The organism is Pedococcus sp. 5OH_020 (assembly GCF_027812955.1).
Classification (GTDB): domain Bacteria; phylum Actinomycetota; class Actinomycetes; order Actinomycetales; family Dermatophilaceae; genus Pedococcus.
The window spans coordinates 338604-394805 of record NZ_JAPYZV010000002.1; the positions used below are offsets into that span (position 1 = coordinate 338604).

Here is a 56202-nt window from a genome sequence, read left to right on the forward strand (position 1 = left end):
TCCGCCCCTGCCTGCAGGATCTGCTCCATCCGCCCGAGGGGGTCCAAGTGCTCCACGCCCCAGGCCCGGGCAGGCAGCACCTGGTCGCCCACATGGTTGTCGTTGACGAGCTCCCAGTCGGTCACCACGACGCCGTCGTACCCGAGCCGCTCCCGAAGCAGCCCGGTGATGATCTGGCGGTTGTAGCCGAAGCCCACCTCCTCGATCTGCTCGCCGTCGACGGTCAGCCCCACGGGCATCCCGTAGTACGGCATGATCGCCGCGGTCCCGGCCTCGATGAGAGGAGGGAATGGCTTGAGGTGGTCGGCGAAGCGTCCACCGGGGTAGACCTGCTCGCGGCCGTAGGGGAAGTGCGCGTCCTCGCCGTCCTTCTGAGGGCCTCCGCCGGGGAAGTGCTTGCTCGTGCAGGCCACCGACGAGGGACCGAGGGACTCCCCCTGGAAGCCCCGCAGGTAGGCCAGCCCCAGCTCGGTGACGAGGTCCGGGTCCTGTCCGAAGGTCCCGGCCTGGCGAGCCCACCGCGGTTCGGTCGCGAGGTCCAGAGTGGGGTGCAGGGCCGCCCGGATGCCGACCGAGCAGTACTCCTGGCGCGCGATGTCCGCGAACTCCCGGACCAGCGCGGGGTCCCGCAGGGCCGCCAGCCCGAGCGGTTCGGGCCACTGGGAGAACGACCTGGCGGTGAACGAGACGCCGGCGTTCTCCATGAACGCGTGCCGCGGGTCGGTGGATACGGTCACCGGGATGCCGTGTGGCGTCTGCTCGGCGAGCGCCTGCAGGGCGTTGTGCCAGCGGGCGGCCATCCTGGGGTCGTCGAGGGCGTGGACGTTGAAATGGCTCAGGTGCTTGCCGACCACGACCTCGGTAGTGGCCGACTTGCTGATGGCACCGGGCGACTCGACGAGGGTGCCGTCGGACCCGGCCTCGATCACGGTCTGGAACATCAGGCCGACCTTCTCCTCCAGCGACATCCGCCCGAGGAGGTCCTCGACGCGTTCCTCTACCGGCAGGCGCGGGTCCTCGTACGGGTCCATCCGCCCGTTGCCGTTCAGGTCGCGGTAGGCGACCCCCTCGGGCGAGGTCTTGCGCTCCATGGCTCTGCTTCTCCCTCCACTCACGGGTGCGGGGACGCACCGAAGCGCGCCCCCGCCGGACCACGACGACCCCTGGGTCAGGCGATCCCCGCGCTGAACTCTTCCACGCCGATGACGGGCCGGAGGGCCCGCTCGACCTCCCTGGTGCTGAAGGCGCGCCGGATGACGTTGTTGGCCAGGACGTTGCCGGCTGCGCCCATGATCATGGCCTGGTCGAGCGACAGGTGCCGCCGCGCCATGGTGCCGGAGCGGACCGCCACCGCGTCGAAGAAGCCGCCCCGACCGTAGGCGTGCAGGTTGTTCTGGATCCTCGACAGGTTCGCGTACGCCGCGCGCGGCTCGTGCATCATGGCCAGGAACGAGGCGTGCGGCGTGACGACCCCGTCGCCGTACCGGGGGTCGGGGTTCGTACCCGCCCGGCAGCTGCCGAAGCCGACGTCGTAGTTCGTCTTCTCCCGGTCGGAGAAGTAGCCGTCCGGGTTCAGCCCCAGGGCGTCGACCCCGTACTCGCGGTAGTTCTCGAAGGGGTCCGCGGACGGTGAGAAGCCCCAGTAGCCGTAGCCGGCGTCGACCAGGCCGTGCTCGCGCTGGGCCCGCACGTGCAGCGGGTGGTTGATCCCCCACGAGCGCGGAGCCCAGCTCGCCTCCGGGACGAAGACGTCGGGCATGAGCTCCTCGAACATGCTGCCGCCCCACCCAGGGACGATGTGCATGCCCCGGTAGGTGTACGCCCCTTCGAAGACGTCGACCCCGAAGTAGGTCCGGTGCTCACCGACGGGCTGCATCTCGTGCCAGGACCAGTCGCACGTAGCCGGGAAGGTGCGCCACATGGCGTAGTACTGCGCGCCGGGGATCTGTCCGGTGATGATGCCCAGGTAGCTGGTGATCCGGGTCTCGGACACCGTGGTGTCGTAGTGGTGGTTGGTGTACCACACGTCCGGCCCGACCCCGATGTGGTTGCCGAGGAAGAGGTCGTCGCGCAGCGGAGGCTTCGTGACGAAGAACCCGCCGTGGATGAGCCCCGGCTTCAGCCCGACGTTGGTGTCGTAGAACATGTCCCAGCGCATCCTGCTGAACAGCCGCTCGGCCAGCGGCGCGGCCTTCTTGTCCGCTCCCATGACCACGCGCAGCGCGGCGCCGAGCCATCCGTTGTCCACGCTGGACAGGAACGGGTCGACGCGTGCGCCGGTGCCGGGCCAGGCGGTTAGCTTGGCTCCCGTCTCCTCGCTGTACCAGTTGTAGTACATCCCGCTCGGCTCGTGGTGCTCCATCCGCAGCAGGGTGTTCAGTGTCTGCACGAGACGCCGGGTGCACTCGGCCCTGGAGATGACCCTCAGGTCGCGTGCCACGATCGCAGACCACAGGTAGCCACCGATGTTCGTCGGTGACGTGTAGCCAGAGCGGCCGGAGGGCGCGAGCGAGGCCGGGATGTTGTCCGCAGGCAGCCCGGTGTCGGGGTCTGTCATGGCGACGAGGCTGCGCCAGGTGTCGGCGACCCAGCCCCGGATGCGGTGCCGTTCCTGACCGGTGAAGACAGTGGGCGGGACATGGCTCGCCGCGGCCCCACCGCTGGACGTGGTCGCTCCGGAGGGCAGTGCGGCGGGTACGCCGGCGGAGGCGCGGGCGGCGGTGAGCCCGAGGGCGGCCGTTGCGCCGGCCCCGACGAGGAGCTGGCGACGCGAGGGGACGCTCAGGGTCGCGGTGGTCGTACTGGACGTCGTGGGAAAGGCCATGGGTGAGGCTCCAATCAGGGAGGTCGGTTCACTTGATGCCGGTGGTGGCGATGCCTTCGATGACGCGGCGTTGGAAGACGAGGAAGATCGCGAGGATCGGGATGACCACGACGGTGGCGCCGGCGAGCAGCAGCCCGTACTGGGTCGAGTTCTGGCCCTTGGCGTACAGCGCCAGGGCGACGGGCAGGGTGAACTTGTTCTCCTGCTGGGCGACGACAAGGGGCCACAGGAAGTTGTTCCAGCTGGCCAGGAAGGTGAGGATGCCCAACGTCGCCAGGGCCGGACCGCACAGCGGCAGGAAGATCCGGGCGAAGATGCGCAGCTCCCCTGCGCCGTCGACGCGGCCCGCGTCCAGCAGGTCACGCGGGAGGCCGGAGATGAACTGGCGCATCAGGAACACCCCGAAAGGGCTGACCAGGAACGGCAGGATGAGTCCCGGGAGCGTGTTGGTCAGGCCGAGGTTCGTCACGAGGACGAACAGGGGGACGAACGTCACCACACCAGGGACCAGCAAAGTCGCCATCACGACGAGGAACAGCGCCCTCCTGCCCGGGAACTCCAGCATCGCCAGCGCGTAGCCGACCATGGAGCAGAACAGCAGGTTCCCTGCCGTCACGGCGACGGCCACCACGGTCGAGTTGAAGAAGTACTGCCGGAAGTTCAGCCGTGAGAAGAGCTGGGTGTAGTTGTCGAGGGTCGCCTTGTGCGGCAACCAGGTGGGCGGGCTCTGCAGGAGCTCCCCCTGCGTCTTGAAGCTTCCGAGCACCATCCAGACGAACGGTGCGATGACGGCCACCAGGACGAGCGTCAGAAGGGCGTAGAGCCACCAGTTCGAGAGTCTGCGGGTACCTGTCATGGCGACCTCACGTGTTCTCGCGCAGGAGTCGGAACTGAAGCGCGGTGACGATGGCGATGACCACGAAGATGATGTAGCTCATCGACGCGGCGTAGCCGTAGTTGCCGAAGCCGAACTGCTGGTAGGTGTACATGGACATGGAGATGGTGCTGCTCAGTGGGCCGCCGTTCGTCATCACGAACGGCTCCTCGAAGAACTGCAGGTAGCCGATCGCGGTCGTCACGCAGACGAACAGCATCGTGGGCCGCAGCAGCGGCAGGGTGATGTGCCGGAACCGCTGCCACCCGTTCGCGCCGTCGATGGCCGCCGCCTCATGCAGTGCCCACGGGACGCCCTGCAGCCCGGCCAGGAAGATGATCATGCCCGTCCCGAAGTTGCGCCAGGCGGCCATGAGGATGAGCCCCGGCATGGACCAGTGCGGGTCGCCCAGCCAGTTGGGGCCGTTGATCCCGACCCAGCCGAGGACGGTGTTGATGAGCCCGAACTCGTGCTGCAGCAGGAACCGCCACACCACGGCCACCGCCACGATGGAGGTGATCACCGGCGTGTAGAACCCCAGCCGGAAGGCCGACCTGAACCGGGTGATCCCCCGGTCGAGCGCCACGGCCACGGCCAGAGCGAGCAGGATGGTCAACGGCATACCGACGACCACGAAGTACGCCGTGTTGAGCGCGGCGCGACGGAACGTCGGGTCCGAGAAGGCCCGTGTGTAGTTCTTCAGACCGATGATGTCCACGGCGAAAGGCGTCCGGAGGTCGCGAGCCCTGGTGTCGGTGAAGCTCATGAAGAGCGACTGGAGCACCGGCCACGCCGTGAACACGAGGAAGAGCAGGCAGAACGGGAGTGCGAGCGTCCACGCGGCAAGCGCCTGACGGCGGCTGGCCCGCGTGCCACCCCCGCGAGGGGACGCGGCGCGGCGACCGGTCTCCTCGCGGGTGGTGGCGTCGGTTGTGGTGCTCATGGCTACTGGCCAGTGCCGATCGACTCGGCCTGCTGCTGCACGGCCTTGAGCGCAGCGGCGGGGTCGGCGCCCTGCTTGGTGACCTTCTCCATCTGGGTGTCGAAGCTGGTCACGACCTGCTCCCAGGTGGCGAAGCTGGGCGGCGCCTGGGCGGTCTCCAGCTGCTTGCCGAACTTGGCCAGCTTCTGGTCAGCGCTCAGTGCCGGGTCGTCCCACGCAGACTTCACCGACGGCAGGTCCGTGGACGACTGGTACCACTTCACCTGCACCTTGGGGTCGGAGAGCCACTGGACGAACTTCCAGGCGGTGTCACGGTTCTTCGCCTTCTTGAACACGACCAGGTCCGAACCTCCGACGAAGGACGAGGACTTGGTCTTGGCCGGGATCTGCATGACGTCGTACTTGTTCTTGAAGCCGGCGCCCCCGACCTTCTCCACCGCGGACATCTCCCAGGGGCCGGAGATGAACATCGGCACCTTGCCGCTGGCGAAGTCCGGCTCAGTCGTCGGCGTGGCCGGGGCGGCCTTGTCCGAGATGCCGTCCGTGAAGTAGCTCTGGTAGTACTTCACCGCCTCGAGCATCTGCGGGCTGTCGAAGTTGTACGCCTTGCCGCCGCCCTTCGTCAGGTCGGCGCCGTCGGACCAGGCGAACGGCATGACCGACTGCCACGACCCGGTACCACCCGCCTGCAGCCCGATACCCCACTTGGCTCCAGCCTTGGTCTGCATCGCCTTGGCCATCGCCTTCAGCCCCTCCCAGTCCGTCGGGGCAGTGGTGATCCCGGCCTTCTTCGCGAGGTCGGTGCGGTAGTACACGAGACGGGTCTCGACGTACCAGGGGACGCCGTACGAGGTGCCGTTGACCTCGGTGGTCTTCTGCGCTCCCTCGAAGAACTGCGACTTGTCGATCAGCGGGGGCGTCGGGTCCAACGCCCCCTGGCCGGCGAACTCACCCATCCACGTGGTCCCCACCATGGCGGCGTCCGGCGTGGTGTTCGCCGTGATGGCTGTCGTGAACTTGTCGTGGGCGGAGTCCCACGGGATCGCCGTGACGTTCACCTTGACCCCGGGGTTGGCGGCCTCGAAGTCCTTGGCCAGAGCCGGCAGCTTCTCGCCCTCGGCGCCCATGGCCCACACGGTGATGGCACCGCTGGCCTTGCCGCTGCCGACGGATTTGGCGGTCTCGCTGCTGCTTGATCCTGAGCCGCCACTGTCGCGGCCACACGCAGCCATTGACAAGGTAGCGACCGTCAGGGTCGCGACCGCGATCGCGGGGGTGCGTCTCATCGGGGTTCTCTCTTTCCTTGGGGGCGGGTTCGGCGGGTAGAGGGGCGGGTGGCTCGTGGGGTGCCGGCTGGTCCGCCGTCCTTCGAGTCCCGCGGGGGTCCGGAAGGGGGCCGGGCTGGGCTGGCAGGGGGCCGCGTCGCCAGCGTGCGCACCGGGGCTGCGCAGCCACAGGAGGAGCGGAGGACGACGTGGGTGGGGATGATCCGGGTTGGTGCTCCGGCCACCACGCCGGTGACCCGCTCGTGGAGGAGGTCGGCAGCGGCGGTTCCCAGCTCTCGCACCGGCTGGCGAACGGTGGTCAGTCCGGGCTCGATGTAGCGCGCCGACATGACGTCGTCCCAGCCGACCACAGCCAGGTCGGTCGGCACGTCGACGCCCCGCTCGCGCAGTCGCACCATGATGGCGAGCGCCAGCTCGTCGTTGGCGCAGACGAGGGCGTCGGCCTTCAGCTCGCCCGCGAGCAGGCGGTCCGCGACGGCGGCTCCCTCGCTCTCGCGCAGCTGGACGCGCACCGCCTCGGCGGCGCGACGCCTGCCGTGGGCGGCGACGAAGCCGGCGTAGCGGTCCCGCGGGTCCGGGCCGGCGGCCGGGTCGCCGACGAAGAGGAGGCGCCGACGGCCGTGCGCGATCACGTGTTCGGTGAGCTCGCGCGCGCTCTGGGTGTTCTCCGCGCGGACCGCGCCGATGTCCTGATGTGCGTCACCGGCGATGAGGACGACCGGCTTGGAGCCGTGCAGCGCCGTGACGGTGCTCTCCGGGATCGCGGCCGATCCCAGCATGGCCAGCCCGTCCACCCGGGTCGCCAGCCTGCGGACCGAGCGGGAGAGGTCGCTCTTGCCTTCGGCGAGGATCAGCACGACGCTCTGGCCGAGCTCGGCGGCCCTCGACTCGAAGCCCATGAGGAGCTCGGAGTAGTACGGGCCGGAGAGCTCCGGAAGGACGAGCCCATGGGCCTCGTGATGGCGGACGGCCAGGCTGCGCGCGGCTGACAGCGGTACGTAGCGCAGGTCGTCCACGGCCTGCAGGACCCGGGCGCGGGTCTTGTCGGAGACGGCGGTGGACCCCTGCAGCACTCGGGAGACCGAGGCGATGGACACGCCGGCGCGCTCCGCGACGGAGTAGATCGTCGCGCCGCTCGGGCCGTCCGGGACCAGGGTCATCGACCGCCGCTGCCTTCCTCGTCGAAAGCTCGCCTCCACGCTTGAAAGCGCTTACATATCTCGATACTGCCGTCTTGGGTGGATTCGTGCAACAGGTAGCGCTCGCCGCCGTGCGACGGTGGCGCGAACGGCGAGGGTGTTCTTGACTGGGTCCGTGGCGCAGACGGTGAGCCGCCGGACGGCTGACGGAGAGGCGACGGCGACGTGAGGGACAGTCCACCGTTGCCGCTCCGAGAGGAGACGCTGGGCCGGCTTGACCACCGGGTGGCCCGCCCGGCATACGACCGCTCCACGGTGACCGCCGGCATCGTCCACTTCGGCGTGGGCGGGTTCCACCGAGCTCACGAGGCGATGTACCTCGACACCTTGATGAACGGTGGCCAGGCACTGGACTGGGGAGTGTGTGGTGTCGGTGTGCTGCCGCAGGACCGGCGGATCATCGACACGCTCACGGCGCAGGACGGCCTGTACACGCTGGTGCTGAAACACCCCGACGGTCATCGCGAGGCCCGGGTCATCGGGTCCATCGTCGAGATGATGTTCGGCCCCGACGACCCCGCAGCCGTCGTGGCGCGCCTCGCCGACGACCGGACGCGCATCGTGTCGCTGACCATCACGGAGGGCGGGTACCTGGTCAACCAGGTGACCGGCGAGCTCGACGACTCAGATCCGGCGACGCAGGCGGACCTCGCGCCGGCGGCGACGCCGCGCACAGTGTTCGGCTTCCTCGCCGCTGCCCTGGACCTCAGGCGCCGCGAGGGACGGCCGCCCTTCACCGTGCTCAGCTGTGACAACCTGCCGGACAACGGCGACGTGGCCAGGCGGATGCTCTGCGCCTTCGCCCGGCGCAGGGACGCGGCGCTCGCCGACTGGATCCAGGCCGAGGTCGCCTTCCCCAACTGCATGGTGGACCGCATCACCCCGGCCACCGCTGACGAGGACGTCGAAGCACTACGCGACGACTTCGGGGTCGCGGACGGCTGGCCGGTGGTGTGCGAACCGTTCACCCAGTGGGTGCTCGAGGACAGGTTCACCCAGGGGCGGCCCCCGCTGCACGACGCTGGGGTGCAGCTGGTGGACGACGTCGTGCCCTACGAGCTGATGAAGCTGCGGCTGCTGAACGCCAGCCACCAGGCGCTGTGCTACCTCGGCTACCTCAGCGGGTACCGCTATGCGCACGAGGTGTGCCAGGACCCGCTGTTCGTGCGGTTCCTCCTGGCGTACATGGAGCGCGAGGGCAGCCCCACGCTCCCGGCACTGCCTGGCGTCGACCTGGACGCCTACCGCCACCAGCTCGTCGAGCGGTTCGCCAACCCGGAGGTGCGCGACACCCTCGCGCGCCTGTGTGCCGAGTCCTCGGACCGCATCCCGAAGTGGCTGCTGCCCGTGGTGCGGGAGAACCTGCGCGCTGGCGGCGAGATCGAGCGTTCCGCCCTGGTGGTGGCGAGCTGGGCACGGTACGCCGAGGGCGTCGACGAGAGCGGTGAGCCGATCCTCGTGGTGGACCGGCACCGCGACCGCCTCATGGCGGCGGCAGCCCGGCAGGGAGAGGACCCCCTCGCCTTCGTTCGCGACCCCGACCTGTTCGGAGACCTCGCCCAGGACTCCCGCTTCGCCGCGGCCTACTCCGAGGCGCTGAGGCAGCTGCACGAGCTGGGGGCCCGGGCGACGCTGCAGGCCCGAGCGTCGCGGGACGCCGGGGGCCGCTGAGCCGGTTCCGCCGAGCCGGTTCCGCTGAGCCGGTTCCGCTGAGCCGGTTCCGCTGAGCCAGGGCGGTGGGCGCTCGTACGCTGTCCCTACCGTCCCACCCAGTGCTGTCCCGTCCCGTCCTGTCCTGCCCCGTCCTGTGCTGTCCTGCCTCGTCCTGTGCTGTCCTGCCTCGTCCTGTCCCGCCCTGCCCAGTCGCGGCCTCTCTAGCGAGGCCTGCCCCATCTCCTGGAGGCCCTCGTGCGCACCGCTCTCCTCAACCGGCCCGGCGACCTCACGCTCGTCGAGCGGCCCGTCCCGCAGCCGGCCCCCGACGAGGTGCTGGTCAGAGTGCTGGCGGTCGGCGTCTGCGGTTCCGACACCCATTACTACGACCACGGCAGGATCGGCAGGTTCGTGGTGAGGCAGCCGCTCGTCCTCGGCCATGAGGCGTCCGGCGTCATCGAGGCGGTCGGCGCCGACGTCGACGAGCGACGCGTGGGGCAGCGCGTCTCCATCGAGCCGGGTGTGCCCTGCCGGGCCTGCGAGCAGTGCCTCTCCGGTCGCTACAACTCTGCCCCGACATGGTGTTCCATGCCACGCCGCCGGTCGACGGCTCGCTGGCCGAGCTCGTCACCATCCACCATGCCTTCGCACACCCCGTCCCGGACACGGTCAGCGACGAGGCCGCGGCCCTGCTCGAGCCGCTGTCGGTCGGCATCTGGGCCTGCCGCAAGGGCGAGGTCCGTCCAGCGTCCAGGGTGCTGGTCACCGGCGCAGGTCCGATCGGGCTGGTCTGCGTACAGGTCGCCAAGGCCTGCGGCGCGACCGAGATCACCGTGGCCGACGTGAACCCGGACCGGCTGGCTGTCGCGGTGGAGGTGGGCGCTACCAGGATCATCGACACAGCTGGGGCCACTGTCGGCGACACGTTGAGGGACGCGGACCCCCCTCAGGTGCTGCTCGAATGCTCGGGCCATGCGGGCGTGACGGCCCAGGGAGTCCGCGCGCTCGGCCCCGGTGGCAGGGCCGTGCTGGTGGGGATGGGCGGCGACGAGCTGACACTGCCCCTGTCCGTCATCCAGGAGCGCGAGCTGGTTGTCACGGGGACGTTCCGATACGCCGGCACGTGGCCGACGGCCGTCGCTCTCGCGGCCTCGGGCAGGGTCGACCTCGAGCGGCTCGTCACCGGGCGCTACGGACTCGCCGACGCGGCGTCTGCCCTGACAGCGGTCCGTGACACGCCAGGCGCCATCAAGTCGATCATCAACCCGCAGGCATGACCCCATTGCAGGAGCGCGGCGTGGCGACGATGCGGGCAGTGCGGTTGCCCGGAGACAGCACGGTGGAGACCGTCACGGTGGACGTGCCGCAACCCGGGGACGGCCAGCTGCTGCTCAGGATGCGCGCGTCGTCGATCTGCGGCAGCGACATCAGAGCCATCTACCGCGAACATCTCGGGCACGGGGCCGAGGCGTACCAGGGGGTCGTCGCGGGGCACGAACCGTGCGGGGAGGTGGCCGCGACCGGACCCGGTACGCGGCGGCTGCGGGTCGGCGACCGCGTCGTGGTGCACCACATCGCCGGGTGCGGCCAGTGCGAGCAGTGCCATCGCGGCTACCCGGTGGGCTGCCAGTCGCCCTTCCGCGCCGCTCACGGGTGGCAGCGCGACGGTGGCCATGCGGAGTTCATGCTGGCGCAGGAGGAGTCCTGCCTCGCGTTGCCGGAACCGCTGACCTTCGTCGACGGCGCGCTCGTCTCGTGCGGCTTCGGCACGGCGTACGAGGCCCTGCTGCGGGCCGGTGTCAGCGGTCGCGACCGGCTGCTCGTCACTGGCTTGGGACCAGTGGGGCTTGCCGTGGCGATGCTGGGCCGCGCCCTGGGCGCGACCACCGTGCTGGGCACCGACGTCTCGGCCGAGAGGGTCGGGCTCGCGCTGAGGCTGGGGCTCGTGGACCTGGCGGTACCCCCGGACTCCCTCGACGCCGCGGTGGCCGACGCCACGGACGGCTTCGGCTGCGAGGTGGCGGTGGACTGCTCGGGAAGCACCACGGCGCGGGAGTCGGCGCTGCGCAACACCAGGGCCTGGGGACGCTGCGTGTTCGTCGGCGAGGGCGGCTCGGTGACCTTCGCCGTGTCGGACCTGCTCATCCACCGGCAGATCGCCCTCCACGGGTCCTGGGTCAGCTCCGTGCGGCACATGGAGGAGCTGCTCGAGCTCCTCGTCCGGTGGGACCTGCACCCGGAGAGGGTGGTGACGCACCGCTTTCCGCTCGAGGAGGCCGAGGCGGCGTACCGGCTGGCGGCGGAGGGACACTCGGGCAAGGTGACCCTGGTGATGGAGGACTGATGGGCGACGAGCGAACCCGGGCGGCCGGAGTCGACGCCAGGACGCAGTCGACGGTCCGCGGACACCGTTGAGCCCAGCGCGTCGATCTGCGACAGCGCGGCCCGCCCCGAGCTCACGCACCCCAACGGCGTCCGGGTCGGCTACCTGTCCACGGGCGTGCGTGGACGGCTGCGCGCGTCCCGGTGACTACCTCCACGTGCCGGCGCCCACCTCCACGGCAGCCACGAGCTGCAACCGCACCGCCAGCCGCACGGTCGGGTCCTCGAGGTCAAGCCCCGCCACGTCCGCCACGCGGCTCATCCGGTAGCGCATCGTGTTGGGGTGGACGTGGATGGCGGCCGCGGCACGGGCCGGTGCCCCCGGGTGGTCGAGCCACGCGGCCAACGTGCGGACAAGCTCGGCGTGGTGCTCTAGGTCGTAGGCCCGCAGCAGGGCGACAGGGCCCTGTGCGTCGCTCTCAGCCAGGCCGGCCACCGCCCGGTTCACGGTGACCTCTGCCCAGAGCTCCTCGTGCGTGGCCACGGAGCGCAGCGGTGGAGCCGCACTGTCGACCTCCCGGGCCTGTGCTCGCGAGCGCCCGAGGTCACCGGCCTGGTATGCCGGCCGCCCGGCCCGCGCCGTCAGCTCCAGCCCCTCCTCCCGAGCGCGGGCGACCACGGCGCCGAGCCAGCCCCACGAGCCCGCCGAGGCGTCGTCGGCGTCCCGCACCACGGCGTATGGCCGCCCGTCGAGGTCGGCCAGCAGCGGCTGGTTCCAGGCGTTGCGGCGACAGACCGACTCCCACAGGTCGAGCTGATGCGCCGCGTCGCCCAAGCCGCCCGAGCCGCCCAGCGCGACGGCCCTCCAGGGACCTGGCGGGAGCCAGGAGTCGGCACCGGCCGCGCTCCCCGACAGCACCCCGCGCAGACGGTCGGCGGCGACCCGGCGGGACAGGTCTGCCTGGGCGCGCAGCCGCAACAGGTGAAGGGCGACCACGGATGCCGTCTGGACGAGCTCCGCGACGACGTCCACGGGCGGACGTCCCTCGACCAGGGCCCAGATCGAGCCCAGCCACTCGCCCCCCGCTCGGACCGGGATGACCAGGCGCGGTTTCGTGCCGCCCGACGCCGGGACGAAGACCGGCTCCGCCGAGCGCGCCAGCCGACGGAAGACGCCCTGGGCGCGAAGGGTGGCCAGGACCTGGTCCGGCACCCGGCGGCCCACGATCGTGGAGACGCGCGCCGGGTCGGTGAGGTCCTGGCGGGCGGAGTAGGCCAGCACCCGGGACTGGGCGTCCTCGATCGTCACCGGAGCGTCGACGAGGGCCGCCGCGGCGTCCGCGAGCGCGAAGAGGTCGTCCTGGACAGGTGCGTCCTCGCGACGGCCGGGGCCCACTGCGGCACGGTCGAGTACGCCCCGCAGCAGCCAGACGACGTGTGCCCAGGACGCCTGCTCGGCGAGCTCGAGCAGAGCCACGCCGTCCTGAAGGGCCTGGTCGCGCACGGCGCGACGACGCGCCAGCCCCCGCCGGAGCACTACCCCCCCGGCACCGGCGGCGGCGGCGGCGGAGACCAGCGAGACAGCTGCCTGCGTGCTGTCCATTCCGACTCCCAGCACCAGGTCGTCCGGCTGGCCCACGATGCCGTGGCTCGGTTCCGCGATGGTCACGTCGTCGACCGCGCCGTGGGCGGGCGCCACGCCGATGTTGAGGAGCCCGCCGAGGGTGGCGGCCAGGTCGACGACGGAGAGCATGGCGGAAGGATGCCTCGCCTTGTCCGCATCCCACAAGCCCAACCGAGCGCTTTGTGCCCGGAGCCTAATGCGCCCCTCCTGCGGTCCCAGGACCATGGATGTATGTCTCCCGTCACCGCCGCCGGTCTTCCCGTCCCCCAACGCGTCGCCGTCGTCGGCGCCGGAATGGTCGGACTGTCGACCGCGTGGTTCCTCCAGGAGCACGGCGTGGACGTGACTGTGCTGGACAGGGAAGGCGTCGCTGCCGGCTCGTCCTGGGGCAACGCCGGCTGGCTGACACCAGGGATCGCTACTCCGCTGCCCGAGCCGGCGGTTCTCAAGTACGGCCTGCGCGCGGTGCTCTCCCCCTCCTCTCCGGTGTACGTGCCGCCCAGCGCCGACCCGGCCTTCCTCAAGTTCGTCGCCGGCTTCACGCGGCACTCCACCATGAAGGCCTGGAAGAAGGCGATGGGCTCCCTCGTGCCCGTCAACGACCTCTCGCTGGAGAGCTTCGACGTGCTGCACGCCGGTGGGGTGCAGGCGCAGACCCGGGAGGCCAAGTCGTTCCTCGCCTCCTACCGCACCGCGGCCGAGCGCGTGACGTTGCTGCGGGAGATCGAGCACATCCACACTGCCGGGCAGGCCATCGAGTTCGAGGCCCTGACCGGGGACCAGGCCCGCGCCATCGAGCCGAGCCTGTCCGATGAGATCGGCGCGGCGATCCTGCTCAAGGGGCAGCGGTTCGTCGACCCGGGCTCCTACGTGCACGCCCTGGCGGACTCGGTCCGTTCCAGGGGCGGCAAGATCCTCGACGCGGCGACGGTCTCCGACGTCCGCGACACGGGAGCGGGCGTGGTGGTCACCACGGCCGAGGGCTCCGTCGAGGAGTTCGACGCCGCCGTGCTTGCGACCGGTGCCTGGCTCGGTACGTTGGCGAGACGGTTCGGCGTCCAGAACGTCGTCCAGGCCGGGCGCGGGTACTCCTTCTCGGTGGCCATCGACCACGTTCCCAACGGCCCCGTCTACTTCCCCGCCCAGCGAGTGGCCTGCACCCCCATCGGCGAGCGCCTCCGCGTCGCCGGGATGATGGAGTTCCGCAAGCCCGAGGCGGCCCTGGACCACCGGCGCGTGAGGGCGATCGCGGAGGCGGCCCGGCCCCTCCTTCGCGGGGCGGACCTCGACGACCGCCAGGACGAGTGGGTCGGCTCGCGCCCCTGCACCGTCGACGGCCTACCCCTCATCGGCGCCACGACCAGCCCCCGGGTCTTCGCGGCCGGCGGGCATGGCATGTGGGGCATCACCCTCGGACCTGTCACGGGTCGCCTGCTGGCCCGCACCATGGTCACCGGCAAGAGGGTCGAGCAGCTTGCTCCCTTCGACCCACTGCGCTGAGGGGGCGCTTCCATGCACACCGCTGTCATACCCCTCCGGGGTATGGTGTGCCCATGAGCACAACAGTCCCAGCGCCCGGATACCACGGCCGCAAGAACGCGCACCTCAAGCGGCTGCGCCGTGTCGAGGGACAGGTCCGCGGCCTTCAGCGGATGGTCGAGGAGGACCAGTACTGCATCGACATCCTCACCCAGGTGTCCGCGGCGACGAAGGCCCTGCAGTCCTTCTCGCTCGAGCTGCTCGAGGAGCACCTGGCCCACTGCGTGGTGGACGCGGCGCGGGCGGGCGGCCCCGAGGCGCAGGAGAAGGTGCGGGAGGCCTCTGACGCGATCGCCCGACTGGTCCGGTCCTGAGCCCCCTCAGACCGGCTGCGGACTGCGGCGGACCGACCAGGCGAGCATCGACAGACCGCCGACGGGGATCTCCATCCCGAACGTGAAGGCCCGGTAGAGCAGGACCCCAGCGGCTGCCACCGTCGAGTCGACCTGCAGGGCAGCCAGAGCGCCGGTCATGCCGACCTCGACGACCCCGGTTGCGCCAGGGGTGAGGACCACCAGCGACAGGACCCGCTCGACCGCGAACGCGGCCAGCACCACCGCTGGGCTCGGGGTGACGCCCAGCATCCGTAGCGAGAGCCAGAGCAGGGCGGCCTGCAGCGAGGCGTACGCCACCTTGCCGAAGACCATCCGTGCCCACCCGTCAGCGACCAGCGCCCTGCTCTCGCGCCGGAAGGCCGCCGCCCGGGCGGCATACCCCTCGGCCGGCGGGTGCAGCCTACGGCCGTGTGAGCACAGCACGTCCCCCCAGGCACCGACCGTGCGGACGGCCCGGTCGTCCCGGGCGAGAAGCCACACCACCAGCGCGACGAAGGTGAGCAGCCCCAGACCGACGTACGCCGCGCCGTTCAGGGTGCCCCCGGCCTCGACACCCGCCGCCGCGAGCCAGAGCAGCGCGACAGCCGGAAGCACGAGCTTGAGAGCCGTGTCGAAGAGGTTCGTCAGCAGCGCCCATCGGGCGAACGCCGGGGAGCTGAAGCCCCAGGACCGCGCCATCTTCCAGTTCGCCACCGTGCCGGCTGCGCCCCCCAGGGGTAAGAGGTTGGAGACGAAGCTGCCCGTCAGGTTCAGGAGCAACGCTCGACGGTGCGACAGGCCGGGCAGTGCAGCGGTCAAGGCCGGCGTATGCGCCCAGAGCCCACTCAGCCAGACCACCGTGAGCAGGACGAGCTGCGCCAGCGACAGCCCGCCGAGCGCCCTGGCGATGGCCGACCACTCGGCGCCGGCCACCTTCGGCAGGGCCACAGCCACGAAGCCGGTGGCCAGCGCTCCGGACACGGCCAGTCTCGCGGCACGACGCCGTGCGCCTGGGTGCCGTACGCGGCCAGGCGCCTTGGAAGGCAGCCGCGCAGCCTCGGTCGGGCGTGGTGCGTCGGTGGGGGGTGGTGCGAGCGCGAGGTCGAGGGCCATGGCCCAACGGTGACGGCCGCAACCCCTTCGTCACATCAGGGCAGATACCCATTTCGACCTGGGAGGTGCGCGTCCCCGTCAGGGTCCACCCCGAGGGGTCAGTGCAGAAGCTCCTGCCAGTTCGCTGGCACCGACCCACCCGGTCCCGGAGCCGGCTGGTCGGCAGGGTGCGCCTGGGGCTCGCGCAGCGCCGGGCCCGAGAAGGCCGCTCCCTCGCGGAAGTCCCAGAACCACTCCTCACCCGGTTCGTACGAGCGGATCACCGGGTGGCCCGTCTCCCGGAAGTGGGCACTGGCGTGCTGGCTGGGGGAGCTGTCGCAGCATCCGATGTGGCCACACGTGGCACAGCGGCGCAGGTGCATCCACCATCCGTGGGCGGCCAGGCATTCGACGCATCCCGGTCCGCTGGGTGCGACCGTCGGGTCGATGGCCTCGTACGCGTCGCTCATCGTCGTCCCTCGCTCATCGTCGTCCCTCGCTCACCGTGGTCTCTCGCTCATCGTCGTCCCTGTCTCAAGGTCGTCAGTCGGTCGAGCTCGTCCTTCGCCGCCTGCCGGGCGGCGACCGCTGCCTTGCGCCGGCCGACAGCCTCGGACACGTCTTCGAGTGCCCGGCCGTCCGCCGCCCGGGCCTTCTCGAGCTGGCGCTCGACCAGCGCCAGGCGCTCTCGCGTCTCCTGTGCGTGCTGACGAGCCTCCTCCACGGTGGCCTCCGCCTTCTCGAGCTCGGCGGTCGCTGCGTTCAGGACGGCACGGGCGGCCGCCACTCGTTCAGCCTGCTCGGCGGCATGGTAGGCCTCACTGTCGGTGTCGGGCGGCGAGTCTGCATCGGGCTCCGTGACGGACGCTGCGCCCGGTTCCCCCTTCCCCGGCGTGGCCTGGCCCCGGTCGCCGGTGCCCCCTCGCACCACCGTCAGGATGGCCCCGGACGTCGTCCGGAAGACCGCCTCGGAGAGGTCGACCTCGCCGAACCCGCTGTAGGACAGGGCTCTGGTGAGCTGGCCGGAGGCCACGGCGGTCGCCGCGTCCCCGTCGGCCAGGGCTGCGATCACGGTGGCGCGCACCTCGTCACGACCGGCGGCGGACAGCGTGCGGCCGTCCGCTTCCAGCTCACGGGCAGCGGCCTCGACGAACGCGCTCACCAACCGGTCCCGGTCGGGTCGCAGAGCCGTGAGAGTGCGCGTGTCGAGCATGGCTTGCGCCCCGCGCATGCGCCTGCCGAGGTCGAGCAGGTCCTCCACGACCTGCGGCGCGCGGCGGACCACCAGGTTGACCGCCCAGGCCGCGACGCTCGGCTTGCGCAGCTTGCCGATCGCGCCGGCGGCCTCGGTGTCCTTGGCCGCTCGGGCGTCGGCCACGGCCTGCTTCCGGATGGCCATGAAGTCCTCCGGCGACGCGGCGTACAGGCTCCGCATGGCTGTGGCGAGCCGTTCGGTCTGCTGCGGCGGCACGGTGGTGACGTTACGGCATTGCTCCGGCGTCACCCGGACGATGAGTTTCCGGCCGTCAGGGAGTCGAATAGAAGACAGGCGGCGACCGGCCGTCCGACCACACCGCTAGGAGATGCCATGCCTCGCACCTACCCATGTCTCTGGTTCGACACCGCGGCGGAGGACGCGGCGAAGTTCTACACCGCAACCTTCCCCAACTCCTCGATCGGCACCGTCGCCCGGTACCCCGAAGGCAGCGGGGAACGGGAGGGGCAGGTCCTCACCGTGGCCTTCGAGCTCGATGGCGCCCGCTACCTGGCGCTGAACGGTGGGCCGGAGTTCAGCTTCGACGAGGCGATCTCGCTGATGGTCGACTGCGCCGACCAGGCGGAGATCGACTACTACTGGGAGGCGCTGGCGGCCGACGGCGGCTCCGAGGGCCCGTGCGGCTGGCTCAAGGACAGGTACGGGGTGTCCTGGCAGGTCGTGCCGAAGAACTGGGACGAGATCGCCAGTGGGGACCCGCAGCGGGCGGCGAAGGTCTTCGCCGCCATGATGACCATGAAGAAGCTCGACATCGCGGCGCTCGAGGCGGCAGCTGAGGCGTGAGCTCAGTCCGCCCCGTCGGACGCTGCCCCTGCCGGACCGCCGTCCAGCGCTCGCCTGATGCCTGCGACGGTCTGGTCCCCCAGCCTCTCGAAAACGCGCTGCATCAGTGGCTCTGCAAGCCTCGCAGGGCCGTTGAACATGATGTGCGCGTGGTACGTCACCTCGCTGCCGGACGGATGCGCCACCACGGCGATGTCGTCCGTGGACGTCGCTGTGGTGTTGGAGCCCCGAAGGATGAGGCGGTCCGGCTCGAGACGCACGAGCTCGTAGTCGAGCTCGGTCTCACGGCCCAGCACCTTGGAGACGTTCTTCCAGCGCGAGCCGACCGTGACCTCCCCCGAGTCGACCCTCGTGCAGCGCACCGTCCCGGGGTCCCACTGCTCGGCGTTGCCGAAGTCGCTGAGATAGGCCAGTACCTGCGCCGGGGAACGGGTGACCGTGAAGGTGCGCGAGACGTCGACCATGCGCCGACGCTAACCGGCAAAAAGACGAGGCGCACTCCCCGCGCCGTCAACTAACCTCGATGGTGCGCTGCGCAGCGTCGCGGGGAGCGCACCATCCCGGCCCGAGAGGAATCCCTGTGTCCGCCAATGCCACCACTTCCGTGGACTATCCCGAGAGCATCGACGCCGCGGTACTGAAGGTCGCCGGCGTGGTCGTGCTCGGCGCGATCATGTCGATCCTGGACATCACCGTCGTGAACGTCGCCCTCCCCGTGTTCCAGAACGTCTTCGCCGACGACCCCGCCAAGCCGCTGGCCTACTCGGCCGTGGCATGGACCGTCACCGCGTACACGCTCGCGCTGGCCACGGTGATCCCGCTCACCGGCTGGGCCGCCGACCGGTTCGGCACGAAGCGCCTCTACATCATGGCGATCATCCTGTTCACCGCCGGCTCGGCGTTGTGCGCCGCCGCTGCCAGCCTCCCCATGCTGATCGGCTTCCGAGTGCTGCAGGGGCTGGGCGGCGGGATGCTGATGCCGCTTGGCATGACCATCATGACGCGGGCGGCGGGCCCGCACCGGATGGGCCGCCTCATGGCCATCCTCGGGGTCCCGATGCTGCTGGGCCCGATCTTCGGCCCCATCCTCGGCGGCTGGCTCATCGAGATCGCGAGCTGGCACTGGATCTTCCTCATCAACGTGCCGCTGGGGGTCATCGCGTCGGTCTACGCCTTCGCCGCCCTGCCCAAGGACCACACCGAGCCGACGGAGTCGTTCGACTTCCTCGGCGTGGCCCTGATGTCGCCGGGCCTGGCACTGTTCCTTTTCGGCGTCTCGTCCATCCCCGAGAAGGGGACGATGAACGCCCCGAAGGTCTACGTCAGCATGGCGATCGGGCTCGTGCTCATGCTCTCGTTCGTGTGGCACTCGTTCCGGCCGGCGCACCCGTTGCTCGACCTCAGGCTCTTCCGGAACCGCAACCTCACCGTCTCCATCGTCACGATGTTCATCTTCGCGGCGGCGTTCTTCGGGGGCCTCCTGCTGGTGCCGACCTACTACCAGCAGGTGCGCGGCGAGTCCACGCTGTCGGCCGGTTGGCTGGTGGCGCCGCAGGGCGCCGGCGCCATGCTGACCATGCCGCTGGCCGGCTTCCTCGTCGACAGGCTCCCCGTCGGGCGCATCGTCCCGTTCGGTCTCGTGGGGATCGTCCTGGGGATGTTCGGTATGACGCAGATCGACGCCGACACCTCGAAGTGGACCATGACCGGGCTGCTCTTCCTCATGGGGCTGGGGATGGGCGGGACGATGATGCCGATCTTCACCACAGCCCTGAGGACCCTGACGCATCACGAGGTGGCCCGTGGGTCGACGTTGCTCAACATCACCCAGCAGATCGCGAGCTCCGTGGGCGTCGCCGTCATGTCGGTCATCCTCACGAACAACCTGAAGGAGTCGCCGGTCGCCCTGGCCGCCATCGCGTCAAGGCGTGACCCGTCCCTGGTGGGTCAGCTCGGCGGACCTGCCGGCGTGGCCAAGGGCCTGGCGGACGCCGCGCACGCGTTCGCCAGCACCTTCTGGGTCGCGGCACTGCTGGTCACCCTGACGCTCATCCCCGCGGCGTTCCTTCCGCGACGGCGCGAGGTGTCGCACCTGCTCGACGACGTCGACGAGGGCGCACCTCCTCTCCTCATGCACTGAGGAGAGGAGGTCGTAGCTCGACTGGCGGGAGGGGGCGGAACTGGCGGGGGAGAGGGCGGAGTAGAGCGGAGACCGGAGGCGACGGGCTACGAGCCGGTCGCCTGCCCGCCGGCGATGTTGACCATCCACGGCACGCCGAACCGGTCGACGCACATCCCGAACTCGTCGCCCCACATCTGCTTCTCGAGCGGCATGGTGACCTGGCCGTCCGCCGACAGCTTCTCGAAGTAGCCGCGCAGCTGGTCCGCGTCGTCACCGCTCAGGCTGACGGTGATGGTGTCACCCGGGTTGTGCGACATGCCGGTCGGCGTGTCCGCCACCATGAGGGTGTAGCCGGCCTCCGTCTCGAGCTGTCCGTGCATGATCTTCTCCGCGTCAGGACCGTCGCCCGCGCCGAACTCGCCGAACGTGCTGACGTTGGACGTGCCGCCGAAGACGTCCCGGTAGAACTCCAGCGCCTGGCGCGCGTTGTCGGAGAAGCTGATGTACGGGTTGAGGCGCGAGGTCATCGTGATGCTCCTTGGTGTGGTCTTCCGGACGCTTCGCACCCTAGCCGGGCAGCCGCTGGTGTGGACCGCCTTTCGACGTGGGACGAATGGCGGAGGCGGACTCACATGCTGCGCAGCTTCTCCAGCCGGGCCTTCAGCGCCGGTACCCGATGCGCGTTACCGTGCAGCCCCAGGTAGCGCGCCCCGAACACCGCGAGCAGCGCGTCGTCCAGCCGGCGCACGGCTCCCGCGGGATAGCGGTAGCCCATCCGGGCGTTGATCCCCGGCACGTCGATCGAGGACAGCAGCCCACCGAGCTCGTCCAGCGACGTGATGCCCAGCTCGAGCAGGAGCCCCGAGATCCAGGCGTAGTGGTCGGTGCGGGACCACCCCGCGTCCTGGAACTGTCCGGCGAGGAACGTCGCCAGGTCCGAGGCGCTGATCCTCGGGTCGTCCTCGTCGTGCCTGAGCCGCTGGCCGCCCATCGTGGCCTGGAGCCGGTCGCGGATCGCGGAGAACTCACGGTCGGCCAGCTCGAGGAGCCCGGCGGCGAGCGTGAACCGGCGGTCGAGGTCGGGCACGTGCTCCTGCGGGATCGTCCCCTTGTAGCGGACGTCGTGCTCGAACTCCGCCCACGCGTGCTGCAGGATCGTGCGCACCTGCACGGAGGCGCTCCGGGTCCGCAGGGTGTCGTAGGCCGGTGGAGCGCCGCGCGTGGGGTCGATTGCCACCAGGAGGTGGCGGCTGGAGTATCCGAACCGTCCCTGGCGGGCGGTCTCCTGACCGAGGTCGCGGTCGTCGAGGACGCTCAGCTGGTCGGAGAGCATGTCCGCCACGGCGGTCACGTCGGCGTGCAGGTACGTGACCACGCGGACGCCGATCTGGTCGGTGATCTGCTCCAGGGGATCGGGGTACAGCGGCGCACCGTCGACGGTGCGGGCCGCCTTGCCGGCGAACGACGCGACGCTCTTGGCACGGCCGGTGACGCTGACGTAGTTGATGCCCGCGTCGTCGAGCAGTGAGGTGACCATGGCGACGTAGAGGTCCGCGAGCTGACGAAGCTCGGGCTGCAGCGCGGCATACCGCTGTACTGCCTGCCGGGTCAGGTCCTCGTGGCTCACGGGACCACTGTGCCGTATGCGGGCCGGCACGCTCCGCGGCGTCCCGGCTACGGACCGGTGCGGCCGTCGACCCGCTCCCGGATGAGGTCCGCGTGCCCGCAGTGCCGGGCATACTCCTCGAGGAGGTGCACGAGCAGCTCCCGCAACGAGATCCGGTCACGGGTGGGGTGCCGGCTCACGAGCTCGAGGGAGTCGGCGCGTTCGACGAAGTCACGGGCGAAGGCCACCTCTCGCCTCCAGGACTCCCAGGCCTCCGCCACGACGTCCGGATCACCGACGGCCCCGTTGAAGTCGGCGTCGGGGTCCTCGGCGGTGGCGTACAGGCGCGGCAGGTCCTCGCCGGCCATGGTGATCCGGAACCAGATGTGCTCCACCTTGGCCAGGTGTCGGAGCAGCCCGAGAAGGGAGAGGGTCGAGGGCTCGACCGAGCGACGTGCCAGCTGGTCGGCGTCCAGGTCGGCGCACTTCTGTTCGAAGGTGGTGCGGTAGTGCTCGAGGTACTCCAGCAGCGTCGCTCGCTCGCTCACCGTGGTCATGCCCTTCTTCCGTAGGTCATCCTCTTGGTCAGTCCAGTACCAGCCACTGCCTGCCGTCGATGACCTCGCGCGCGGCGTCCGCGTGCCCGGCGTGGCACGCCGTCTCGACCATCACATGCAGGATCACCTCGCGCAGGCTCTCCAGCCCCCAGCCCTCGCCGAAGACCTCGACGGGCCACCAGGCCGGCCGCTCGTCCAAGGAGGTCGCGTCGACGAGGGCGTTGGCGCGCGCGACCTGCTCACGGTAGTCCGCCAGCACGGCGTCGACGGTGAGGTCGTCGGACACGTGCCAGCCGTCTGGCTGACCGGAGGTCGCGTCCACGATGACCTCCTGGTCGGCCGCCATGACGCCCGCGAACCAGAACCGCTCGACGTCCCGGGCGAGATGGCGCACGAGGCCGAGGAGGCTCCATCCCGACGGCAGGACCGGTCGGCGCAGGTCGGTCTCCCCGAGGTCCGCGATCGCGCCGAGGACGTGGTTGCGCTGAGAGTCGAGGTAGTCGCGAAGCACGGCCTTCTCAGGCGGCTGTGTGCCCTCGCTCAACGGTCTACCCCCTTCCCGTCATCCGGCCGGGTCACCGTGTACCAGGTCAGCGGTGCGTCGCCCCCGGGAGTGACCGTACGGGCGGCGGTCGGTCTGGCGGAAGGGGTGCGGCTGAAGCGCGGTGCGGGAGCCGGTTGCACCACGCTGCCTTCAGTCAGCCACGTCCCGCGCGCCGTGAGATGAGCGTCGTAAGCGGCTTCGCGAGGGGAGAGGACCGCCGTGACGCAGGCGTCGGTCCCCGCGAAGACTTCCACCCAGTGGTTACGGGGCCTACTGGCGAAACGGGCAGCCAGCAGGCCGCGGAGACCCTCGCGGCAGGAGGGGTCCCTGCGGTCGGGGACGTCCGCGTGCACCAGGCCGAGCCCGTCGAGGAGAAGGGCGAAGAACTGCGGCTCCAGCGCCCCCACCGCCACGTAGCCGCCGTCGGCGCACTCGTAGACCCCGTACTCCGGGGCGCCGCCGTCGAGCAGGTTGGTTCCCCGCTCCTCGTTCCAGAGACCGCTCGCCTGCATGCCGCTCAGCATGGCCAGGAGCGACACGGTGCCGTCGACGATGGCGGCGTCGACGACCTGCCCCATCCCCGACGAGCGGGCGTCGAGAACCGCCGCCAGAACTCCGACGGCCAGCATCAGGCCGCCTGCGCCGAAGTCCCCCAGCAGGTTGAGCGGCGGCACCGGAGGAGCACCGGCGGGCCCTATGGCGCCGAGGGCACCGGACAACGCAAGGTAGTTGATGTCGTGGCCCGCCGTCGACGCTAGCGGGCCCTCCTGTCCCCAGCCCGTCATGCGGGCGTAGACGAGTCCGGGGTTGCGTGCGTGGCACTGCACAGGACCGAACCCCAGCCGTTCGGCGACGCCGGGCCTGAAGCCCTCGACCAGCACGTCGGCGTCGGCCGCAAGATCGAGCAGCACGGCGACGCCGGCGGGCCGCTTGAGGTCGAGGACGAGCCGGTGGCGGTTCCGGAACAGCACGGCGTGCGCGGCCTCAGTGACGGCGTCCGTGTCCGGGCGCTGGACCAGGACAACGTCGGCTCCAAGGTCCGCGAGCAGCATGCAGCCGTATGGCGCCGGCCCGATGCCGGCGACCTCGAGGACTCGCAGGCCGGTCAGCGGGCCTGAGGACACAGCCGTCGGCGCGGTGCTCACCTAGCGGAGCCTAGCCGCGCGGCCCCGCCGGGAGTGTGGCCGCGGTAGTCCTACTGGCCCTGCCAGTCCTTGGGGCGCTCCCCACCGTCGAGCAGCCAGCGGATCGCCAGGGCGGACCGAGGGCCTGCCTCGCCGTCCCCGTACGGGTTGTGGCCCGGCGCGACACCGTCGCCGTCCAGGACCTGTCCCACGAGCTCCACCATCGAGGCCGTCTGCAGACCGGCGAGCCGGGCCCACCCGGTGTCTATGCCCTCCGGTCGCTCGGTCGTCGTGCGCGCCACGACGGCCTGCACGCCGATCGTGGGTGCCTCCTCCTGGATGCCGCCCGAGTCGGTCAGCACCGCGTCCGCCCCGCTGAGGACGGCGAGCATGTCGTCATAGGGCAGGGGGTCGAGCAGGGTGCACCTCTCGGTGTCTCCCAGGGCTGCCCGCACGTCGGCCGCGACGGCGGGGTTCGGGTGGGTGACGACGTACGCCTGCAGGTTGGCACGCTGACCGAGCAGTTCCTTCACGGCCTGTGTGACTGCCTGGACGCCCTCGCCCCATGCCTCGCGGCGATGAACCGTCACCACGAGCCGCTGCTCGTCGGCGGCCTTCGGCCACTGGGCACGGCCGGTGGCGCGGGCGGCCGGAAGCAAGGTCTGGAGAGCGTCGACCACCGTGTTTCCCGAGACGAGCACGTGGTCGCCGACATGGCCCTCGGCTGCGAGGGCGGCGGCGGCTCGGGCGGTGGGTGCCAGATGGAGGTCCGCCAGGTCGGCCAGGAGCGTCCGGTTCGTCTCCTCCGGGAAAGGGTTCTCACGGTCGCCGGTGCGCAGTCCGGCCTCGACGTGGACGAGGGGGATCCGGCGGAGATGGGCAGCGAGGCCCACTGCGAGAGCGGTGGAGGTGTCGCCCTGCACCACGACGGCGGCGGGCGCGTCGAGCCGCAGGTGGTCGTCGGCCGCCTTGATGGTCAGCGACATGAGCTCGGCAAGCCCTCCGTCGCGCCTCTTGATGCCGAGGTTGACGGCAGCGCTGAGGTCGAAGGGCCGTAGGGCCTCGTCGACCCGCCCCGGCTGCTGTCCGGTGTCGACGACGGTAGGGACGAGGCCGACCTCGATGAGGGCGCGGACGAGGGGAGCGATCTTCACCGCCTCCGGGCGGGTGCCCGCGACCAGATGGACGCGGGCACCTCCGGAGAGCAGGTTGTGCTGGTCTGGCATCAGGCGGCCGCGCGGCTTGCCCGGTGACGTCGGATGCCGTACGAGGTGCCGGTCATGACGGCGGCCGTGCCGAGGGCCACCGCAGCGCCACCGAGGGGCAGCATCGGCACGTCCTGGGTCAGGGCGTTCCCGCCACAGGTGACCTTCCCGAGGTCCAGAGACAGGATCGAGCTGTTCGGGCCGAGGCCGATGTGCAGGGCCGTCGCCGACGTGGTGGGACCCGTCGTGTCGACCTGGTTCACCGCCACGCTCAGGACCGAGCTGAACGGCGCCGGGATGCTGGCCGGCTGGTTGACGTCGATCGGGATGACCACCGCCGGGCCGGGGATGCCGAGGACCGTCGCCTGGGCGATGATCTTGACGTTCGCCAGGGTGGAGCCGGCCGAGAACCCGGTGGTGGAGTCCGCGGTCGCCGCCGTGCAGTAGCTGTACAGCGAGCTGGCCTCGATGCGGAACGTGTAGCCCGTGCCGAGGACGCTGAAGCTGGGAAGGTTCACGATGGCGGGGCCGGCGGTCGTCGCCGTGCAGGTCCCGTCGCTTCCGAGGGTGAGCGCGCCACCGGTGCCCACGATGCCGGCACAGGCTGCAGAGGTGCCGTCGCTCGAGGCGATGGCGGTCTGCGAGTACACGCCGGTGTTGGCCAGTGTCTCGCCCGGCAGCAGCGGGATGGCGCCACTGAGGGTACTGACGACCTGCGGGACGCTGCCGTCGTCCACTGCCTTGGAGATCGGGATGAGCGGCGTGGAGAGAGCCGCGACGTTGATGGCCGAGGCCGTCGACTGGCTGACCGTGGCGGCCTGTGCCGCGGCCGCGGAGCCGAGCACGACGGCGAGCGCCACCGCCGTGACGCGGACGGACTTCCCCACCGCCGTACGTAGAGAGAGGGTTTTCATAGTGCCTTCCTGGATGGTTCGCCCATGGCCACCGGAGCCATGCGCGGGTGTGAGCCAACGGGTCCCCCGCCAGCGGTGCCGAGCACGCGGGCGGTCTTCACCCAGTTGTCCTGTGCTCGGAGAATTCGGTAGAAGCCGCGCCAGACGGCCGCGAGCATCGCGTACGTGTAGAGCCAGTAGCCGAGCCCGAGAAGCAGGGCGCGACGCCGCGTCATGGTGGGCTCGCAGCGCAGGCGGTAGATGGTCGCCCACACCGCCAGCGGCGCGATGCCGAAGACGAGGACAAGCGGGATCAGCCCCCAGGCGCCGTCGAGGAACCACGCCCCGAGTCCCCCCGGAGCGGTGAAGGCGAACGTGCCAAGCACCGCGGCGGCGGTGAGGTAGACGATCGTGCCGAGCACCTGCGTCCACGGGACGAGCAGGAAGTAGCTGATCTCCAAGGCCGACGGGGTGCTGATATGAGGACTCACCAGCACCTGTCGGAGGTACTTGGCGCACTGCATCCCGCCCTGCGCCCACCGAGTTCGCTGACGCAGCAGCGCGCTGAGCCCGGGCAGGCCCTCCTGGGCCACCCAGGTGTCGTCGCAGTACCGGTTACGGCGGCCGGAGAGCAGCACATGCAGGCCCAGCTCGAAGTCCTCGAGCAGGGAGCCATGCCACGGTGTCCCCGCGCGCTCGGCGATGGTGTTGAGCGCGCCGAGGCGCGAGAACTGGCCGTTTCCCCCCATGCCGGCGCTACCGATGCGGTGGCGCAGGTGCTGCATCGCGGCGATGACGGTCCGGAACTCGAGGTCCTGGAGGGTCACCAGCAGCCGTCCGAGGCGCGTTGCCGCGGCCGGGTCGTCGGCTCCCGTCTCCGCCAGGCCACGGTTCAGCATGCGGACCTGGATCTGCACTGCTCCCACCTCAGGGTCGGCGAAGCCGCCGTCGCCCGCCAGGATGCCGAGGGCGTCGGGGGCCAGCCGGCCGTCGGCGTCCAGCACTCCGACGACCACCGTCTCCGGGTTCAGACCGGGTGAGGTGTCGGCCAGCCAGGCGCTCAGGTGGCGCCAGGCCGAGTTCAGCGCCTCGCCCTTCCCCTGCTGGGCGTCCGGCGGCCGCCGGCTCACGACGTGGATGCGGGTGTCCTGACTGGCCAGGGACGCCAGAACCTCACCCGTGCGGTCGGTGGAGGCGTCGTCGATGCACCACACGTGCGCTTCGGGGAAGTCGGCCCGGAGTCGGCTCAGCGAGCGCCCGATCACGGCGTCCTCGTTCAGGCAGGGGATGAAGAAGTGCCAGGACAGGTCCCCGGACGGCGCGGCGCTGGAGGGCTGACGCCGGACGTAGGGGACCAGGATCGCGGTGACGTAGCTGAGGAAGACGACGCAGAGGACCAGTGCGGCGAGGTCGACCTGTGCGGAGAGGCCGGTCATGCCGGCGCCGCCGACGGTCGGCTCGCGAGCAGCCGGATGAAGAGCGTTGCGCCGATGACGAAACCGACCGTCGTGATCGCCGAGCCGAGGAACACGTGCGTCGCCTCGTAGCCACGCTCAAAGCCCCAGTGCTTCATGGCGCCGATGATCACCGCGAACCTCACCTGGTTCGAGATGACGAAGACGGCCATGAGCTCTATCGCACTGACCACCACCCGGCGCACCGGCAGGTCCCGGAAGTAGGCGAACGGGGACGCGGCGATGAGGAACACGCCCAGGAGCGGACCGATGCTGCACCCTGGAGTCAGGCTGATGCCGAAACGATGCCCTTGGATGAGGAAGAGCAGCGCCGTCTGGACGTGCTCGGTGTTGACACCCGCCCATCCCAGCAGGGTGTGCTGCACATAGGCCTCGAAGACCCGGACGTCTCGGGCGAAGACGAGCAGAGCCACACCGGATGCGGCGAGCATCAGACTGAGTACCTGCCGCCGCATCCGACGCAGCCGGCGAAGATGCCGGCGGTGCGCCATCGGTGGCGCCACTGGTGGCTCAGCCCTTCATGACCGTGGCACTGCGCACCAGAGCAGCTCCCACGATCAACAGGGCGAGAGCCGCGAAAACGAAGGCGGGTGCCTCGAACCCGGTGTAGGCAAGAGTGCCCGACGCCGCGCCAGCAGAGAGTCCCGCGCCTGAACCGTACATGTCTGGAAAGCTCCCTTAGTCGTAACCAACGTCCGGGGGTAAGAGGCCCGCGCGTGGAACCGGTGACGCCGGCCAAACTGTGATCTACGTCACCAGTACGTACGGATGGCCGACGGCCGGTGCCGACCAGGCGTCCAGCCACGCGCCCGTTCGGTCGGCTCACAGCGTTCCTCGCGCACGCGGCGCGCGTTGACGTCATACCCCTGGGGGGTATGGTGGGGCCATGGCAACGCATGACACCGACTCGTCGCAACTCGGCGCAGGCTCGCTCGTGAAGGATCCGGTCTGCGGGATGGACGTCGACACGGCGTCGGCCGTGAAGCACACCCTGCCCGCCGGGCAGACCTACTTCTTCTGCTCCGTCCACTGCCGGGAAGGGTTCGCAGCCGACCCTCACGGCTACCTCGGCCCCCATCCCGGAGACAGCGGGGCGGATGACGACAAGCAGGACGAGCACGACCACGGCCATCACGGCCACCACCGGCACGTCCACGGACACCACGCCGGGGCAGCGATCCCTGGGGCAGGCGACGTGGCGGAGTGGACATGCCCGATGCACCCCGAGGTCCGCAAGCCCGGGCCCGGCTCCTGCCCGATCTGCGGGATGGCCCTCGAGCCGGTGATGGTCACGGCGGGTGCCGGACCGAGCCCGGAGCTGGCCGACATGACGCGCCGGTTCTGGGTCGGGGTCGCCCTGTCAGTTCCCGTGCTCGTCCTCAGCATGGGTCGCTCACTGGTCCCGGGATTCGCCGACGCCATCTCGGCGTCCGCGTCGGCGTGGGTCCAGCTCGTCCTGGCGACACCGGTGGTCCTCTGGGCAGGGTGGCCGTTCTTCGTGCGGGCGTGGACGTCGGTGCGGACAGCGACGCTCAACATGTTCACGCTCATCGCGATGGGGACCGGCGTCGCGTGGGTCTTCAGCGTCATCGCCACCGTCGCGCCCGGCATCTTCCCGGACGCGTTCCGGATGGACGGCGCAGTCGAGGTCTACTTCGAGGCTGCGTCCGTCATCACCACGCTGGTGCTGCTGGGTCAGGTGCTCGAGCTACGCGCACGCGAGCAGACGTCCGGGGCCATCCGTGCCCTGCTGGGCCTGGCGCCCGACACCGCGCGGAGGATCGACCCGGACGGCACAGAGGACGACGTGACGCTCGACCAGGTGACCGTCGGCGACCGGTTCAGGGTTCGGCCCGGCGAGAAGGTCCCCGTCGACGGGACCGTGGAGGATGGGCGCTCCACGCTCGACGAGTCGTTGGTGACCGGCGAGTCGATGCCGGTCACCAAGGCTGTGGGCGACACCGTCATCGGAGGCACCATCAACCAGACGGGCTCGTTGGTCGTGCGCGCCGACAAGGTCGGTCGCGACACCATGCTCGCGCGGATCGTGCAGATGGTCGCGGAGGCGCAACGGTCGCGAGCGCCGATCCAGCGGGTCGCCGACCAGGTTGCTGCCTGGTTCGTCCCCGCGGTGATCCTCGCCGCCCTCCTGGCGTTCGTCGTCTGGGCGGCGCTCGGTCCTGACCCGCGCCTGGCTCACGCGCTGGTCGTGGCAGTGTCCGTCCTCATCATCGCCTGCCCTTGTGCACTCGGACTCGCGACACCGATGTCGATCATGGTGGGAGTCGGGCGAGGCGCCGGGGTGGGCGTGCTGGTCAAGAACGCGGAGGCGCTGGAGGTCCTGGAGAAGGTCGACATGCTGGTCGTGGACAAGACCGGAACGCTGACCGAGGGGCGGCCCTCGGTCACCGAGGTCGTCGCGGCGCCTGGCGTGGGCGACGAGGAGCTGCTGAGGCTGGTCGCCGCAGTCGAGCGCGCCTCGGAGCACCCGCTGGCCCGGGCCGTCGTGGAGGCGGCAGCTGACAGGTCCCTGTCGATCCCGGACGTGAGCGACTTCGACGCACCCGTGGGCAAGGGCGCCAAGGGAACGGTCGAAGGACGGCGCGTCTGCGTCGGTAGTGCGGCCTTCCTGGCCGAGCAGGGACTGGACCCCGAAGCACTGAGCGAGCCGGCCGACCGCCTTCGCGGTGGGGGTACCACCGTGGTCTTCGTCGCTGTCGACGAGCACGTCTGCGGCCTCATCGCGATTGCGGACCCCGTGAAGAAGACCACCTCGGCCGCCCTCCAAGCCCTGCGTGCGGACGGGATCGAGGTGGTCATGCTGACGGGGGACAACCGCGTCACTGCCGAGGCCGTGGCAGGCGGCCTCGGGATCGAGCGGGTGGAGGCCGAGGTGCTCCCACAGCACAAGAGTGAGATCGTCACCCGGCTGCGCGCTGAAGGGCGTGTGGTCGCCATGGCGGGCGACGGCGTCAACGATGCTCCGGCCCTGGTCGCGGCCGACGTGGGCCTCGCCATGGGGTCGGGGACTGACGTGGCGATCGAGAGCGCAGGGATCACCCTCCTCAAGGGCGACCTCACCGGCATCGTCGTCGCACGCAGGCTCTCGGCGGCGACGATGTCGAACATCCGGCAGAACCTCGTGTTCGCGTTCCTCTACAACGTCGCCGGCATCCCGGTCGCCGCAGGGGTGCTGTACCCCGCCTCAGGGCTTCTGCTCTCGCCCATGATCGCCGCCGGTGCCATGGCCCTGTCATCAGTGAGCGTCATCGGCAACGCGCTTCGCCTGCGAGAGAGACGCCTCTGACCGAACGGGCGGCACCTGGGACGAGGGCGCCTACCGGCCTCGGCTGGTCGCCCCCGCCCAGGCGTTCCTGCGCAGAGGGCCCGGAAGGGGCCCCGTCGGCTGCGAGCGGGACTCGCGCACGGGCGGTTGTCAGGAGTCCGCTGGTGTGCCGCTGACAGTCGCGAACAGGGTGGTCATGGCGGCCATCGCGTCCGGCTTGGCCCTGTAATACACCCAGACGCCGCGCTTCTCGCGGTCGAGCAGGCCGGACTCGTGCAGCACCTTGAGGTGGTGGCTGATCGTCGGCTGGGACAGGTCGAACGCTGGGGTGAGGTCGCACACACAGGCCTCCCCTCCCTCGTGGGACAGGACCATCGACATGAGCCGGAGCCTGACCGGGTCGGCGATCGCCTTGAGGAGGCTGGAGACCTGCTCGGCCTGCTCGGCTGGCATCGGCTCCCGGGCCAAGGGCGTGCAGCACGCCAACGCGCCCTCGGGCTGGATCAACGGCAGCTCCATCAGAGATTCGGACACGCATAGATATTGACAGTGATCTAAGCCTGATGGCAAGGTGGGCAGCATATAGACCGATGTCTAACTCATGGAGGAAGTCCCATGTCCCGTGTGCAACTGGCTCTGCGCGTGTCCGACCTCGACGCCTCGATCGAGTTCTACTCCCGCCTGTTCGACACCACCCCGGCCAAGCGACGTCCCGGCTACGCGAACTTCGCCATCGCGGAACCGCCGCTGAAGCTGGTCCTGCTGGAAGGCCGGCACGGCGAGGACACCCGAATGGACCATCTGGGAGTCGAGGTCGAGTCCACCGACCTGGTCGCGTCGGCCACGAACCGGCTCGCCGACGCCGGACTCGCCACCCGGATCGAGGACAACACCACGTGTTGCTACGCCGTCCAGAACAAGGTCTGGGTCAACGGCCCCGGAGCTGAGCCGTGGGAGGTCTACACCGTCACCGCCGATGCCCGCCCGGACCTAGAAGGTGAGACCAGCCTGGAACTGTCCGCCGTAATAGGCGACGGCACCTGCTGCGCGACCGGGGCCGCGGCCCAAAGCGACTCGAGGGGGGGCCTTGGCTTGCGCTGACGGTCAGGAGTACGCGGTCAGAAGTTCTGGGCCATGTTGGCGAACCTGCTGTAGTGACCTTGGAAGGCGAGGACGAGGTCCTTGGTAGGCCCGTTGCGGTGCTTCGCCACGATGACGTCCGCCTCTCCCTCACGGCTGGGGTCCGAACGGTCGCGGTGCAGCAGGATCACCATGTCGGCGTCCTGCTCGATGGAGCCTGACTCGCGAAGGTCCGACATCTGAGGTCGCTTGTCGGTGCGCTGCTCGGGGCCTCGGTTGAGCTGGGAGATGGCGATCACCGGCACCTCGAGCTCCTTGGCCAGGAGCTTCAGCGCCCGCGAGAACTCGGAGACCTCCTGCTGGCGAGACTCCACCTTCTTACCCGAGGACATCAGCTGGAGGTAGTCGATGACGACGAGCTTGAGGTTGTGCTGCTGCTTGAGCCGGCGGCACTTGGCGCGGATCTCCATCAGCGACATGTTCGGGGAGTCATCGATGAAGAGGGGAGAGTCCGAGATCTGGCCCATGATCCGAGCCAGCTTCTTCCAGCCCTGGTCGCCGATGGTCCCCTTGCGCAGGTCCTGCAGCTGGATCTGTGCTTCTGCGGACAGCACGCGCATGGTGATCTCCGAGCGACTCATCTCAAGGCTGAAGATGGCCGTGGCCATCTTGTGCTTGATGGCTGCCGCCCGCGCCACGTCCAGCCCCATGGTCGACTTTCCGACCGCGGGCCGAGCGGCCAGCACGATCATCTGGCCGGGATGAAGACCGTGGGTCAGCTCATCGAGCTCGATGAACCCCGTGGGCACTCCTATCATCTCGCCAGAGTCGCGGCCCGAGGCGACCTCGATCTCGTTCAGTGTCTCCTCGAGCACGTCGCCGAGCGCGATGTAGTCCTCGCCCCCGCGCTTGTCGGCCACCGCGTACACCTCGGCCTGCGCAGCGTTCACGATGTCCTCGACATCGCCGTTGCCCTGCTGGTACCCGAGCTGGACGATCCGCGTACCGGCCTCGACGAGCCGCCGGAGCACGGCGCGCTCGCTGACGATCTCTGCGTAGTAGCCGGCGTTCGCTGCTGTGGGAACCGCCTGGATGAGCGTGTGCAGGTAGGCCTGACCACCGATGCGCTGAAGGTCTCCGCGCTTCGACAGCTCGTCCGAGACCGTGATCGCATCCGCAGGCTCGCCCCGGCCGTAGAGGTCGAGGATCGCGTCGTAGATGAGCTCATGAGCCGGCCGGTAGAAGTCGGTGCCGCGCAGCCCCTCGACGCAGTCGGCGATCGCGTCCTTGGAGAGCAGCATGCCGCCAAGGACGGACTGCTCGGCGTGGACGTCCTGCGGCGGGACGCGGTCGTCCGAGCCGGACGGACCGTGTCCGCCCCCAGAGCTGAAGGCGCTGGTGCTCAGCTCTGCAAGGGACACGCGCGAGTTCCTGTCGATGGTGGGCCGGTGGACACGGACGAGAATCACACCCGTGTGGTTCGACTACACCACCGGGGTCTGACAGTGAGGTGCGGACTCATCCGTGACCCGTGACCGGCACACGTTATGGCTCCTCGTGGGGTGCCTCAAACCGCTCCTGTGGACACCGTGGGGACAAGGTGTGCGCAACGCCCGAGAAGCTTGTGCACACCCGGTGGGAAACTCTGTGGATTTCTCGCGCAAGGCCCGGATCCACAGCCTCTGGCGTGCCTGTACGCCGTACACCGCCTGTGGACGAGAGAAAGTCTCGGGCGTGTCTGGTCACTGGCAGCCTTCCCCGTGACTGCCCACAGCCAGGGCCGCCGGTCGTACGCTGAGCGCATGTGCCGGAACATCCGTCAGCTCCACAACTTCGAGCCTCCCGCCACGACCGACGAGGTTCGCGCCGCGGCGTTGCAGTACGTGCGCAAGGTGAGTGGGAGTACCAGGCCGAGCCAGGCCAACCAGGCGGCGTTCGACGCCGCGGTGGCCGAGGTCGCGCACGCCACCCAGCACCTCCTCGACCACCTCAGCACCAGCGCCCCACCCAGGGACCGTGAGACGGAGGCGGTCAAGGCGCGGGCCCGCGCTCAGGCCCGGTACGGCGCTGCCTGAGCAGCCGCTGCTCCTTCCGCTCTCCAGCCGCCTTGAGCGGGGCCCGAAGCCGGCGCGTCTCCACGCCCGAGCCGCGCAGCCCGTCGCCATCGACCAGTGGCTGTGGACAACCACACTGGCCGGAGCGTGTGGTGCAGCAGGCTGAGGCACGTGACGGCAGACCTCGACGCAGCGCGGCCGGACGGCGAACCACCCGATGCTCCGGTTCCGGCCGCCCGGTGGAAGGACGGCCCCCCCAGGGGGCCGCAGGATCACCCATCTGGTCCTCGTCGACGGGCTTCCGGCCGACCACTGGGTCGAGGAGAGCCTCGACGGGACGTGGGAGTCCCGGGACGGCAGGCGCGGGCCACGGTCGTCCCCCGCGGCTTCCGACGAGGATGCCCGGGAGCTGACGTGGCTCGACGAGCTGGTCGGCGGTCGTGAGGCACTCCCAACGGCCTGGTCGGGCCGGAGGGTGTCGTCCTCGCCAAGGACCTCTGGCCCCGGCTCGGGGTTCCGACCAGCTCGGCAGGGCGAGGCGCTGCGATGCTCGAGCGGCTACGGCTCGCTCGCGGCCTACCGGCACAGGAGCCCGTAGCGCCCCGCGGCGCCCCGGCGCTGCTGCGTGCCACAGGGCTGGCGTCCGTGCTGCTCTCCGGCGTGCGACAGGTGGTCTGTCTACGGCGCGATGCCGCCCTGTCAGGAGCAGCACCCGCAGACGCTGTCAGGTCGAGCGGTAGCTGAGGAAAGCGGTCGAGCGACAGCTGAGGGAAGCTCTGTCGGTGGTCACGGCCAGGATGGCCGTCTGGCGTCGGCGATGAGTTCGATCCGCTGCCTCGGTCTACCTGATGACCGCCAACCGAAGGACTGACCATGAACCGGGCAACCGCCACCAGCACCGACGAGTGGCAGACCGCTGCGAGCGCGCCGGAGACAGCCGACGCCCGGCCGTCCAGTCCCCGGCAGGCCGACCTGGCTGAACGGCGGCCGCCCTCGTCCGACGCGGCTCGCGTGCTGCGGATCCTTGTCCTGTCGACCTTCGTCGTCATCCTCAACGAGACCATCATGGTCAACGCGATCCCGAGGCTCATGCGCGAGTTCTCCGTCGCTGCGACCAGGGCTCAGTGGCTGTCCACAGCCTTCATGCTGACCCTCGCGGTCGTCATTCCCGCCACCGGCTGGTTCCTGCAGCGGGTCACCACACGAGCGGCCTACGCGACGGCCATGGGCCTCTTCCTGACCGGAACGGCCCTCGCGGCCGCGGCTCCCACCTTCGCGGTCCTGCTGGCCGCTCGGGTGGTGCAGGCCAGTGGCACCGCCGTCATGATGCCGCTGCTCATGACCACCCTCATGACTCTCGTGCCCGTCCACGACCGGGGCCGTGTCATGGGGAACGTGATGCTGGCGATGTCCGTGGCGCCGGCGATGGGACCGGCGGTGTCCGGACTGCTGCTGCAGCTGGGCTCGTGGCGGCTCATCTTCGCAGTGGTACTGCCCGTCGCAGCCCTGGTGGCGACGATCGGGGTGCGCCGGCTGACGAACATCGGCGAGACGTCGGCGACCCGCATCGACGCCTCCAGCGTGACTCTGTCGGCAGTCGGCTTCGGTGCTCTCGTCTACGGGCTCAGCGGACTCGGAGAGGGATCCCGCGTCACGCACGTCGTCCCGCCTGCCGTGGTCACCGCGGTCGGTGCCATCGCGCTGGGCGCCTTCACCTGGCGACAGCTCAGGCTGCAACGCCGTGGCGTGCCGTTGCTCGATCTCCGCACCTTCACATTCCGTCCCTTCACGATCGCGCTCGCCGTCATGTGCCTCGCCTTCATGGCCATGATGGGCGCGATGATCCTGCTCCCCCTCTACCTCCAGGACGTCCTACGCCTCAGCACCCTGTCGACCGGCCTGCTGCTCATGCCGGGAGGGCTCGCGATGGGACTGCTGGGCCCGCAGGTCGGACGAGCGTTCGACCGGCTCGGGGCGCCCCGCCTCGTCATCCCCGGCGCCGTCCTCCTGGCCGTTGCCCTGGCGCTCCTCACCCGGGTCGACGTGGATACCTCGTCCTGGTTCGTCCTGGCTGACCATGTCGTGCTGATGGGCGCGCTCGCTCTCATCTTCACCCCCGTCTTCACCTCAGGCCTGTCCGTCCTGCCCCCTCACCTCTACGCGCATGGCAGCGCGATTCTCGGGTCGCTCCAGCAGGTCGCCGCGGCAGCTGGAACTGCCGTGGTCGTCAGCGTGATGGCTGCCCGGGCAGCGAGCGCGTCCGCCGCGGGCGCCTCTCCTACCCGCGCGTTGAACACCGGCCTGCAGTGGGGTTTCGGCGTGGGAGCCGCGTTGGCGGCAGCCGTGGTTCTCATTGCGCTGGCGGTCCGCACGCCGCGCACCACGGGCGAGCCAGGACCCACTCCGTAAGCGCGGCCCACCCCCGCCCGGCCGACCTCCAGCCCGGCTTGCCCGAACCCGGCCGACCCGGGCCGTCCGACGGCGTACCCGCGCCTGACCGGCCGGCGTCATCCACAGAAGGGCCAGCCCACCCGCATCCCCGGCTTCCGGCCCGGCTCCAGGTAGTGGTCCGTCGAGAACATCGCGGCGAAGACGTCAGGCGGCATGGCAAGCATCCCCTCGATGTCAGTCGCCTGGCTGCGATGCGCCTCCAAGGAGGCACGTCGCTCGCGCAGGAAGCCACTCACGTCGACCTGCCAGTGGATCTCGCGCTCCGGGGTTCCAAGGGGGTTCCCGTCATCCATGGGGCGGTCTGGGTCGAACGCCCGGTCCGCCATGCCCGCGGCTACCGCGCGCTGGTAGAAGGCCCGGATCCTGTCCCGGTTCATCGTCGACTCCAGCAACCTTGGCGTTGCCCGAGCCAGCGCGGCCGCCCGATGCGCGACAGCGTGCACCTTGACGTGGTCGGGGTGGCCGTAACCACCATGCCAGTCATAGCCCACCAGCACGCTGGCCTCCTCCTCGTCGAGGACCGCCACCAGCCGAGCCGCGGCCTCGTGGAGGTCAGCGGTGTGGAAGGCGCCTGGGAGAGAGTTCTGCGGCCACCCGGTCATTCCGGAGTCCCGGTACCCCAGCCACGCCACGCGCTGCACGCCGAGGGCATCGGCAGACGCCTGCGCCTCGACACGCCGCCGGTCCACCAACGTCTCGCCCTCTGCGAGACCGCTCGCCGGAAGCTCACCATGGGCGCCGTCGGTGGCGAAGACCGTGACCACCCGGTGTCCCTCCGCCGCCGCACGAGCCATCGTGCCGGCCGTCTGGGACGCCTCGTCGTCGGGATGGGCGTGCAGGAAGACGATGGTGGTCACCGCGCCATCATGCCAACGGGAGTCGCAAGCCGTGCCCAGCCTCGACACGGCGAGGCTCGACGAGACCCCACCGCATCGCGGCGCAGAAATAGTCACGCTACGCTATTTCGCGGCATCTCCCCTCCACGGTGCACGCCGCCGCCAAGCGAAGGAAAACCGATGACTGCCTCCACCGACACCCACGGCGACAGCCGGCTGACGGACCTGGTCTCCCGGCTCGATCTCGAAACGAAGGTGCGGCTGCTCACCGGCGCCACGTCGTTCACGCTGCATGGCAAGGACAGCATCGCTCTTGCACCGATGGCGTTCTCCGACGGACCGACCGGCGTACGCGGCCTGAAGTTCACGGGTGGGGACCATGTGGCCCTCTTCCCCAACGCCACCCTCCTCGCCGGCGCCTGGAGCGAGGACACTGCACGGGAGGTCGGCGAGATGCTCGCCGAGGAGGCTGAGCGGCAGCAGATCCACGTGGTCCTCGGGCCCACGATCAACCTGCATCGCACCCCGCTGGGTGGGCGGCTGTTCGAGGCCTACTCCGAGGACCCGCTGCTCACGGGCCGGCTGGCCGCGGCCTACGTCCGTGGTATGCAGTCGCGTCGGATCGGGGCCTGCCTGAAGCACCTGGTGGCCAACGAGTCCGAGACGCTGCGCAACTACATGAGCTCCGTGGTGAGCGAGCGCGCCTTGCGCGAGGTGTACCTGCTCCCCTTCGAGATCGCAGTCGAGGACGCCCAGCCGTGGTCGATCATGGCCGCGTACAACGACGTCAACGGCGTCCCCGCGACCGAACAGCACCACGTGAACAACGAGGTGGTCAAGGGCGACTGGGGATGGGACGGCCTCCTCATGTCCGACTGGTTCGCGACGAAGACCTCCGCCCCGGCTGCCTTGGGCGGCCTCGACCTCGTCATGCCGGGCCCGGAGGGGCCGTGGGGAGCGGCGCTGGTCGCTGACGTCGAGTCAGGCGCGGTGGCGGAGGCGGTGGTGGACGAGCATGTCGTCCGGCTCCTGCGGTTGGCCGAACGCGTGGGGGCTCTCGGCGAGCACCGTGCGTGGCCCTCCGAGTCCACGGCGCCGGACGCCCCGTCGCGGCGCGAACAGCTCCGACGGCTCGCCACCGACGGCATGGTCGTCCTGCGCAACGAGGGCGCTGTCCTCCCGCTGGCCGCAGAGACCCGCGTGGCGCTGATCGGCCGGCACGCCGTCGAGACGATCTGCATGGGAGGTGGCTCGGCCACCGTCAACCCGCCGTACCAGGTGTCCATCGCCGAGGGGCTCGGCGGCGCCATGGGCGAGTCGGTCGTCGTGCTGGACGGCGTCGAGGTTCGCCTGCGTCCGGTCGTGGCGGACCCCGATACCATCCGGGACCCCGAGACGGGCGAGCCTGGGCTGCGGGCTTCGTACCTCGACGCGGATGGCACCGTGATGGCTGCGGAGCACAGCAGCGTCGCTTCGGTCGCCACCGGGTGGGACGACACGCTTCCCCGGCCCACCGAGCAGGTGGTGCTCGCCGCCCGGCTCGTCGAGGGTGGGCCCGTCCGGCTGGGTGTGCTGGGCACCGGCAGGTGGAGCATCGTGGTGGACGGGAAGAAGGTCGGTGCCCCGGACCTCGCCGCCGAAGGCCAGGACCCTGGGGAGTCGATGCTCAAGCCACCTGCCTGGACGGTGGACGTCGACGCCGAGGCGGGATCGCTCGTGGAGGCCACCGTGTCGATCGTCCGCCGAGAGCCGCAGCCCGGCCCGGACGGCAAGCTGAGCACGCTCTCTCACGTCATCGCCTCCGGGATGGGGGTGAAGGGTCTCACGGTCGCACCGGTCCCCGCGGTGGCCGCGGACGTCATCGCAAACGCGGTCAGAGCGGCGAAGGACGCCGACGTGGCAGTGGTGGTCGTCGGGCTCACCGAGGAGCAGGAGACAGAGGCAACGGACAAGTCGACCCTGGCCCTACCCGGCGAACAGGACGCCCTGGTCGGCGCTGTGGCGGAGGCCGCGAACCGGACAGTGGTGGTCGTCAACTCCGCCACCCCGGTGCTCATGCCGTGGGCGCAGGACGTGGAGGCCATACTCGTGGTGGGACTTCCCGGTCAGGAGGGCGGCCACGCCGTTGCCGACGCGCTCCTGGGCGTGCGAGAGCCGGCGGGCCGTCTGGTGACCTCATGGCCGGCGGCCGACGGTGCCGCGCCGGCCTGGGACGTCGTGCCCGACGGGCTGGCCCTGGAGTACACCGACGACACGTACGTCGGCTATCGGGGCTTCCACGCCGGCCTGAGCGACGCCCCGGCCCACTGGCTCGGCGCAGGCGACGGGTACGGCTCCTGGGAGTACGCGGACGCGCGCCTCGTGCAGCCGGGCAGCGCCCCGACCATCGAGGTCCGTGTCACCAACACCTCTGCCGGAGCGTCGCGTGAGGTGGTCCAGGCCTACTTCCACCCCGCCGAGGACAACCAGCCGGTACGCCTCGTCGGGTGGACCGCGGTCGAGGTGGAGCCGGGTCAGAGTGCGACGGTGGAGGTGGCCACCGACTCGCGGCTGTGGCGCAGCTGGGACGAGCAGAGCGGCCGCTGGGGCGAGAGCCTCACCGGAGGCCAGCTCGTCCTCGCCAGGGGGCTCGGCGACATCAGGGCGAGGGTTGACCTCTGACTCCGGCCGGGCCACGACCAGGAGCCCGTCCCGTCGCGGTCGTGGCCGGCCCAAGGGGGCCAGCACCGCGCAGACCCGCGAGCGCATCCTGGCCGCAGCGGCGGACCTCTTCGCGGAACGGGGCTTCCACGCCACCTCGATGACCGGAGTCGCGGAGATCGCGGGCCTGAGCCAGACCGGGTTGCTGCACCACTTCCCGTCCAAGGAGGAGCTGCTCGCCGCCGTGCTCGGCAGACGCGACCTTCGCGACCTCCAGGCACTCGCCGAGGGACGCGGGGCGCCCGCTCGCGGGTGGCAGGTCTGGGACGACATGGTCTCCCTGGTCAGACTCAACAGCCACCGCGAACCCCTCGTTCGGTTGTTCAGCACCCTCACCGGCGAGGCGCTGGATCCCGAGCACCCCGGGCACGGCTGGCTGCGACAGCACCACCGGTCGGCGCGCGAGGCGCTCACGCGCGCGATCCTCGACGCCGTCGCCGATGGCGATGCGCGGCCGGACGCCCCCGCGGGCCAGCTCGCCCGCCAGGCGGTCGCCCTCATGGACGGTCTGCAGGTGCAGTGGCTGATGGATCCGGCAGCCGTCGACATGGCCGCGGACTTCGCCGCCTGGGTCGAGACGGTCCGCGACCGCTGGGGGCTGGGGACCTGAGGGACTGGGGTCCAAGTCGACCGGGGCACTGGGCGACCGGGGCCCTGAGAGACTGGCGCCCTGGGGACCTGAGGCGCCGAGGGACCCGAGACTCGGGGAACCTCACGCACCGGGCAGCTGAGGACGGTGGGGGATCCGAGCCGTCGCAGCACGCTCGGGTAGCGTGAGCCGACGTGGGCAGCGGCGACCAGTCACGTGCGGCTGTCGTCGGATCGGGGCACAGCCGGGAGATCCTCCGGCTCGCCGTGCCCGCCTTCCTCGCGCTGGTCGCCGAACCACTGTTCCTCCTCGCCGACTCCGCGATCATCGGGCACCTCGGCACCCCGCAGCTGGCCGGCCTCGGGGTGGCCAGCGCGACGCTGATCACCGCGGCCAACATCTTCGTCTTCCTGGCCTACGGCACCACCTCGATCGTGGCCCGCCAGATCGGCGCCGGCAGCACCCGCGGCGCCCTCGAGGCTGGCATCGACGGTACGTGGCTGGCCGTGGGCCTCGGGGCCCTGACGAGCGCCGCGGTGGCGTGGGGCGCACCAGCCCTGTGCAGGCTGTTCGGCGCCTCCGACGCTGCTGTCGGGTATGCCGCCACGTACCTGCGGATCTCGTCCCTGGGCATCCCCGCCATGCTCGTGGCGCTCGCCGCGACCGGTGTGCTCCGGGGACTGCAGGACACCCGCACCCCTCTCGCCGCGTCAGCGGCCGGGTTCACCGGCAACATCGCTCTCAACCTGCTCTTCGTGTACGGGCTCGGCTGGGGTATCGCTGGCTCGGCCTGGGGGACCGTCATCGCGCAGACCGCCATGGCGGCCGCCCTGGTGGTCGTGATGACGCGGCACGCCCGCAGGGCCGGCGCCGCGCTGCGGTCTCACCCCGCACGGGTCCTGCGCGCGGGGCTGAGCGGCATACCGCTGCTCGTGCGCACGCTGGCCCTCAGGGGAGTCCTGCTGCTGACCACCTGGGTCGCGGCCGGGTTGGGCGATGTCCCGCTGGCGGCGCACCAGGTCGCCGCGACGGTGTGGTCCTTCCTCGCCTTCGCCCTGGACGCGCTCGCCATCGCGGCGCAGGCGCTGACCGGCAAGGCGCTGGGAGCCGGGGACGTCTCCCGAGCCCGCCGGGCGACGACCACGATGGTCCGCTGGGGGAGCTGGGGTGGCGTGCTCCTCGGTGTGGCAGTCCTGGCACTGCACGACGTCATCCCGCTCGCCTTCACGCGGGACGAGCCCGTTCGCGCGGCCCTCGGCGCCGCCCTGGTGGTCGTCGCCCTCGGTCAGCCACTCTCCGGCTTCGTCTTCGTGGTCGACGGCGTACTGATCGGAGCCGGCGACGGGCGCTGGCTGGCGAAGGCGATGCTGGCCACCCTGGTGCTCTACGCTCCGCTCGCCATCGCGGTGCATGAAGCCGGAACGCGGCTCCTGGTGGCCGGGGCGCCGACGGCTCTCACCGCCCTGTGGGTGGCCTTCACCCTCTTCATGGCCATCCGCGGCGCCTTCTTCGCCTGGCGGATCTGGGGAGACGCCTGGGCCGTCACCGGCGCCGCTCGCTGAGAGCGGCCGCGCCAGGAACAGTCACACGCCTGGAGCCGTCACACCTCAGGACACGCGCGTGGCAGCTTCCCGGCGCGGGTCGCCCGCCACGGTCAGGCTCGAGTCGGCAGTGCGCTCGGCCGCGCCTACGCCCCCGAAGAACATCGACCGGGGGCCGTGGGAGACCGAAGCCATGCCGGAAGCCTGCACTGCGGCGCTGATCCCCTCGTCGTCCTCGTACTCCACCCGAGCGACGCCGTCCTCGAGGATGCGCACGTGGAGCCGCGGCGCGTCGACGGCCTCCTGAAGGCTCGCCCCGCTCAGGCAGTGCCGGCCCAGGACCTGCATCAGAGCGGTGGTGATGCGGTCCGCCCCGGGGCTGCCGATGGCCAGCCGGTCCCCGGCATCGGACCGGGCGACTGTGGGCGCCATGTTGGACGCGAGCCGCGTGCCGGGCGCCAGCGCATGCAGCCCGAGCCGGTTGAGCTCCGGCTCCCCGAGGCAGTTGTTGAGCATCATGCCCGTCCCCGGGACGGTCGCACCCGAGCCGTACCCACTCGAGGCGGTGATGGCACACATGGTGCCCTCGCTGTCGACAGCAGAGACGTGGGCGGTCGACGACGACGTGGGCAGTCCGGCGAGCCCGTGCCGCTCGATCGTCTCCAGAAAGGCGTAGCCGTCCTCCTCCAGGTCCGTCGACAGGTCGTGCACCGCATGCCGGTAGGACAGGACGCGGTGCTGGATCTCGACCACCCGGGCCCAGTCCCAGGACGAGCCGGAAGTCCCATCCGCGCCGGCCAGCTCGCCCAGCATGACCGCGAGCATCGGCCCACCCACCGACGGAGGCGGGTTCGTCGCCACGTCCCAGCTCCCCAGCCGCAGCCGCAGGGGAGTGCGCACGACGGCCCGGTACGCCGCGAGGTCGGCTGCCGTCACCAGCCCACCGCGCGCGTCGCTGTCGGCGGCGATCCGCGCGCCAAGGTCACCGACGTACAGCGACCGCGCGCCCTCGTCGCCGATCTGCTCGAGGGTGTCGGCCAGGTCAGGGTTCACGGCGAGGTCACCGGCGAGCACCAGCCGGCCGTCGGGGCGACGGACCAGCGGCGCCGTGTTCTCGTCCCAGCTGAACACCGACTCGCCGGTGATGGCGAGGTAGGTGGCGGCGGCACCACCCACCCGGTACCCCTCTCGCGCCGCGGTGATGCTCGGCGCGAGCACCTCCCGCCACGGGGCTGCGCCGTGACGGTCGTGCGCCACGCCCAACGCTGCGAAGGCTCCCGGCGTCGCCACGGAGCCGTGGCCGGCGAACAACGTCAGGCCGCCGCCGTACGAGGTGTGCACCTCGCGCAGTCCCGCGCCGAAGCGCTCCCGGTCCAGACCGCGACCCGGCATCTCGACGTTGCCGTCGACGACCTCCGGTTCGCCGTCGGCGGGCCAGATGGTCACGAAGGCCCCACCCAGCGCTGACACGATGCCCGGCTCCGTGGTCATCGCCGCGACCATGGCGGCGATGGCCGCGTCCACCGCGTTGCCCCCTGCCGCCACGGCGGCAAGACCCGCATCCGCCGACGCCGGTCCGGTGGCCGCAACCGCTACGCGCATCGTCATGGGGCTGATTCTGCCCCGCCGCGCGTACCCAGGGGGACCGGACCGTAGGGGCAGCCCGAGTGGAGGTCCGTGCCGGCCAGACCCTATCGTCGCTGTCGTGGGCGTCCACGACCTCGCACGCCAGCTGCTCACCGGTGACGACCCGGCGGGACTGATGCCGGCGCGCGAGCAGATGGCGCTGTCACTCGGCTGGCACATCGTCCTGGCCTGCTTCGGGGTGGCCTTCCCCACCATGATCTTCGTCGTGCATCGCCGCGGCGTCGTCCGTGACGACCCGGTGGCCCTGGCCCTGGCCCAACGCTGGTCGAAGGTGTCGGCGGTGCTCTTCGCGATCGGTGCCGTCTCCGGCACCGTCCTGAGCTTCGAGATGGGGCTGCTCTGGCCGGGTCTGATGGGGCGGTTCGGCGACGTGCTCGGGCTGCCGTTCGCCTTCGAGGGCCTCTCCTTCTTCGTCGAGGCGATCTTCCTGGGCATCTACCTCTACGGCTGGGGCCGGATGCCTCCGCGCCGGCATCTGCTGATGGTGCTGCCGATGGCGGCGGCCGGGGTGGTGGGCACCTTCTGCGTCATCTCCGTCAACGCCTGGATGAACGCACCCGCGGGGTTCCGGATCGTCGATGGCCGCGTGACCGACGTGAACCCCTGGGCGGCCATGTTCAACAGCCTCGTCTGGCTCCAGTTCACGCACATGTGGGTCGGCGCCTATATGGTCGTCGGCTTCGTCGTCTCGGGGGTCTACGCCGTCGGGATGCTCCGCGGGCGGCGGGACGCGCACCACCGGCTGGGCTTCTCCGTGCCGTTCGCCTTCGCCAGCGTGGCGGCACTGGTGCAACCCCTGGTCGGCCATCTCCTCGGCTCCACCCTCGTCGACCGCCAGCCGGCCAAGCTCGCGGCGTTCGAGCTCGCCATCACCACCGAGAGCCCGTCCCCGCTACGGGTCGGTGGCCTCCTGGTGAACGACCAGGTCCGCGGGGCGCTCGACATCCCCGTACTGGGATCGCTCATCGCGCGTGGGTCCTTCACGGAGCCCGTGCCGGGGCTGGACACCATCCCCGTCCAGGACCGACCGCCGGTCAACATCACCCACTGGGCCTTCCAGTCCATGATCGGTCTCGGCACCCTGCTGGCGCTGGCCGTCCTGGTCTTCTGGTTCGCGCGCTGGCGCCGGCGCGACCCGCTCGAGCACCGGTGGGTGCTGCGGTTCGCCGCGGTCGCCGGGCCGCTCGCGGTCCTGACGCTGGAGTCGGGATGGGTGGCCACGGAAGTAGGTCGGCAGCCCTGGGTGGTGTATGGCGTGCTTCGTACGACGCAGGCTGCCGGAAGCAACTCGGGGCTCTGGTGGCTGCTGGCCGCCACCATGGTCGTCTACGCCGGCATGACGACGGGAGCCGTCGTGGTCCTGCGCTCCATGGCACGCCGCTGGCGAGCGGGACAGACAGACCTGCCCAGCCCGTACGGACCCCAGGCGCAGCTCCGGGACGCCGCCACGGAGCCGGGGCGATGAGCCTGCCAGTCGTGGTCGCCGCTGCCCTCTTCCTCGGAGTGCTGGCGTACGCGCTGTTGGCCGGGGCGGACTTCGGGTCGGGGTTCTTCGACCTCACGGCCGGGGGGAGTGCCCGCGGAGCGGAGCTTCGCACGCTGGTGGACCACAGCATCGGACCCGTCTGGGAGGCGAACCACGTCTGGCTGATCTACGTGCTGGTCACCTGGTGGACCGGCTTCCCGGCGACGTTCGCGTCCGCCATGTCCACCCTGATCCTGCCCATGCTCCTCGCCCTGCTCGGCATCGTGCTTCGAGGAGCCGCGTTCGCCTTCCGGAAGTACTCGGCCACACTGGGGCAGGCTCGGCTCTTCGGAGCGATCTTCGCCGGCTCCTCCGTGATCACCCCCTTCTTCCTGGGCACGGTGGCCGGAGGGATCGCCTCCGGAAGGGTGCCGGCACGCGGCCGCGGTGACCTCTGGTCCTCGTGGCTCAACCCCACCTCGCTCTTCGGCGGAGCAATAGCGGTGGGCACCTGCGCCTTCCTGGCCGGCACGTTCCTCGTAGCGGACGCCACCCGGTCCGGGAACGCCGGGCTCACCCAGCAGCTCCGCCGGCGAACGCTGGCCGTGGGGGTGGTCACCGGGGCCGTCGTCTTCGCGGCACTCGTTCCGATCACCCACGACTCACCCACCCTGAGCCGCGGGCTCTCCGGGCGGGCCGCCCCGCTCATCGTCCTCTCGGGGGTTGCCGGCGTGGCCACGCTGGTCCTGCTCCTGCGCCGTCGCCCTCACGTCGCACGGTTCACGGCGGCCGCAGCGGTCGCCGCCGTGCTGCTGGGCTGGGGGGTGGCGCAGTACCCGTGGCTGCTCGTCGACCAGGTCACCGTGACGCAGGGCGCCGGAGCCACGGCGACGCTGTGGGGGCTGCTGGTCGCCGTGGGCCTGGCGGGGGTGATCGTGCTTCCGGCGCTCGCCTACCTGTTCCGGCTGACCCAGTCGGAGAGCTGGACCCACAGCTGAGCTCCTGTCGGAGGCACCGGCGGCCTCAACCCCTTATCGGCCCAACTCACCGTCGATCTCGACCCGATGACCACCTCGACCCGATGACGACCTCCACCCGATGACCACTCAAACCCAATGACGATGTCACGACGGGCTCTCACGGTGCACCAGCCGCACCGAGACCGGCAGGCCGGAGCGCAGCGACTCGAGGGCCGCCGACGAGACGGCCGTCGCGGCGTACCCGTCCCAGCTCGTCGGTCCGACCAGCTCACCGCGGCGGCACGCGTCGACCCACGCCTGCACCTCGAGGTCATACGCCCGCGCGAAGCGCACCCGGAAGTCCGGCGGTACCGAACCTCCCCACCTCCCGCCCGGGGGGTGCTCGCCCGCGGCCCCCAGAGAGTCGAACGTCGTCGTCCACAAACCGGCGCTGTTGCGGCCGACGACGACCGTGCCCCGTTCGCCCACGACCTCGCAGCGCACCTCGTAGCCCACCTGGGAGTTGACGAACACCTCCGAGGTGACCAGGCCCCCACCCGCCATCCGGAAGAGGGCCACCAGCGGGTCTCGGACTCCGTCACCCGCCGCCCGCGTCGCGAGGCCGCCGAGCACAGTGACCTCGGCGATCTCCTCGCCGAACAGGAACCGCGCCACGTCGACCTCGTGGACCAACGAGTCGCGCACGATCATCTCGGAGCCGAAGGTGTCGGGCACCTGCTGGTTCCGGTGCGTGTTGTGCAGCAGCAGGGTCCGGCCCAGCCGTCCGGAGTCGAGGAGCTGTTTGGCCGCTGCGTACTCGGGGTCGAACCTGCGCATGAACCCGACCTGCACGAGCGGTCGCCCACCCGCGCGCTCGGCCTGCATGACGCGGACCGCCGACTCCGCGTCCATCGTCAGCGGCTTCTCGCAGAGCGTCGGCTTCCGGTGCGCGATGCAGGCCAGCAGCTGCTCCTCGTGGACGAGACCCGGCGAGGCGATGAGGACCGCCTCCACCTCCGGGTCCGCCACCAGGTCGAGCGGGTCGGCGATGCCGCGAACCTGCGGATGCCGTGCGGCCACCGCCGCGGCACGCGCAGGGTCGGCGTCGGACACGGCGACCAGCCGCGCACCGGCCGTCCTGCGGACCAGCCGCTCGACATGGTCGTCGCCCATCAGGCCGACGCCGAGGACGCCGACCGCGAGGGCTTCGGATCTCATCTAGGAGACCGCCCGGTCGCGGACCGCCTCGCCGCGGACCGCCTCCGGCTCACGCCTGCGCATCCTCTGCCGGCGTGAGGAGGTGGCGCTGCGTCGCCTTGTGCCCGACGTAGCGCTGGTAGGCCTCGCCGGTGGACTCGAGGTGGCTCGTCTGCGCGACCGGAACGTCCCACCAGGAGCCGCTGTCCGGCGCGTACACCGTCGGGTCCGTCTCGACGTGGATGACGACCGGGCCACCATCCGCCGGTGCGCCCTTGGCCTCCTTGACCGCTGCCTCCAGCTCCCCGCGGCTGTGCACCTCGATGACGTGAGCGCCGAGGCTCCGGGCGTTCGCCGCCAGGTCGACCGGCAGGGGCGCACCGTCGAGACGCCCCGACCCGCCGTCCCGGTACCGGTACCGGGTCCCGAACCGTTGCGACCCAAGGCCTTCGGAGAGGGAGCCGATCGAGTGGAAGCCGTGGTTCTGCACGAGGACGACGATGACCTTGAGGCGCTCCTGCACCGCGGTGACGAGCTCCGTGGGCATCATGAGGTACCCGCCGTCCCCGACCATGGCGAACACGTCGCGGGTCCGGTCCGCCAGGCGGATGCCCAGAGCCCCCGGCACCTCGTAGCCCATGCACGAGAACCCGTACTCCACGTGGTAGCCCTTCCGGTCCCGCACCCGCCAGAGCTTGTGCAGGTCACCGGGCATGGAGCCGGCGGCGCACAGCACGACGTCGCGCGGGTCGGACAGCTCGTTGACCACGCCGATGACCTCGCCCTGAGTGAGCAGCCCCTCAGCCAGCCCTCGCGTCACCTCCTGGGACGGGTGGTACGCCGACTCGACCTGCTCCTCCCACTGCGCCCGGAGCGAGGCCTGGCGGTCCCGGTACTCCTGGGGGACGGCCCAGCCTTCCAGCTCGTGCCTCAGCGCAGTCAGGGCCTCCCGGGCGTCGGCGACGACGGACAGGCCTGCCTGCTTGCCGGCGTCGAACCCCGCGATGTTGAGGTTGACGAAGCGGACTCCCTTGTCCTGGAAGGCGGTCCGGGAGCCGGTCGTGAAGTCGGACCACCGCGTTCCGACGCCGATGACGAGGTCCGCCTCGGCGGCGAGCGCGTTGGCCGCTGTCGTCCCGGTGGAGCCCACGGCACCCACCAGCTGCGGGTGACCGTGGGTGAGGGAGCCCTTGCCGGCCTGGGTCTCCCCCACCGGGATCCCGGTGCTCTCGCTGAGGGCGGCGAGGATCTCCTCCGCACCGGAGTAGTGGACCCCGCCACCCGCCACCAGGAACGGACGACCCGAGGCCCTGACCAGCTGGGCGGCGGCCGCAACGCGGGACGCCTCGGCCGGCGGGCGGGCGACGTGCCACACGCGTGGGGCGAAGAGCTCGAGCGGCCAGTCGTACGCCTCCGCCTGGACGTCCTGAGGCAGGGCGACCGTGACGGCTCCGGTCTCCGCCGGGTCGGTGAGCACCCGCATGGCGCCCAGGAGCGCCGAGGGCAGCTGCTCGGGACGGGTGACCCGGTCGAAGAACCGGGACAGGGGCCGGAAGGCGTCGTTGACGCTGACGTCTGCGGCATACGGCTGCTCGAGCTCCTGCAGGACCGGGGAGGCCACCCGCGTCGCGAAGGTGCCCGATGGCAGCAGCAGCACCGGGATCCGGTTGACCGTCGCGAGCGCCGCGCCGGTGAGCATGTTGGTGGAGCCGGGACCCACCGAGGCGGTGCACACCCAGGTCTGCAGGCGGTCCTTCTGGCGGGCGTAGGCGACCGAGGTGTGCACCATGGCCTGTTCGTTGCGCGCCAGGATGTAGGGGAGCCGCTCCTGCTCGTCAGCGCCCAGCTCGTTCTCCAGCAGGGCCTGGCCGATCCCCGCCACGTTGCCGTGGCCGAAGATGCCGAAGCAGCCGGCGAAGAGCTTCCGCCGCTCACCGTCCCGCTCGCTCCACTGGTTCGCGAGGAACCGGACCACCGCCTGGGCCACCGTGAGCCGCACTGTCGCGGCCTGCTCGTCCACCATCTCAGCTCTCTTCCGGTGAAGGGTCCTCGGACCGAAGTCGCGGGTCCACGTCCTGCCCCGCCCAGGTCTGGCGCACCCACCCGTGGGCGGGGTCGTCGCAGATGAGCCACGCCCGCTCCGGGCCGGGCCCGGCCATGACGTTCAGGTAGTAGAGGTCGTACCCGGGCGGCGCCATGGCAGGTCCGTGCCAGCCATGCGGCACCAGGACGACGTCACCGCTGCGGACCTCGGCCAGCACGTCGATGGGGCGGTCGGCAGTGCCGTAGACGCGCTGGTAGCCGAAGGGCTCTGCGCCCACGGGGGCTCCGTGCGTGGCGGCCGCCTCGAAGTAGTAGATCTCCTCCAGCTCGGTCTCGACGCCCGTGCGTTCCTCGTCATGCTTGTGCGGCGGGTACGAGCTCCAGTTCCCGGCCGGAGTGACGACCTCGCACGCGATGATCGAGTCCGCCTCGAGGACGCCGGGGATGCCGAAGTTGCGCACCTGGCGGCTGGCGAGGCCGGCACCCCTGAGCTCCACCGGCACCTCCTCCCGCGTCAGGTGGACCACCGGCACGGCAGGCCGCGTGGTGGCGCTCGCCCCGCACACCGCCACGCGCGCCGCCCCGTGCTGGGCGGTGAGAGTCCAGTCCGTGTCCCTGGCGACGTACAGCACGTCCGTCGGGCCGGCGAAGACCGACGCACGGCCGGCCAGCACGACCTCGTGGCCGTCGGCCCGGACCGTCACCGAACCGGAGAGCGGTACGACGACGTGCTCCTGCCCGTCCGCGGGCAGCTCGCGCCGTTCACCCTGTGCCAGCGAGGTCACCATAAGGCTGGTGTGCTGCCACCCCTGCACGCTGTCGTCCACCACGACGTCCCACCCGTCCCGCTCCGCGGTGCCGAGAGGATGCACCCAGCGCGCGTTGTCCGCGCCCGTCACGACGCGCTGCCGTGCACGAGCCCGGCGGCCACGTCGACCGCCGACGCGACATCACCGTCGGGCGGGTAGAGCAGTGCCCGACCCACCACGAGCCCGCGGACCTGGGGCAGCTCCAGGGCCGCGCCCCACGAGGCATAGGTGTCGTCGGGGTGTCCTTGCGGGTCTCCGCCGAGGAGAAGGGTGGGCAGGGTGGTGGCGTCCATGACGCGCGGCAGGTCCTCGACCACGGGCAGCTTCAGCCAGGTGTGCGCACTGCTCGCCCCCAGTCCCGACGCGATGTGGATGGACCTGATCGTGGAGTCGGCGTCGAGGAGGTTGACGACCCGGCCGTCGACCCACCGGGAGAGGAACGGCTCCACCATCGCCATGAGCCCCGCCGCCGCGAGCTCGGTGACGGCACGTGCGCTGGCCTCGAGCGTTCCGGCGGTACCGGGGTCGTCCAGCGCGATCCGGGTGAGCATCTTGCCCCCGTCGAGGCCTGAGGCGGCGAGGTCACGCGCACGGTAGGCGGTGAACCGGTCGTCGAGCTCGAAGGTGGCACCCTGCAGACCACCCCGGTTCATCGAGCCGATGACCACCTTGCCTTCGAGCGCCCCCAGGAGCAGGAGGTCGTCGAGGATGTCGGGGGTCCCCAGCACGCCGTCCACACCAGGCCGCGACACGGCCGTGACCAGGCGTTCGAGGAGGTCGCTGCGGCTGGCCATCGCCGACCCGTCGCCGCGCACTCCCAGCGCTCCGCGGGCCGGGTGGTCGGCGGCGACCACGAGGAGCCTCCCGTCGCGGCCGACGAGGTCCCGACGGGCGCGGGCAGCCCACGACTTGTCGATCCGCTGCGGCTCCCGCACCCGGATCTGGGTGAGGTCGGCCACGGTGACGGTCATCGGGCCGCCTCCTGCGACTCGAACCGTGCCGTCGCCAGGCTCCGTTCCACCTCGGCCGTGGTCGGCATGGCGCTGGAGCACTCCAGCTGGGCAGCGACGAGCGCGCCTGCGACGTTGGCGAACTCCAGAGTCCGGCGCAGCTCCCACCCTTCGAGCAGTCCGTGGACCAGGGCGCCGCCGAAGGCGTCTCCGGCACCGAGCCCGTTGACGACGCGAACGGGGAACGGCGCGACCTCGACCCGCTCCTCGGCAGTGGCCGCCAGGACTCCCTTGGGGCCCTGCTTGACCACGGCAAGGGTCACGCCGCGCTCGAGCAGGGCGGAGGCGGCCCGGTGCGGGTCGGTCTCGCCCACGGCGATCTCGCACTCCTCACGGTTGCCTACGGCCACGGTGACGTGCTCGAGGGCCCGCCCGACCTGGAGTCCCGCCTCTCGGGGGTCCGGCCAGAACATCGGCCGGTAGTCCAGGTCGAGGACCGTATGGTCCCGGCGGCCTCGCGCCTCCCAGGCCGCGAAGTGCGCCGACCGGCTGGGCTCCTGGGAGAGCCCGGTCACCGTGGACCAGAACACCCGCGCCGACGCCAGTGCCTCGACCGGCAGGTCGCGGGCCTCGATCATCAGGTCCGGTGCCGTCGGGTAACGGTAGAAGTACAGCGGGAAGTCGTCCGGGGGGAACACCTCGCAGAAGGTCACCGGAGTCGGAGGCCCCTGCACCGCGGTCACGAAGGCGTCGTCCACGCCGAAGCCGCGCAGGGCCTGGTGGACGTACCGGCCGAACGCGTCAGCCCCGGTGCGGGTCACCAGCGCGGTCGAGCGTCCATGGCGGGCGGCAGCGACCGCGACGTTGGTGGCGCTTCCACCCAGGAACTTCTGGAAGGTCTCGACGTCCTCCAGCCCCACCCCGTGCTGCAGGGGGTAGAGGTCGACCCCGGTGCGGCCCATGGCCACCAGGTCGTATGCCGCATCGTCCTGGCGGGCCATGTCAGATACCCACCCCGGAGTGCTGCGCCGCGAAGGCCAGGAGGAAGTTGAGGCTGAGCTCGACGTCCTCCACGGGGCCCGCTCCCGGTGGCGGGCCGTCCAGGATGGTGTCCTGCTCGAGGACGTACCACCCGCCATACCCGTGGTCCTCCAGAGCCGTCAGGATGGCGGTGAGGTCCACGTCGCCGTCGCCGAGCGGGACGTACATCCCCTGGGCGACGGCCTCGGTGTACGTCACCTCCCCCGACCGGACCCTGCGGGCCCACTCCAGCCGCACGTCCTTGAGGTGGGTGTGGACGATCCGGTCAGGATGGTCCTTGGCCAGGGCCACCGGGTCGCCCCCGCCGATGAGCAGGTGTCCGGTGTCGAGGCACAGCCCGACCCGGCTGCCGGCGAGGACGCGCTCGGTCTCCGCGCCGCTCTCGACCATGGTGCCCACGTGCGGATGGAGGGTCGCGACGACGCCACGCGACGCGGCGGCGTCGGTGAGCCGGTCGAGGTTGGCGAGCAGCGTCGCCCACCCGCGGTCGTCCAGGACGGGGCGGTCGTCGTAGCCCTCCTGGCCCGTGGCCGCGGCGAGGACCACCGTGGAGGCGCCGGCGGCCACGAGGTCGTCCATCGCTGCGTCCACCTCGGGCAGCGGGTCATGACCGGGGTCGTGCAGGACCACCGGGACGAACTGGCCCACCGCTTGGAGGCCGTGGGTTCGCAGCGTCGCGACCTTGTCCGCAGCGGAGGCCGGCAGGAAGCCGTCCGGCCCGAACTCTGTGGCGGCGAGCCCCAGGTCCGCCATCTGCGCCAGCACGGTCGCCGGGTCGAGCTGGTGTCCCCAGCCGGGCACCTCGCTGACTCCCCAGGAGATCGGCGCACCGGCGATGCGGTCGGACAGCGGCGTCGACATGCTCAGGCCCCCTTGATCTCGGTGAGGTCGACGGGCCGGCGCTCGGCCCGCGACAGCTCGCAGGCCTCCGCCGTGCGGAACGCAGCGAGCGCGTCGTCCACGGTGCAGGGGCTCGGCGCCCGCCCGGCTGCGACGTCCAGGAAGGCGGTCAGCTCGGCCCGGTAGGCCGGAAGGAATCGCTCCATGAAGGAGTGCTTCTGCGGTCCGTGCGGGAAGTCCACCCCCTCCTCCATGGAACGCAGCGCGAGCGAGTCGTCCAGCCCCACAGCGACCGCGCCCTTCTCGCCCATGACCTCCATGCGTACGTCGTGACCTGCGCCGTTGTAGCGCGTCGACGAGACCGTGACCAGAGTGCCGTCGTCGAGGGTGAGCAGCGCGGCGGCGGTGTCCACGTCGCCGGCCTCGCCGAAGAACGCGGCGCCCTTGTTGGCGCCGGTGGCGTAGACCGTGGCCACCTCGCGGCCGGTCACGAAGCGGATGACGTCGAAGTCGTGCACGTTGCAGTCGCGGAAGATCCCCCCGCTCGTCGGCACGTAGGCCGGGTGCGGCGGGTCCTGGTCGTGCGTCATGGCGCGCACGCTGTGAACGAACCCGAGCTCGCCCGAGTCCACGGCGGCGCGCGCGTGGCGGTACCCGACGTCGAATCGCCGCTGGAACCCGACGTGCACGGGCACACTGCTGCGGCGTGCCAGCGCCGCGAGCTCGATCGTCTCCTCGAGCGTCGCTGCGACCGGCTTCTCGCAGAAGGTCGGCACCTCGGCGGCCAGCCCCAGCCGGATCAGCGGAGCGTGGCCGGGTGTGGCCGTGGCGATGACGAAGCCGTCCAGGCCCGAGGCGAGCAGCGCCGCGACGTCCGGGGCGTACTCCAGCCCCTGCTCGAGGGCGACGTGTTCCGCGAGTGCCGGGTCGGCGTCCGTGACGACGACCGTGTCCACCTCCTCCAGGGCCGCCAGGGTCTGCGCGTGGAAGGCACCGATCCGTCCCACGCCGGCAAGTCCGATCCGCATGCGGACCAATGTCGTGCCGGGGCCGGACTTCTGTCAACTATTTGTTAGGACATTCTCATGTTCGTGCATGCGGGAAAGGCGACTACTATCCCGCCATGACCACACAGCTCGACGTGCGGGTGGACCGGGACTCGCCGGTGCCGCTGTACCACCAGCTCGCGGAGCAGTTCACGGAGGCCATCACACGCGGCCAGCTCCAGCCGGGCGACGCCTTCGAGAACGAGCTCGCGCTGACCGAGCGGCTCAACCTGTCGCGCCCGACGGTGCGGCGCGCCATCCAGGAGCTCGTGGGCCGAGGCCTGCTGGTCCGGCGCCGCGGCCTGGGCACCACGGTGGCGAACCGCAAGGTCCACCGGCGTGCCGAGCTGAGCAGCCTGTACGACGACCTGAGCCGGGACGGGGAATCGCCCCGCACGGAGGTCCTGTCCTTCGGCCACACCGTGGACGAGCGTGCGGCTACGGCGCTCGACCTGTCCCCGGACACCGAGCTGCTCGCCATCGTGCGGCTCAGGTATGCCGGGGACCTTCCGTTGGCGGTGCTGCGCAACTGGCTGCCTCCGGCGCTGGGTGACCTGGCCCGTGAGCAGCTCGAGCGCGGCGGCCTCTACGCCGTGCTGCGCGAGCGCGGCGTACGGCCCACGGTGGCGCACCAGAGCATCGGCGCACGGCCGCCGAGCACGGCCGAGCGCCGGTACCTGCGGCTGAAGCCCTCGGAGCCCGTGCTGACCATGAGCCGCAGCGCGTTCGACTCACTGGGCAACCCGGTGGAGTACGGCGACCACTGCTACCGGGCCTCCGACTACTCCATCGACGTCATGATCGACGAGCGCTGAGGTCCGTCAGCCGGCAGGCGCACCCACCGCAACGTCGTCGACGTGGACACCGTCCCAGCCGCTCGTGGAGGAGCAGACCGGACCACCCAGGCCGGAGCACAGCGAGTCGGAGACGAACCGGAACCTCACCTGCACGTCGCCGCCCGGGGCGGTGAACGGCACCGCATACCGGCTCCACCCGGGGGCCCCGGGGTTCTTTCCCGAGTACGTCCCGAGCGTCTTCCAGGTGCTGCCGTCGCTGCTCCACTCGACCGCGACGGTGTCGAACCCGGCCTCGGTGTCGAGCCTCATCCACCACTGCACCACGGCGTTGCCGGCCGGTGCGGCCATCTTGGGTGAGGACAGGGTCGCGTCCAGGTTGTCGAGGTAGCCGGTCGGCCCGCTCACGGAGAACGCCTGGCCGCCGGGAGCCTCAGCGGCGTCGGTCCCGTGTCCGGGCGTTCCGCGCAGCCAGGTCGGCGTGCCACCGGCGGTCCACCCCTGCGCGTCCGACTCGAAGTCGTACGACGCATAGGCCTGCCCCACGGTGGGCGCCGGAGTAGCCGGCGGGTCCACCGGGACAGGCAGCTTGTCCTTGAAGGCGTAGGTCCACACCCCTCGTCCGAACACAGCCACCACCGCGGTGTTGGGGTCGCCGGGCTTGAGGGCGATGCTCGAGACGGCCGTGGCGGGGATGTCCTTCAGCGGCGCGAACTTCGGCGTGGCGTACGCCCCACCGGTCTGCGAGGCGAAGGCGCCGACGTCCGTGGCCACCAGGAGCTGGTCACCGCGAAGCTCGACCCAGGACGCCGGCGAGTCCGGGAGGGTGCCCGACACGTCGGTGAACGCCTCACCGCCGTCCGTGGAGCGGAAGACGTGGCCGCTGCCGATCTGGTCGTTGGCGTCGCCCACGGCGCCGGCCGGGACCCAGCGACGGGTGTAGCCGCCGAGGGTCACGAACACGTTCCGGTCGTTGCGCGGGTCGACCGCGATCGAGGTGATGTACCGGTTCGGCAGACCCTTGGCCGCCGCGATGTGCCAGCCGTTGGCACTGCCCTTCGCCGGGGCGGTGCTCCCACCGACGTTGGTGGCCAGACCGTTCTGGAACAGGTTCGGCGTGGGACCGAGCTTGTTCAGCGTGTCGCACTGGCCGCAGTAGCCGACGTACGCGGCGGCACCCTGGACGTCCACGGCCGACATCGAGTTGGCGGGGTCCGTGTCGCTCGCCGTCGCCCCCGCGTCGCCGGGGTGTGACCTGGTGCCGAGGTTGTAGACGGTACGCCACGTCTTCGTGCTGTCGTCGGCGCTCTGGGCGGGCGTCTGTCCGCTCTGCGTGTCGGCGCCGCTGAGGGTCTCGACGATCTCACGGCCGGCGGTGAGCAGGTGGCCCGCGTCGGTGGGGTCCATGGCGAACGGGTTGGAGAACTTCGAGGCCGTGAGCCCCGGGTCGATGTCCTTCCACGAGGTGCCGCCGTCCGTGGTGACGGCGATGGCGCCGTTCGTGTACTCCTCATAGGCCGTGGCGGAGTGGTCGGGGTCGACGGCCGCGTAGAAGCCGTCGCCGCCATACGTCTCGTACTGCTTGTGGTCCACGGGGTCGATCCGCAGGTTGCCGTTGT

Annotated in this window: 51 protein-coding genes and 1 pseudogene (2 of these 52 running past the window's edge); 19 read left to right on the plus strand and 33 right to left on the minus strand. The window is 70.9% G+C overall.

The features are described 5' to 3' along the window. From PHA84_RS05095 to PHA84_RS05120, 6 genes are all read right to left on the minus strand, one after another. Positions 1–1091: the 5' portion of a glycoside hydrolase family 3 protein gene (locus PHA84_RS05095; protein WP_270887012.1), read on the minus strand. It extends 811 nt beyond the left edge of the window; the window shows 1091 of its 1902 coding nt (coding positions 1–1091); the start codon lies at positions 1089–1091; its stop codon lies off the left edge, out of view. Positions 1092–1168: 77 nt separating this feature from the next. Further along, complete coding sequence (locus tag PHA84_RS05100) at positions 1169–2824, minus strand: glucoamylase family protein (RefSeq protein WP_270887013.1); 1656 nt, start codon at positions 2822–2824, stop codon at positions 1169–1171. Between the two features lie 28 nt (positions 2825–2852). Beyond that, positions 2853–3680, minus strand: a complete 828-nt coding sequence (locus PHA84_RS05105) for a carbohydrate ABC transporter permease (RefSeq protein ID WP_270887014.1) — start codon at positions 3678–3680, stop codon at positions 2853–2855. 7 nt (positions 3681–3687) lie between these two features. Next, on the minus strand, positions 3688–4641 hold the full coding sequence (locus tag PHA84_RS05110; protein ID WP_270887015.1) for a carbohydrate ABC transporter permease: 954 nt from the start codon (positions 4639–4641) through the stop codon (positions 3688–3690). A gap of 2 nt (positions 4642–4643) precedes the next feature. Then, positions 4644–5927: a sugar ABC transporter substrate-binding protein gene (locus tag PHA84_RS05115; RefSeq protein WP_270887016.1), complete on the minus strand. Its 1284-nt coding sequence runs from the start codon at positions 5925–5927 to the stop codon at positions 4644–4646. Then, on the minus strand, positions 5924–7087 hold the full coding sequence (locus PHA84_RS05120) for a LacI family DNA-binding transcriptional regulator (protein ID WP_270887017.1): 1164 nt from the start codon (positions 7085–7087) through the stop codon (positions 5924–5926). Before PHA84_RS05120 ends, PHA84_RS05115 begins: the two co-directional genes overlap by 4 nt. Before the next feature lie 222 nt (positions 7088–7309). Here PHA84_RS05120 and PHA84_RS05125 point away from each other — a divergent pair, with 222 nt between their 5' ends. From PHA84_RS05125 to PHA84_RS05135, 4 genes and pseudogenes are all read left to right on the plus strand, one after another. Then, positions 7310–8797 (plus strand): mannitol dehydrogenase family protein, encoded by a 1488-nt coding sequence (locus tag PHA84_RS05125; protein WP_270887018.1) that lies wholly within the window; start codon positions 7310–7312, stop codon positions 8795–8797. A gap of 327 nt (positions 8798–9124) precedes the next feature. After that, positions 9125–9292 (plus strand): annotated as a pseudogene (locus PHA84_RS20690) (alcohol dehydrogenase catalytic domain-containing protein); the annotation flags it as partial. Between the two features lie 65 nt (positions 9293–9357). Continuing rightward, complete coding sequence (locus PHA84_RS05130; RefSeq protein ID WP_333742214.1) at positions 9358–10056, plus strand: zinc-binding dehydrogenase; 699 nt, start codon at positions 9358–9360, stop codon at positions 10054–10056. 29 nt (positions 10057–10085) lie between these two features. After that, positions 10086–11123 carry a zinc-dependent alcohol dehydrogenase family protein gene (locus PHA84_RS05135; protein WP_270887120.1) on the plus strand — a complete coding sequence of 346 codons (1038 nt, stop codon included), beginning with the start codon at positions 10086–10088 and terminating at the stop codon, positions 11121–11123. Positions 11124–11309: 186 nt separating this feature from the next. Here PHA84_RS05135 and PHA84_RS05140 read toward each other — a convergent pair whose 3' ends face one another. Continuing rightward, a complete protein-coding gene (locus PHA84_RS05140; RefSeq protein ID WP_270887019.1) occupies positions 11310–12854 on the minus strand; it encodes a PucR family transcriptional regulator in 1545 nt (514 codons plus the stop codon). A gap of 102 nt (positions 12855–12956) precedes the next feature. On the opposite strand from PHA84_RS05140, the gene PHA84_RS05145 reads away from it, so the two are divergent. Then, positions 12957–14225, plus strand: coding sequence for an NAD(P)/FAD-dependent oxidoreductase (locus tag PHA84_RS05145; protein ID WP_270887020.1), 1269 nt, complete (start codon positions 12957–12959; stop codon positions 14223–14225). Positions 14226–14278: 53 nt separating this feature from the next. Beyond that, positions 14279–14578, plus strand: coding sequence for a metal-sensitive transcriptional regulator (locus tag PHA84_RS05150; RefSeq protein ID WP_270887021.1), 300 nt, complete (start codon positions 14279–14281; stop codon positions 14576–14578). A gap of 6 nt (positions 14579–14584) precedes the next feature. Here PHA84_RS05150 and PHA84_RS05155 read toward each other — a convergent pair whose 3' ends face one another. The 3 genes from PHA84_RS05155 to PHA84_RS05165 all read right to left on the minus strand — a co-directional run bounded on the left by PHA84_RS05155 (position 14585) and on the right by PHA84_RS05165 (position 17141). Next, on the minus strand, positions 14585–15691 hold the full coding sequence (locus PHA84_RS05155) for a lysylphosphatidylglycerol synthase transmembrane domain-containing protein (protein ID WP_270887022.1): 1107 nt from the start codon (positions 15689–15691) through the stop codon (positions 14585–14587). A 98-nt stretch (positions 15692–15789) separates the two neighbouring features. Further along, entirely contained in the window at positions 15790–16140 is a 351-nt protein-coding gene (locus PHA84_RS05160) for a UBP-type zinc finger domain-containing protein (protein ID WP_270887023.1), read from the minus strand. A gap of 47 nt (positions 16141–16187) precedes the next feature. After that, a complete protein-coding gene (locus PHA84_RS05165) occupies positions 16188–17141 on the minus strand; it encodes a hypothetical protein (RefSeq protein WP_270887024.1) in 954 nt (317 codons plus the stop codon). Between the two features lie 117 nt (positions 17142–17258). Here PHA84_RS05165 and PHA84_RS05170 point away from each other — a divergent pair, with 117 nt between their 5' ends. Next, positions 17259–17729, plus strand: coding sequence for a VOC family protein (locus PHA84_RS05170; RefSeq protein ID WP_270887025.1), 471 nt, complete (start codon positions 17259–17261; stop codon positions 17727–17729). A 2-nt stretch (positions 17730–17731) separates the two neighbouring features. On the opposite strand, the gene PHA84_RS05175 is transcribed toward PHA84_RS05170, so the two are convergent. Continuing rightward, positions 17732–18193 (minus strand): SRPBCC family protein, encoded by a 462-nt coding sequence (locus PHA84_RS05175; protein ID WP_270887026.1) that lies wholly within the window; start codon positions 18191–18193, stop codon positions 17732–17734. A gap of 116 nt (positions 18194–18309) precedes the next feature. On the opposite strand from PHA84_RS05175, the gene PHA84_RS05180 reads away from it, so the two are divergent. Then, entirely contained in the window at positions 18310–19869 is a 1560-nt protein-coding gene (locus tag PHA84_RS05180) for a DHA2 family efflux MFS transporter permease subunit (RefSeq protein ID WP_270887027.1), read from the plus strand. An 86-nt stretch (positions 19870–19955) separates the two neighbouring features. Here PHA84_RS05180 and PHA84_RS05185 read toward each other — a convergent pair whose 3' ends face one another. The 10 genes from PHA84_RS05185 to PHA84_RS05230 all read right to left on the minus strand — a co-directional run bounded on the left by PHA84_RS05185 (position 19956) and on the right by PHA84_RS05230 (position 27918). Then, on the minus strand, positions 19956–20378 hold the full coding sequence (locus PHA84_RS05185; RefSeq protein WP_270887028.1) for a VOC family protein: 423 nt from the start codon (positions 20376–20378) through the stop codon (positions 19956–19958). Between the two features lie 101 nt (positions 20379–20479). Further along, positions 20480–21478 carry a GTP pyrophosphokinase gene (locus PHA84_RS05190; protein WP_270887029.1) on the minus strand — a complete coding sequence of 333 codons (999 nt, stop codon included), beginning with the start codon at positions 21476–21478 and terminating at the stop codon, positions 20480–20482. A gap of 47 nt (positions 21479–21525) precedes the next feature. Continuing rightward, a complete protein-coding gene (locus PHA84_RS05195) occupies positions 21526–22014 on the minus strand; it encodes a DinB family protein (RefSeq protein ID WP_270887030.1) in 489 nt (162 codons plus the stop codon). 28 nt (positions 22015–22042) lie between these two features. Beyond that, entirely contained in the window at positions 22043–22558 is a 516-nt protein-coding gene (locus tag PHA84_RS05200; protein ID WP_270887031.1) for a DinB family protein, read from the minus strand. Continuing rightward, positions 22555–23703 (minus strand): CaiB/BaiF CoA transferase family protein, encoded by a 1149-nt coding sequence (locus tag PHA84_RS05205; protein ID WP_270887032.1) that lies wholly within the window; start codon positions 23701–23703, stop codon positions 22555–22557. Before PHA84_RS05205 ends, PHA84_RS05200 begins: the two co-directional genes overlap by 4 nt. Positions 23704–23753: 50 nt before the next feature. After that, positions 23754–24908, minus strand: coding sequence for a non-hydrolyzing UDP-N-acetylglucosamine 2-epimerase (gene wecB / locus PHA84_RS05210; RefSeq protein WP_270887033.1), 1155 nt, complete (start codon positions 24906–24908; stop codon positions 23754–23756). After that, positions 24908–25801 carry a hypothetical protein gene (locus PHA84_RS05215; RefSeq protein ID WP_270887034.1) on the minus strand — a complete coding sequence of 298 codons (894 nt, stop codon included), beginning with the start codon at positions 25799–25801 and terminating at the stop codon, positions 24908–24910. The genes wecB and PHA84_RS05215 overlap by 1 nt, the downstream gene beginning before the upstream one ends. Then, positions 25798–27216: a glycosyltransferase family 2 protein gene (locus PHA84_RS05220; RefSeq protein WP_270887035.1), complete on the minus strand. Its 1419-nt coding sequence runs from the start codon at positions 27214–27216 to the stop codon at positions 25798–25800. The genes PHA84_RS05215 and PHA84_RS05220 overlap by 4 nt, the downstream gene beginning before the upstream one ends. Then, complete coding sequence (locus PHA84_RS05225; RefSeq protein WP_270887036.1) at positions 27213–27686, minus strand: hypothetical protein; 474 nt, start codon at positions 27684–27686, stop codon at positions 27213–27215. Before PHA84_RS05225 ends, PHA84_RS05220 begins: the two co-directional genes overlap by 4 nt. 79 nt (positions 27687–27765) lie before the next feature. Beyond that, positions 27766–27918 (minus strand): hypothetical protein, encoded by a 153-nt coding sequence (locus tag PHA84_RS05230; RefSeq protein WP_270887037.1) that lies wholly within the window; start codon positions 27916–27918, stop codon positions 27766–27768. A 223-nt stretch (positions 27919–28141) separates the two neighbouring features. On the opposite strand from PHA84_RS05230, the gene PHA84_RS05235 reads away from it, so the two are divergent. Then, positions 28142–30562, plus strand: a complete 2421-nt coding sequence (locus PHA84_RS05235) for a heavy metal translocating P-type ATPase (protein WP_270887038.1) — start codon at positions 28142–28144, stop codon at positions 30560–30562. Positions 30563–30691: 129 nt separating this feature from the next. Here the strand turns inward: PHA84_RS05235 and PHA84_RS05240 are convergent, their stop codons facing one another. Next, positions 30692–31060 (minus strand): ArsR/SmtB family transcription factor, encoded by a 369-nt coding sequence (locus PHA84_RS05240; protein WP_270887121.1) that lies wholly within the window; start codon positions 31058–31060, stop codon positions 30692–30694. Between the two features lie 96 nt (positions 31061–31156). On the opposite strand from PHA84_RS05240, the gene PHA84_RS05245 reads away from it, so the two are divergent. Next, positions 31157–31642: an ArsI/CadI family heavy metal resistance metalloenzyme gene (locus tag PHA84_RS05245; protein ID WP_270887039.1), complete on the plus strand. Its 486-nt coding sequence runs from the start codon at positions 31157–31159 to the stop codon at positions 31640–31642. A 17-nt stretch (positions 31643–31659) separates the two neighbouring features. Here PHA84_RS05245 and dnaB read toward each other — a convergent pair whose 3' ends face one another. Then, positions 31660–33027, minus strand: coding sequence for a replicative DNA helicase (dnaB, locus tag PHA84_RS05250; protein WP_442952830.1), 1368 nt, complete (start codon positions 33025–33027; stop codon positions 31660–31662). Between the two features lie 396 nt (positions 33028–33423). On the opposite strand from dnaB, the gene PHA84_RS05255 reads away from it, so the two are divergent. The 3 genes from PHA84_RS05255 to PHA84_RS05265 all read left to right on the plus strand — a co-directional run bounded on the left by PHA84_RS05255 (position 33424) and on the right by PHA84_RS05265 (position 36084). After that, positions 33424–33696 (plus strand): DUF2277 domain-containing protein, encoded by a 273-nt coding sequence (locus tag PHA84_RS05255; RefSeq protein WP_270887041.1) that lies wholly within the window; start codon positions 33424–33426, stop codon positions 33694–33696. A gap of 525 nt (positions 33697–34221) precedes the next feature. Then, positions 34222–34419, plus strand: coding sequence for a hypothetical protein (locus PHA84_RS05260; protein WP_270887042.1), 198 nt, complete (start codon positions 34222–34224; stop codon positions 34417–34419). A gap of 129 nt (positions 34420–34548) precedes the next feature. Next, positions 34549–36084: a DHA2 family efflux MFS transporter permease subunit gene (locus tag PHA84_RS05265; RefSeq protein WP_270887043.1), complete on the plus strand. Its 1536-nt coding sequence runs from the start codon at positions 34549–34551 to the stop codon at positions 36082–36084. 98 nt (positions 36085–36182) lie between these two features. Here PHA84_RS05265 and PHA84_RS05270 read toward each other — a convergent pair whose 3' ends face one another. Then, positions 36183–36983 (minus strand): PIG-L family deacetylase, encoded by an 801-nt coding sequence (locus tag PHA84_RS05270; RefSeq protein ID WP_270887044.1) that lies wholly within the window; start codon positions 36981–36983, stop codon positions 36183–36185. A 159-nt stretch (positions 36984–37142) separates the two neighbouring features. On the opposite strand from PHA84_RS05270, the gene PHA84_RS05275 reads away from it, so the two are divergent. The 3 genes from PHA84_RS05275 to PHA84_RS05285 all read left to right on the plus strand — a co-directional run bounded on the left by PHA84_RS05275 (position 37143) and on the right by PHA84_RS05285 (position 41813). Further along, entirely contained in the window at positions 37143–39623 is a 2481-nt protein-coding gene (locus PHA84_RS05275) for a beta-glucosidase family protein (RefSeq protein WP_270887045.1), read from the plus strand. Next, positions 39613–40272, plus strand: a complete 660-nt coding sequence (locus PHA84_RS05280; RefSeq protein WP_270887046.1) for a TetR/AcrR family transcriptional regulator — start codon at positions 39613–39615, stop codon at positions 40270–40272. The genes PHA84_RS05275 and PHA84_RS05280 overlap by 11 nt, the downstream gene beginning before the upstream one ends. A 173-nt stretch (positions 40273–40445) precedes the next feature. Further along, positions 40446–41813, plus strand: coding sequence for an MATE family efflux transporter (locus PHA84_RS05285; protein WP_270887047.1), 1368 nt, complete (start codon positions 40446–40448; stop codon positions 41811–41813). A gap of 45 nt (positions 41814–41858) precedes the next feature. Here the strand turns inward: PHA84_RS05285 and PHA84_RS05290 are convergent, their stop codons facing one another. Beyond that, complete coding sequence (locus PHA84_RS05290; RefSeq protein WP_270887048.1) at positions 41859–43400, minus strand: gamma-glutamyltransferase; 1542 nt, start codon at positions 43398–43400, stop codon at positions 41859–41861. A 97-nt stretch (positions 43401–43497) separates the two neighbouring features. Here PHA84_RS05290 and PHA84_RS05295 point away from each other — a divergent pair, with 97 nt between their 5' ends. Both PHA84_RS05295 and PHA84_RS05300 read left to right on the plus strand, forming a co-directional pair. Next, positions 43498–44904 carry a cytochrome ubiquinol oxidase subunit I gene (locus PHA84_RS05295; protein ID WP_270887049.1) on the plus strand — a complete coding sequence of 469 codons (1407 nt, stop codon included), beginning with the start codon at positions 43498–43500 and terminating at the stop codon, positions 44902–44904. After that, positions 44901–45902 carry a cytochrome d ubiquinol oxidase subunit II gene (locus tag PHA84_RS05300; RefSeq protein ID WP_270887050.1) on the plus strand — a complete coding sequence of 334 codons (1002 nt, stop codon included), beginning with the start codon at positions 44901–44903 and terminating at the stop codon, positions 45900–45902. The genes PHA84_RS05295 and PHA84_RS05300 overlap by 4 nt, the downstream gene beginning before the upstream one ends. 126 nt (positions 45903–46028) lie before the next feature. Here the strand turns inward: PHA84_RS05300 and PHA84_RS05305 are convergent, their stop codons facing one another. The 7 genes from PHA84_RS05305 to PHA84_RS05335 are packed head-to-tail and all read right to left on the minus strand — an operon-like array spanning position 46029 to position 53771. After that, the gene (locus tag PHA84_RS05305; RefSeq protein ID WP_270887051.1) at positions 46029–47081 is read right to left on the minus strand and encodes a Gfo/Idh/MocA family protein; all 1053 of its coding nucleotides are present in this window, start codon (positions 47079–47081) and stop codon (positions 46029–46031) included. Positions 47082–47130: 49 nt separating this feature from the next. Next, on the minus strand, positions 47131–49083 hold the full coding sequence (iolD, locus tag PHA84_RS05310; RefSeq protein WP_270887052.1) for a 3D-(3,5/4)-trihydroxycyclohexane-1,2-dione acylhydrolase (decyclizing): 1953 nt from the start codon (positions 49081–49083) through the stop codon (positions 47131–47133). A 1-nt stretch (position 49084) separates the two neighbouring features. Beyond that, positions 49085–50002: a 5-deoxy-glucuronate isomerase gene (gene iolB / locus PHA84_RS05315; RefSeq protein WP_270887053.1), complete on the minus strand. Its 918-nt coding sequence runs from the start codon at positions 50000–50002 to the stop codon at positions 49085–49087. Next, the gene (locus PHA84_RS05320; protein WP_270887054.1) at positions 49999–50883 is read right to left on the minus strand and encodes a Cgl0159 family (beta/alpha)8-fold protein; all 885 of its coding nucleotides are present in this window, start codon (positions 50881–50883) and stop codon (positions 49999–50001) included. Before PHA84_RS05320 ends, iolB begins: the two co-directional genes overlap by 4 nt. Further along, the gene (gene iolC / locus PHA84_RS05325; RefSeq protein ID WP_270887055.1) at positions 50880–51863 is read right to left on the minus strand and encodes a 5-dehydro-2-deoxygluconokinase; all 984 of its coding nucleotides are present in this window, start codon (positions 51861–51863) and stop codon (positions 50880–50882) included. Before iolC ends, PHA84_RS05320 begins: the two co-directional genes overlap by 4 nt. A 1-nt stretch (position 51864) precedes the next feature. After that, on the minus strand, positions 51865–52764 hold the full coding sequence (locus tag PHA84_RS05330) for a sugar phosphate isomerase/epimerase family protein (RefSeq protein ID WP_270887056.1): 900 nt from the start codon (positions 52762–52764) through the stop codon (positions 51865–51867). 2 nt (positions 52765–52766) lie between these two features. Further along, positions 52767–53771 (minus strand): Gfo/Idh/MocA family protein, encoded by a 1005-nt coding sequence (locus tag PHA84_RS05335; protein ID WP_270887057.1) that lies wholly within the window; start codon positions 53769–53771, stop codon positions 52767–52769. 95 nt (positions 53772–53866) lie between these two features. Here PHA84_RS05335 and PHA84_RS05340 point away from each other — a divergent pair, with 95 nt between their 5' ends. Continuing rightward, positions 53867–54604 (plus strand): GntR family transcriptional regulator, encoded by a 738-nt coding sequence (locus PHA84_RS05340; RefSeq protein ID WP_270887058.1) that lies wholly within the window; start codon positions 53867–53869, stop codon positions 54602–54604. Between the two features lie 6 nt (positions 54605–54610). Here the strand turns inward: PHA84_RS05340 and PHA84_RS05345 are convergent, their stop codons facing one another. Continuing rightward, on the minus strand, positions 54611–56202 hold the end of the coding sequence (locus PHA84_RS05345) for a WD40/YVTN/BNR-like repeat-containing protein (RefSeq protein WP_270887059.1). 2032 nt of this gene lie beyond the right edge of the window; only the last 1592 of its 3624 coding nucleotides appear in the window; the start codon falls outside the window, past its right edge — the gene reads right to left on this strand; its stop codon occupies positions 54611–54613.

Excerpts from the sequence above, each read along its gene's own strand:
- PHA84_RS05235 (WP_270887038.1), top strand. The coding sequence starts at position 28,142 with ATGGCAACGCATGACACCGACTCGTCGCAACTCGGCGCAGGCTCGCTC.
- PHA84_RS05185 (WP_270887028.1), bottom strand. The coding sequence starts at position 20,378 with ATGACCTCGCGCCTCAACCCGTACATCAGCTTCTCCGACAACGCGCGC.
- PHA84_RS05195 (WP_270887030.1), bottom strand. The coding sequence starts at position 22,014 with ATGACCACGGTGAGCGAGCGAGCGACGCTGCTGGAGTACCTCGAGCAC.
- PHA84_RS05150 (WP_270887021.1), top strand. The coding sequence starts at position 14,279 with ATGAGCACAACAGTCCCAGCGCCCGGATACCACGGCCGCAAGAACGCG.
- PHA84_RS05255 (WP_270887041.1), top strand. The coding sequence starts at position 33,424 with ATGTGCCGGAACATCCGTCAGCTCCACAACTTCGAGCCTCCCGCCACG.
- PHA84_RS05110 (WP_270887015.1), bottom strand. The coding sequence starts at position 4,641 with ATGAGCACCACAACCGACGCCACCACCCGCGAGGAGACCGGTCGCCGC.
- PHA84_RS05160 (WP_270887023.1), bottom strand. The coding sequence starts at position 16,140 with ATGAGCGACGCGTACGAGGCCATCGACCCGACGGTCGCACCCAGCGGA.
- PHA84_RS05140 (WP_270887019.1), bottom strand. The coding sequence starts at position 12,854 with ATGCTCTCCGTCGTCGACCTGGCCGCCACCCTCGGCGGGCTCCTCAAC.
- PHA84_RS05340 (WP_270887058.1), top strand. The coding sequence starts at position 53,867 with ATGACCACACAGCTCGACGTGCGGGTGGACCGGGACTCGCCGGTGCCG.
- iolD (WP_270887052.1), bottom strand. The coding sequence starts at position 49,083 with ATGGTGGACGAGCAGGCCGCGACAGTGCGGCTCACGGTGGCCCAGGCG.
- PHA84_RS05260 (WP_270887042.1), top strand. The coding sequence starts at position 34,222 with ATGCTCGAGCGGCTACGGCTCGCTCGCGGCCTACCGGCACAGGAGCCC.
- PHA84_RS05275 (WP_270887045.1), top strand. The coding sequence starts at position 37,143 with ATGACTGCCTCCACCGACACCCACGGCGACAGCCGGCTGACGGACCTG.
- PHA84_RS05265 (WP_270887043.1), top strand. The coding sequence starts at position 34,549 with ATGAACCGGGCAACCGCCACCAGCACCGACGAGTGGCAGACCGCTGCG.
- PHA84_RS05120 (WP_270887017.1), bottom strand. The coding sequence starts at position 7,087 with ATGACCCTGGTCCCGGACGGCCCGAGCGGCGCGACGATCTACTCCGTC.
- PHA84_RS05330 (WP_270887056.1), bottom strand. The coding sequence starts at position 52,764 with ATGTCGACGCCGCTGTCCGACCGCATCGCCGGTGCGCCGATCTCCTGG.
- PHA84_RS05290 (WP_270887048.1), bottom strand. The coding sequence starts at position 43,400 with ATGACGATGCGCGTAGCGGTTGCGGCCACCGGACCGGCGTCGGCGGAT.
- PHA84_RS05230 (WP_270887037.1), bottom strand. The coding sequence starts at position 27,918 with ATGTACGGTTCAGGCGCGGGACTCTCTGCTGGCGCGGCGTCGGGCACT.
- PHA84_RS05115 (WP_270887016.1), bottom strand. The coding sequence starts at position 5,927 with ATGAGACGCACCCCCGCGATCGCGGTCGCGACCCTGACGGTCGCTACC.
- PHA84_RS05245 (WP_270887039.1), top strand. The coding sequence starts at position 31,157 with ATGTCCCGTGTGCAACTGGCTCTGCGCGTGTCCGACCTCGACGCCTCG.
- wecB (WP_270887033.1), bottom strand. The coding sequence starts at position 24,908 with ATGCCAGACCAGCACAACCTGCTCTCCGGAGGTGCCCGCGTCCATCTG.
- PHA84_RS05335 (WP_270887057.1), bottom strand. The coding sequence starts at position 53,771 with ATGCGGATCGGACTTGCCGGCGTGGGACGGATCGGTGCCTTCCACGCG.
- iolC (WP_270887055.1), bottom strand. The coding sequence starts at position 51,863 with ATGGCCCGCCAGGACGATGCGGCATACGACCTGGTGGCCATGGGCCGC.
- PHA84_RS05145 (WP_270887020.1), top strand. The coding sequence starts at position 12,957 with ATGTCTCCCGTCACCGCCGCCGGTCTTCCCGTCCCCCAACGCGTCGCC.
- PHA84_RS05100 (WP_270887013.1), bottom strand. The coding sequence starts at position 2,824 with ATGGCCTTTCCCACGACGTCCAGTACGACCACCGCGACCCTGAGCGTC.
- PHA84_RS05135 (WP_270887120.1), top strand. The coding sequence starts at position 10,086 with ATGCGGGCAGTGCGGTTGCCCGGAGACAGCACGGTGGAGACCGTCACG.
- PHA84_RS05320 (WP_270887054.1), bottom strand. The coding sequence starts at position 50,883 with ATGACCGTCACCGTGGCCGACCTCACCCAGATCCGGGTGCGGGAGCCG.
- PHA84_RS05175 (WP_270887026.1), bottom strand. The coding sequence starts at position 18,193 with ATGGTCGACGTCTCGCGCACCTTCACGGTCACCCGTTCCCCGGCGCAG.
- PHA84_RS05130 (WP_333742214.1), top strand. The coding sequence starts at position 9,358 with ATGGTGTTCCATGCCACGCCGCCGGTCGACGGCTCGCTGGCCGAGCTC.
- PHA84_RS05225 (WP_270887036.1), bottom strand. The coding sequence starts at position 27,686 with ATGCTCGCCGCATCCGGTGTGGCTCTGCTCGTCTTCGCCCGAGACGTC.
- PHA84_RS05220 (WP_270887035.1), bottom strand. The coding sequence starts at position 27,216 with ATGACCGGCCTCTCCGCACAGGTCGACCTCGCCGCACTGGTCCTCTGC.
- PHA84_RS05155 (WP_270887022.1), bottom strand. The coding sequence starts at position 15,691 with ATGGCCCTCGACCTCGCGCTCGCACCACCCCCCACCGACGCACCACGC.
- PHA84_RS05105 (WP_270887014.1), bottom strand. The coding sequence starts at position 3,680 with ATGACAGGTACCCGCAGACTCTCGAACTGGTGGCTCTACGCCCTTCTG.
- PHA84_RS05170 (WP_270887025.1), top strand. The coding sequence starts at position 17,259 with ATGCCTCGCACCTACCCATGTCTCTGGTTCGACACCGCGGCGGAGGAC.
- PHA84_RS05240 (WP_270887121.1), bottom strand. The coding sequence starts at position 31,060 with ATGGAGCTGCCGTTGATCCAGCCCGAGGGCGCGTTGGCGTGCTGCACG.
- PHA84_RS05305 (WP_270887051.1), bottom strand. The coding sequence starts at position 47,081 with ATGAGATCCGAAGCCCTCGCGGTCGGCGTCCTCGGCGTCGGCCTGATG.
- PHA84_RS05300 (WP_270887050.1), top strand. The coding sequence starts at position 44,901 with ATGAGCCTGCCAGTCGTGGTCGCCGCTGCCCTCTTCCTCGGAGTGCTG.
- PHA84_RS05215 (WP_270887034.1), bottom strand. The coding sequence starts at position 25,801 with ATGAAAACCCTCTCTCTACGTACGGCGGTGGGGAAGTCCGTCCGCGTC.